The sequence below is a fragment of the Paenibacillus sp. TAF43_2 genome, from assembly GCF_052113545.1.
Lineage (GTDB): Bacteria > Bacillota > Bacilli > Paenibacillales > Paenibacillaceae > Pristimantibacillus.
Map to the genome: position 1 here is coordinate 1 of NZ_JBFRDK010000015.1, position 57,671 is coordinate 57,671.

Sequence of the window (57,671 nt, forward strand, 5' to 3'; positions counted from 1 at the left end):
CCCCTGGYCCAAAGCCGCCGGGTGCCCCTGGCCCAAAGCCGCCGGGTGCCCCTGGCCCAAAGCCKCCGGGTCCSCCCGGCCCAAAGCCGCCGGGTCCCTCTGGCCCAAACCCGCCTTGCTGAGGCGTTGGCGTGATCATTCGAGGTCCGCCACAACCGCAGCCCTTGCTAGCTGGACGAGAATTCACATTATTAGCATAAGTATATTCCATGAGAGTACTCAGACTCCTTCACATCGCAAATTAGGCATTTATCCTACTGTAGCGTATGCGGCAAATGCCTACGAGGTGAGTGTGCGTATGAGGCGGGAGTAAAAGGGAACTAGTAATCTGGTTGAGCTTTTAACGGACATCAGTTCCGCTATTTTGTCTTAAAACGCAAGTTTAGCCTACTAACGGACATAGGATACGTTATTACCCTCAAAATGAGCTCAATTGGCCCTAATTCCAGCAAATAAAGGATCCTATGTCCGTTAAAACTTCAATTTGCGTAAATTTCGCCAAATAGAGGAACCTATGTCCGTAAGGAGAGTGCAATCTAACCTTTATTGAAGGTAGAAGCTCCTATGATACTAATGAGATTAACCTAACCTTTATCCAGTTACAGGCAAGCTAGTCGGAAAATAAATGAATACACTCTGCCTCACTATGTCTATCTTTTGTATATATTTGCCTATAGCGAAACTGTCCCTATATAATGGTATGAAAATATTTACAAAAGGTGGTCGTTAGGTGAGTCAGCTGCGGGGCATTATTTTGGAAGGATTTTCGCATGCGGGTAAAACATCTGTATTGAAGTCGTTAAAGCTAATGCAAGCGCAGGACGAATCAGCAGAGCGAAGTGTTATCGTTTTAAGCGAGCATTATTCTCAGGTGCTGCACAACGTGCGTGGTAAGTTTATAACATCAAGTCACGAAGAGCATCTCCAATTGTTGAATGAAAGAGTTGCTATGCTGAAGCAATTAGATGAATGGTCAACAAAGCTTGGGAGAGCTTCACGCGGCTCGCGAGGTGTATTCTTTATACTAGAAAGGTTTCATTTAAATCATAGAGTTGCCTATTCTGATAAAAAAAATAATGAAATTGAAGCTATCGAAAAGGAACTCTTACACTTTGGGGCAAAATGTGCTTTATTAACGATATCTCCGGAAATAGCCGAACTAAGAATTCAAAGCCGCACGCCTGATGAATGGTTGAGTAAGAGTAGTGAAGAAATTAAAGCAGCAGCAGATGAACTGCTAGCAACTCAATTGAAACTGCGAAAAGCAGCAGCAAGCTCAGTCATTCCTACTCTAGAAATCAACACCGATAACAAAGCTTGGGACACTTACGCAAAAGAAATCATACGCTTGTTGGATTAGTAAAATACGCCGGCAATTAACGAGTATCATAAGCAAATTGTTGAGTTGTGCTTCAACTCCCTGTATCATAAGCACCTTGTCAGAGTTGTGCTTCAACTCCCAACACCATAGGAGCATTGTCAGTGTTACAATTCAACTCCCTGAACCTTAGCAGATAGGCAAAGTTGTACTTCAACTTCCTGCACCCTAAGCTCATCAGCAGCAGCATCGTAACCCAACTCCAACACCCGCGCCTTATGCACATTGTAAACATTCCACTCTTTTCTCTGCACTTAAGCAACTTTGCACTCCAACACCCAGCAACCTTATACGCACCAAAAAAAATAAAAAAAACCGGCGTTTGCCTCATTAAAGAGGCAAGCGCCGGTTTGGAAAAACAATATTATTTAACAGCTGCTTCGTAACGTTTGCCAACTTCATCCCAGTTAACTACGTTCCAGAACGCTGCGATGTAATCAGGGCGTTTGTTTTGGTAGTTCAGGTAGTAAGCGTGCTCCCATACATCAAGACCTAGGATTGGCGTTTCGCCTTCCATGATCGGGCTGTCTTGGTTTGGCAAGCTGTATACTTTCAATTTACCGTTTGCAACTGCTAGGAATGCCCAGCCGCTGCCGAAACGTGTTGTTGCTGCTTTTGCGAAGTCAGCTTTGAAAGCTTCAAAGCCGCCTAGCTCGCTTTCAATTGCTGCTGCAAGAGCGCCAGTAGGTGCTCCGCCAGCGTTTGGAGCGATTGTTTCCCAGAACAAGCTGTGGTTAGCATGTCCGCCGCCGTTGTTGCGAACAGCAGTACGGATTGCTTCAGGAACGCTAGCAAGATCGGAGATCAAATCTTCGATTGATTTGCTTTGCAATTCTGGAGCGGACTCCAAAGCAGCGTTAAGGTTAGTCACGTAAGCGTTATGGTGACGGCCGTGGTGAATTTCCATTGTAGTCGCATCGATATGCGGCTCAAGTGCGTTGTGCGCGTACGGCAAAGCAGGTAGTTGATGTGCCATTTTTTACAGCCTCCTAATTATATGTAGTTATCCATGTCCATTATCCCTTATCCGATTGAATAAATCAACATTATTGTTTCAAAAGTCGAATGGGCTAAAACGATCAAACATAACCTAAAATAGGGTATCTCGACGCTAGCTAAAATATACAGATTAGGAAGATAGAACTGCATTTATAGAGAAATAAATGGATTAAATTGTTGTAAGCGCTTAATATTAAGCGTTTACATGAGATAATTGATGATTTCTTTAATTTTTTTAAGGAATATTAAAGATTGAAGCAGGATTTCGTTTAATTTTGTCGTAATATATTTTAAATGCAATACTATGACATGGTATAGAAGGTGTAATTTTAATGAATGTTCGTTCCTTCCAGTTGTCCGATTACCGATCAATTACAGCACTGCTTGAAGAGGTTCTAACAGAAGAGTGCTACGAACAAACGATGGAAGCTTTTGCCCGCCAGTTGTSATGGGATAGTGATTTAGTATTAGTCGCTGTCGAAAATTCCGAAATTGTGGGCATGATTATCGGTACGATTGATAATAACAAAGGTTATTATTATCGAATTGCTGTATCTCCTCTCCACAGGCGGAAAGGAATCGGTAAAACGCTTATCCAGGCATTGCGCCAGCGCTTCGAACAGCGCCGTGTCACAAAGATACTAATTACCGCGGACGAGCACAACGAGCCAGTTTTACCGCTGTACGAGTCGATGGGGTATGTAGCCAACGATTTTATCAGATCTTTTCAGAAATTGAGCATTGTAGCTGGTTAACGCGAACTTTACTGCATGTAAGTTGTACGCAGGGCATATCTGCATCGCCATTGCTTTTGGCGGTCAGATATGCTTTTCTTATTACTATATACATTTATGAGGAGAACGGGATGGAACCATATCGGCACTGTGTCATCAAAAGCTTCAAACATAACGGTCACATTCACCGTATATGGCAACAGAATTGGCTTGTGCCTGATGAGCTGCTTGACGAGCAGCATAAAGCGGAATCCATTAAGGTGCTCATAAACCGCCAAACGCCGATTCAAGAGTCTGATGGTAAGATATGGATCAGCCGCGTCCCAGCAGTCTCCTTTTTTATACCAGGACAGTGGTACAATGTAGTGGCTCTGCTAGAGGACGGAGGCGTCCGCTATTATTGCAATATTGCCTCACCGCTGTACATTCAGGGTGATGTGCTTACCTATATCGATTACGATTTGGACGTTATTCGTACAGTTGATGGTGGAAGAACGGTCGTCGATCAAGACGAATATGAAATGCACAAAGCGGCTTACCACTATCCGAAAATGGTCGAAGAAAAGGTGCATGAGGGTCTTGATGCGCTTTTGCAGCGGATGGATCAAGGGCAATCGCCTTTTCAGGATCAGCTTGTGCTGAAGTATTATGAGGATTGGCTGAAACGAAGTGAAGAGGTGGAACAATGAGCCTTGAGGACCAGAATCGCAAGCCAAGTAATGAAAAAGCAGGAATCAGTGTGGATGCGGGATTATCTGCCCATACTGTTGCAAGCAATCGCTCCAATTGGCTCGCAGAACTGCTTGATTGGTCGAAAACATTGGTTGTTGCATTTGCTGTGGTGCTGCTTCTGCATTTTTTTGTATTTAACCTCTCGAAGGTAGAAGGTCATTCAATGGAGCCGACGTTAACGGAGCATGAGTGGCTGTTTGTTAATAAATTTGTATACCTGGTCGGCAAGCCGATGGTTGGTGATGTCGTTATTCTGAAGGAACCGGATATGGGGGAAGACGAGGAAAAGTTTCTTGTAAAAAGGATCGTTGGGGTTTCCGGTGATCGTATCGAAATCCATAATAAACAATTGTACCGTAACGGCGAGCTAGTGGACGAGCCTTACACGGATTCATTAATAGAAGATATGAGCTACGGGCCTGAAGTAATTAGCGAAGGAAACTATTTTGTAATGGGGGATAATCGACATGCTAGGGCGAGCTTGGACAGCCGGACGTTTCACGCGGTGCCAGAAGAGCTGATTCGCGGCAGAGCCGATTATATTTTATGGCCTTACAAAAAGATAAGATCGCTTTAATCACTTTGTGTGTGAATAGCTCCTGCTTACGAAGTAAGTTTGCATTCGCAAACCTTTAGGAGGGATTCTTATGAAGGACGTTATGATCTATACGGACGGTGCATGCTCCGGCAATCCGGGGCCGGGCGGCTGGGGAGCGGTGCTGTTTTTTGGCGTTCATCAGAAGGAAATTTCAGGTGGAGAGAAACACTCGACGAACAATCGTATGGAAATCCAAGCAGTAATCGAAGGGTTGAAGCTGCTTAAGGAGCCCTGTAAGGTGACGGTGTATAGTGATTCAGCATATGTCGTGAATTGCTTCCAGAAAGGCTGGATACACGGCTGGCTGCGCAACGGCTGGAAGAACAGCAAGAAGGAGCCTGTTGAGAACCAAGAGCTTTGGAAAGCGCTTTGGGAGCTTATGCAGCGTCATAAAGTAGAATACGTAAAGGTAAAAGGCCATAGCGATAATGAATGGAATAATCGTTGTGACGAGCTGGCTCGTGAAGCAATTAAAAGGTTATAGATGATGACAGATAGATGGGCAAAGCTGAAGGAAGAGATGATTGCGGCGGCACCAAGCCTCGGCATCGACAAGATAGGGATCGCTTCGGCGAATCCATTCACATCATTAAAGCAAATTTTGCTTAGGCACCGCGAGCTCGGAAGAGAGTCTGGCTTCGAGGAGCCTGACATTGAGAAAAGAACGAATCCAGCGCTGTTGTTTGAAAATCCGCAGTCGATTATTGCAATAGCCATTGCCTATCCATCCAAGCTGAAGGACCCTCCTAAATCAGAACCGGGTGCAAGGCGGGGCATTATGTCACGTTCGGCTTGGGGAGAAGATTACCATAAAGTGCTGCGCGATCGGCTTGCTAAGCTGGAAGCATGGCTAAGGGAGCGGATGCCGGATTTGCGCGTGGAAAGCATGGTCGATACCGGCGCATTGTCGGATCGCGCTGTTGCTGAGCGTGCAGGCATTGGCTGGAGCGCAAAAAACTGCGCAATTATATCGCCGGAGCTCGGCTCGTGGATTTACCTTGGAGAGATGATTACCAATGTCCCATTTGAACCGGATGAACCGATAACCGAAAGCTGCGGCAGCTGCACCAAATGTATTGACGCTTGCCCGACGGATGCACTAGTTGGACCGGGGCAATTGAATTCAAGCCGCTGCATCTCCTTTGTTACACAAACGAAGGGAATGATATCGGACGAGTTCATGCGAAAAATCGGCAATCGGCTTTATGGCTGCGATACTTGCCAGACGGTCTGCCCGATAAACCGCGGCAAAAACTGGACGCATCAACCAGAGCTGCAGCCGGATATGGAATTAGTGAAGCCGCTGCTCGTTCCGCTTCTAACGATAGGCAACAAGGAGTTTCAAGCCAGATATGGCCGAACATCCTCCGCTTGGCGGGGCAAGAAGCCGATTCAGCGCAATGCAGTAATCGCGCTCGGCAACTTTAAAGAGGCTAGCGCAGTGCCGGATTTGATCCGGGTGCTGGAGCAGGATCCGCGCCCGGTGCTCCGCGGAACAGCTGCATGGTCGCTTGCGCGAATTGGCGGCGAGCAGGCAAAGTCTGCTTTGCTTGGAGCATCAGTGAAGGAAACGGACGAGGAAGCACTGCAGGCGATTGCGAATGCCATTGCCCAATTAAGCACGATTCCAGAAGAGAACTTGGAAGCAGGTGGCGCAAGTGAGTGAACGACTTTATACGGCTGAGATCGATTCGCCTATCGGGCCGATGACGTTAACGGCAACGGACAAAGGGATTTGCCACTTGGACTTTGCTCCTTACGATACGGCTTTAGAGAAACTAGAGCAGTGGACGAAGCGTGTATTTGGGCACGTTGGCGCGGATATTACGCGGGTCGAAGCAGCCTCTCATGAACAGCTGAATGAAGCAGCAAGGCAGTTGGCGCTTTATTTTGTCGGAGAGCTTCAGCAATTCGATCTGCCTATTCAAATGTATGGCACACCGTTTCAGCAGAAGGTGTGGGCAGCTTTGCAGCAAATCCCTTATGGGGAAACGCGTACTTATAAGGATATCGCTGTGATGCTGGATCAGCCTGGAGCTATGCGTGCCGTAGGTGGAGCGAACAATCGCAACCCTGTCTCGATCATCGTGCCTTGTCATCGCGTGATTGGGGCAAGCGGCCAAATGATTGGTTATGGCGGAGGTCTTCCTAATAAAATCGCGCTGCTTAATCTGGAAAAGAGTGCGAAATAAGAGCATCAAAAATTGTCACAAAAAGGTTAAGCGGAGCGTCAGCATGTTCATTGCGAACAAGAGGTGAACATGCTATCATGGGAACATTATACACAGCAGGAGATTTGGAAAGGGTCAGGTGAAAGGTATGTCGTGGGTGAACATTGTTGTACCAATTGTAACTTTAATTGCAGGAGCTGTTGGGGGCTTTTTTGTAGGCGTATTCTATCTGCGGAAGCAGCTTGAGAAAATGCAAAATGATCCAGAAATGATTCAGAAGATGGCGAAGCAAATGGGCTACAATCTGAATAAGCAGCAAATGCAAAAAGCGCAGCACATGATGAAAAACCAAAAGATGCCTCGCAGATAAAGAAAGACGCGGGGGGACCGGAAGGAGAGTTCAGAAATGGCGGGAAAGAAAGATTACGTCAATTCGAGTGTTTCGAGCAACCGGGAGCAAATTGAACATCACATAAGAGAAATATTAAAACTTGTCGGTGAAGATGTAGAGCGTGAAGGCTTGCTGGAAACACCCGCTCGTGTGACTCGAATGTATGAGGAGATTTTTGCCGGATATGAGGTTGATCCTCGTGAGGTGCTGGGCGTTACGTTCGATGAGCAGCATGAAGAGCTTGTCATTGTAAAAGATATCGTTTATTACAGCCAGTGCGAGCATCATATGGCGCCGTTTTTCGGAAAAGCGCACATTGGCTACATTCCTAGCGGCAAAATCGCTGGTCTTAGCAAGCTTGCTAGACTCGTAGAGGCGATTACTCGCCGCCTGCAGGTGCAAGAGCGGATTACATCACAAATTGCGGATATCCTTACTGAGGAGCTGCAGCCGCATGGCGTCATGGTCGTCGTGGAAGGCGAGCATTTGTGCATGTGCTCACGCGGGGTGAAGAAGCCTGGCAGCATGACCGTAACGTCGGCGGTAAGAGGCGACTTCCGCAGTAATCCTGCGCTTCGCTCCGAGTTTTTGACATTATTAAAGCAATAGACGATATAAACAAGCAAAAACGCCTTCGGCGTCCTTTGGATGCTGAAGCAGCTTTGACGGTGAAATATAAGATAAGTATGAGAAAATGATATATTTTCTTATATTTCAAGCAAAAACGCCTTCGGCGTCCTTAGACGCTGAAGCAGCTTTGACGGTGAAATATATGATAAGTATGAGAAAATGATATACTTTCTTATATTTCAAGCAAAAACGCCTTCGGCGTCCTTAGACGCTGAAGCAGCTTTGACGGAGAAATATAAGATAAGTATGAGAAAATGATATGCTTTCTTATATTTTGAAAAAGTCCGACAGTGAACCGGGGTCAGTTTAGTCCCCAGCTCCCGTGTCGGGCTTTTTTTGCTAAATAGATTAAAATGGCACCCATACGAGCTTTCGAGCTTCTTCAAATCGATCACTAACGAACGTCCAATTCACGATATTCCACCAATCTTGAATATACTCAGGCCGTTTGTTTTGATGTTTTAAATAATAGGCGTGCTCCCACACATCCAAGGCCAACAAAGGCACAACATCCCATTGTGATAAATTCTGATGTTTCTCTGCGGTTAATATTTCAAGCCGGCTGCTGCGTGGACTCCAAACTAGAATCGCCCAGCCGCTTCCCTCCACCTTCGCCGCTGCCTTGCTGAATTGATTCTTAAAGGCGGAGAAGCTGCCAAAATCATTTCGGATTTGCTGGCTGAGAGCTCCTATCGGTTCACCACCACCATAGGGCGTCATGATGCTCCAGAATAGAGTATGTAAGTAGTGGCCGGCACCGTTAAAAGCAAGCTCTCGCTCCCAATGCTTAACCAGCTCAAATTGATTCGTCTCGCGTGCGATTTTGAGCTGCAATTCCGCTTCATTTAGACCATCGACATAGGACTGATGGTGTATATCATGATGGATTCGCATCGTATGCTCATCGATATAAGGCTCGAGGGCACTGTAAGCATAGGGCAGAGGAGGCAGTGTATGTCCCCCGATGGGGACTTGCTGGACAATTGTACGGTGCTGATTATTGCCTGAGCTGGTTACCTTTTGTCGATAGGAGCTCATTAAGCCGATATAATAGTTGGATTCACGAATGGCGTGAGAGATGACGGATTTGGTAACATCAGAAGARGCCGACGCGGTGCGCTCGGTTAGCTGCCTGAGTTGATCGACATACGTTCTTGATTGTTCAAGAGATGTCTCTACAACCGCTTCAATCGTTTGTTCCATATAGGATGGCAAGCGTGACGGAATGGGAAGCCATTCATCCAGCCATTGATTAGTATATTGAGCGGTATTGGAGAAAACAGGCTCCCATGCTTGGAGAAGCTGAACATACTGGCGTTCCATCTCAGGCGCTGCCTGCAAAATAACAGCGATATGCTCTTTCTCTTGCAGCTTCCAATGTCTAACTAATTCCATTACGCGAACGGGCATGAGCGTTCCATAAACRAAAAGCACGACCATCGCCTCCCTTTTTCGCAACAAATGCATCTATGTTAGATGTATTCGCTCGTAAGCGGGCTTATGTCGTGCTTCATTATTATGTTCGTTCTGCTTGGAGCTGTTGATCGACTTGGCTTAGAAATAGGGCTGCTCTTTGGATATATTCGCTCGGATGAACTTGGAACAGCAATTCGTGCTTGCCTTCGGGAACGATCCAAGAGCGAGATAGAACGTTGCCTTGCCCTTCAGCAATAGCTTCTGCGGTTTGGTAAGGCGCCTTTGAATCTTCTGTGCCGTGGATGATAAATAACGGGATATCGTAAACGTTAGATAAAACCTCGCTTGCCGGAATAGATCCAAAGCTTGTACCCGTCCAAAGGGGGATCATCGATTCAATAAGCGGCAAAGAGAACTGCGGCAATGAAACAAATTGATTCAAGTTATCAAATAATGCCTCGGGGCTCGGGATGAAAAGACTGTCGAGTATCATGGCATCAATGTCATCGGTCTGCAGTCCTGCTTGCAGTGCCGTTCCTGCACCCATTGAGAAGCCCCAGACGACGATGTCCTCCGCTCCGCGTGATTTTGCATAATCTACTGCAGCAAGCAGCTGTTGTGACTCCTCAAGGCCGCCAGTGGCCGGAGCTTTGTACTCCTTAGATGCATAGCCGTAGTCAAACAACAATATATTATAGTTTAAACCGTGCAGCAGCTTCGAGAGCTCATACATCGGTACCCATGATTCTTCGCGATTAGCGCCATAACCGTGGCTGAAAACAACAGTTCGTGCTGAAGGAGCCGCTTCGCTTGCATCACTCTCAGCAGGAATGAACCAGCCGCTGACCGTCGTATTTCCGCTTTTGCTAGGGAAAATGACATCCTCGTAATCTAGGCCGATAGCCGCTTGCGGATTAGAGGAGAGTGGGGCTACATAAGGGTATGCAAGCATCCATGCGACATAGCCATGAAAAATAATGACAGCAATCAAACACATTGCCGTAAGGGAAGCAATGGAAGCAACCAGCAAATGCTTGCTGCGGCTTTTGGTTTTGCGCAATTGGGACAGGTTATCCGAATCGCCAAGCGGGAAGGGATGAAGGTTTTTTGGAAATCCGCCTTCAAGTGGCAAGGGTGTCATTATAGTCGTGCTCATGTCGTTGTCCTCCCTCTGTAAGTAACCGTCCATTAGACTCATATATCGGATCGTTGTAAGCGCTTTTCTTATCTAGTACTTTTATCGTAGTCCGGTCCTATAAGCCTGTCAATTGTTGTCGAGGTAATGTTAATCATTTGTAATATTACTGTAATGTAAACAACTGTTCTTTACGATAATGGAAGCGATGAGTTATACTGAATGAGAATCGGTTTCATTGGATGAAACTTTTGGAGAGGGAGCTGTGGCTGCATGGAAGATGGAAAATCGACGGTTCGAGCAGTGGATCGGGCGCTTGATATATTGCTGTGTTTTATTTCAAAAACAGACTGGGCAATGACTGAGATTGCCGAACAGGTTGGCCTGCACAAAAGCACGGTGCACCGGATGCTCGCCACGCTCGAAGAGAAAGGCTTCATCGAGCGCGATCGCTCGACAGACCGATATCATTTGGGTTTAAAAATGTGGGAGCTGTCAGCCCATTTATCACGTTCAGATGATCAAGCAACAATATGGCTGCCTGAGATGGAGCGTTTACGCGACCAGCTGGGCGAGACCGTTAGCATATACGTAAGAGACGGCTCTGAGCGGATTCGTATGCAAGCCGTGCAAAGCAATCAACCCGTTAGGCGGGTAGCGCCTGTAGGCGTGAGACTGCCGCTTTATGCTGGCGCATCGAGCAAGGTGCTGATCGCTTATTCAGATCCGATCGTACAGGAAAGCATTTTTGGAGATCCAGCTTGGCTGTACTCTCTGGATTTGGATCAATACAAGCAGCAGCTCGAAGAGATTTGTATGCAGGGATATGCCACAAGCTTCGAGGAACGGGAACCGGGAGCAGCGGCGCTTTCTGCGCCTATCTTTAACCGTACCGGCAAGCTCGCTGCTGCATTATCCGTGTCGGGTCCTGCCAGCAGGATGACCATGGACACGATGAGGGAATACGCCCCGGTCATGATGGAGTCCGCCAAACGGATGGGTACGATGATTCTATAGTCATAAAAGAAACAGCAGGCATGAGGTGATCCTCGAGCCTGCTGTTTTTGTTTAAACACATTAGGGGCGTTGGGTAGTGTATCCCGTTTAAGCTACGCCATTGCTGGGATGTTGCTTAGCGAGCGGTTGCTGCATCTAGGTTTTAAACTAGTATTTATGCTCCAAGCGAGATTGTAGCTTATGAATTGCAGAATTGAGTCATCAAATCGGATGGAGCGGATGCTCCTGTGTTTTACTTTTTAGAGAAGGTAACGGACATCAGATACGCTATTTGCTCCTTTTCCTTACTTTTGGGGTAGCTAACGGACATAAGGTACGCTATTGGGCTTAAAAAGGTAGGTTTATGCTCGAAATGGGACAAATAGCGGTACGTATGTCCGTTAAATTTGTTGTGGACGGTAGCGTCAAGAAGTTTGTGTAGTAAGATTATCCATCGGAACATTAGATCATTATTGGTTGTTCGGGTAAGGCTTTTCCATATCGCTTGGTGTACATCTCTTCAAATGAAGCCTTTGTATCGGCATCTACAAACCCGCGTATGGCTCTGCCACACCATTTTTCATTGTAGTCGAGTGCTTGTAAGTAAATAATCTTCTCCGCAGCTTCAATATTCGTTAGGCTATTCATAGGCTTCAAACGTTTACGAAGTTCCTTATTCATACGTTCAATCGGATTGGTTGTGTAGATGGCGGGCCATGTCAACGTTGGGTATTTGTAAAAAGTTAAAAGCGTTGGGAGCTGCACTTCCCAGGATTTCACCTCTTTAGGGTACTGCTTGCTCCATTTCCCTTTAAAATTCTCAAATACAGCGCGTGCGACGTCTCCATCAATTGCCGTGTATACTTGCTTTAAATCTTCCAGAAACTCGGTTTTATCCGACACACGAATTTTTGGAAAAGTAGCTCGTACCTTATGAACGACGCAATGCTGGACGTCGGCTTTAGGGTAAATTTCGCGAAACGCTTCTTCCAAGCCTGGTAAACCGTCAAAGACCCCGAGGAGCACATCCGTTGCACCACGTTGCTTCAGGTCTTTAAGCACTTCTCGCCAGCCATTAGAGCTTTCGTGTCCACCGACATAAAAACCTAGAATTTGGCGAGTTCCGTTCTCGTCAATTCCCATGACTAAATAAACGGCCTCACTGCTGACCGTGTTGCGCTTGAGTTTGACATAGAGACCATCTAAATAGATAACGGAGTAACGCTTCTCTAGCGGACGATTCTGCCACTGTTCAATGTCTTCCATAACCGTTTGAGTAATATTACTAATGGTTGTCGGCGAGTAGTGTGTTCCAAACATGCTCTCTACGAATTTAGCGACTTCTCTTGTGCTCATTCCGCCTTTGTACATGTGAATAATGGCTTCTTCCAGCCAGCCTTCCCTACGCTGATAGGGCTGAAATAAACGTGTTTGAAATGATCCTTTGCGATCTCGTGGCACATGAAGTTCGTTGATTGTTCCGTATCTCGTTTGGAACGTTCGTTTGTAGTTACCATTACGAGTATTGCGCAAGTGGGGCTGCTCCACTTTCATGTAATTTTTAATCTCTTCTCGCAAAAGCAGCTCTAATTTTTCTTGTAGCAGCTTTGTAACAGTATTTTCAAGTAGATCATTGAATGCATTTTCGGGTATAGTATTCATCGAGTAGGGCTCCTTCTTGGTGATCTCAGCAATCCCGAGGATACCCTACTTTTTTGTGTTTTGAATAGACTCCAAAACTTGGTACACAAACTATTGTACGTCATCTTGTGGACGTTAATTGTAATAAATAACGGATCCYATGTCCGTTAAGATGAGCATTATGCGATAATAGCGAAGCTATGGCACTCAAGAGCAGTTGCGGACTAATGAGATTGTGATAGTTACGTGCCTGCTCCGGGTGGTGGATCGTGGCAGGGTGTTGGCTTTAATTTGGTCTCAAACTCAAATTACAGGACTAACGTGATAACTACGCGCCTGCTTTGGGTGGGGGAGCGTGGCTAGAATGCTGACTGTAATTTAGTTCATAATTATAGTGAGCGTTGGAAGTAAAAGAAGGTTGGAATTAGGAGCTTGAGTAACCAAACTTGCTGTAACGGACATCAGATACGTTATTTGCTTCGAATCCCCCTTTTTGGGGAGGCTTACGGACATAGGGTACGCTATTGGGCTACAAAAGGTAGGTTTATGCTCGAAATAGGACAATTAGCGGATCGTATGTCCGTTAAATTTGTTGTGGACGTTATTTGTAGTAAATAACGGATCCTATGTCCGTTAGATGAGGCCTTGTGCGATAAAGTGAAGCAATGACTCTTGAAGTACAGTTGAGGACTAATGTGATTGTTGTAGCTGCGCGCCTGCCCTGGGAGGGGAGCGTGGCTGTGCTCCTATGTCGGATAGATGAAGTTTTTGTGCGATAAAGTGAGGCAATGACACTACAAGCGTGACTAAGACTGATGATTTAGCGGCGCGCCTGCTCTCGGAGGGGAGCATGACTAAGGTGTTGGCTGTGCAATCATGCTTAAACTCATAATGATTGATTGAGCATGTTTGGAGGTACTGGAGCCACGAGCCAAGCATAGGCCGCGGAAATTGTTCCAGCGTACAGTGACAGGTAACACGTAAAACATAACATGAAACAAATAATAAGAAGCAAGTAACAACGCCATTGCTTAATAACAAACGAAAAAAGAGCTTTGCCGACGAATCGGCAAAGCTCTTTTTGATACGGCGCAGGATATGCGCAGATTATTACATGTTAGCGATCATTTGACGAAGTACAGTTTGCAGGATACCGCCGTTGCGATAGTAATCAACGTCAACTACCGAGTCAAGACGTACAATTGCTGGGAAGTCGAATGTCGTGCCGTCTTCGCGAGTAGCCGTAACGGTAACTTGCGAACCTGGGGTAACGTCATTTGACAAGCCAACGATGTCGAATGTTTCGCGGCCAGTGATGTTAAGCGTCTTCCAGCCTTGACCTTCTGGGAATTRGAGTGGCAATACGCCCATACCAACCAGATTGGAGCGGTGAATACGCTCGAAGCTTTCAGCGATAACAGCTTTGACGCCTAGTAGGAATGTACCTTTTGCAGCCCAGTCACGCGAGCTACCAGTACCGTACTCTTTACCAGCAAGAACGACAAGGTTTTTGCCTTCGTTTTGATATTTCATCGATGCATCGTAGATCGACATTACTTCATCCGTTGGAAGGTAAGTCGTTACGCCGCCCTCTGTACCTGGAGCCACTTGGTTACGAATACGAATGTTCGCAAACGTACCGCGCATCATAACTTCATGGTTACCACGACGCGAGCCGTAAGAGTTGAAGTCTTCGCGTTTAACGCCGTTTTCGATCAAGTATTGACCGCCTGGGCTGTTAACTGTGATGTTACCAGCAGGTGAGATATGATCCGTTGTTACGGAATCGCCCATAAGAGCAAGTACGTTTGCTGTATGGATATCTTTGATATCAGAAAGCTCGGAGCTTAGGTTTTCGAAGAACGGCGGGTTTTGGATGTAAGTTGATTTTGCATCCCACTCGTAGCTTTCGCCCTTTGGTACCGAAATTGCGTTCCAACGCTCATTTTGTGTAAATACGTTTTCGTATTTGTCACGGAACATTTGCGGGTTAAGCGCAGCTGTCATTGCGTCGTTGATTTCTTGCGACGTTGGCCAAATATCTTTTAGGAATACAGGCTTGTTGTCTTCAGTGAAACCGATTGGATCAGTTGTCAAATCGATGTTAGTCGTTCCAGCAAGCGCATAAGCGATAACTAGTGGCGGAGAAGCCAAATAGTTTGCTTTTACTTGTGCATGGACACGGCCTTCAAAGTTACGGTTACCGGAAAGTACAGCAGATACGGTCATGTCATTGTCGATGATCGCTTTGCTTACTTCGTCTGGAAGTGGACCGGAGTTACCGATACAAGTCGCACAGCCGTAACCAGCAACGTGGAAGCCAAGTGCTTCAAGCGGCTCGATTAGGTTTGCTTTTGTCAAATATTCCGTAACAACGAGCGAGCCCGGTGTTAGGGAGCTTTTTACATAAGCAGGTTTCTTAAGTCCAAGTGCTACTGCTTTCTTAGCAACTAGACCAGCGCCAACCATTACGCTTGGGTTCGAAGTGTTCGTACAGCTTGTAATAGCTGCGATAACGACTGCGCCAGTACCCATTTGGCTAACTTGGCCGTCATTATGGTTAACAGTAACGAACTGCTCGATTTTCTCATCGGACAGACCGTAGCCGCCTTTGTCAATCGGTGTGCGGATGATGCTATTGAAGGATTCCTTCATTGCAGTAAGCTCTACGCGGTCTTGAGGACGTTTCGGGCCTGCAAGGGAAGGAACGATTGTCGAAAGATCAAGCTCAACAACATCCGAGAATACTGGATCTGGAGTCTCGTCTGTACGGAACATGTCTTGCGCTTTGTAGTAAGAGCCAACAAGCTCAATAAGATCCTCATTGCGGCCAGTTTGGCGCAAGTAGCTAAGAGTTTCGTTATCAACAGGGAAGAAGCCGATTGTAGCGCCATATTCTGGTGCCATGTTGGCAACTGTTGCACGGTCAGCAAGGCTGATGTTCGATAGACCAGGACCGAAGAACTCAACAAATTTACCAACAACGCCTTTTTTACGCAAAATTTGAGTAACCGTAAGCGCAAGGTCAGTTGCTGTTGAACCTTCTGCAAGTTTGCCTGTCAATTTGAAGCCGATAACTTCTGGCATTACAAAGTAAAGCGGTTGACCAAGCATACCAGCCTCAGCCTCGATACCGCCAACGCCCCAGCCAACTACGCCTAGACCGTTGATCATCGTAGTGTGGGAATCCGTACCTACGAGGGAGTCAGGGAATACGACTGTTTCGCCGTCAACTGTTTTTGTAGCTGCAACAGATGCAAGGTACTCCAAGTTAACTTGGTGAACGATACCTGTACCTGGCGGAACCGCGCGGAAGTTATCAAATGCTGTTTGTGCCCAGMGAAGGAAACGGTAACGCTCTTCGTTGCGCTCAAATTCAACTTTAGTATTGTACTCAAGTGCTTCAGGTGAACCAAATGCATCAACCATGATCGAGTGGTCAATTACAAGGTCAACTGGTACGAGCGGGTTGATTTTTTTCGGATCTCCGCCTGCTTTTTTCACAGTGTCGCGCATTGCAGCAAGGTCAACGACAACCGGTACGCCTGTGAAATCCTGCAAAACGATACGAGCAGGGATGAAAGGAATTTCTTTATCTTCGCGTCCGTCAGCCCATGTAGCAAGTTGCTTTACATGTTCAGGGGTAATCGCGCGTCCATCAAATTGACGAACAGCAGCCTCAAGCAATACTTTAATTGAAAAAGGAAGCTTGGAAATATCGCCTAGTCCTTGCTCTTCAAGTCCGCCTAGACGGTAGTAAGCATAAGACTTGCCGCCAGCGTCAAGCGTTGTGCGAACTGAATAATGATTTTGTGTAGACATCGTCATTCTCCTTTTAACTGTAGTCTGAGTTTCATTCTGTGAAACACTATTTCATAATTTCTATATCTATAGTATATCGTTAAAATAGTCCTTCCGTAAAGTCCAATTATGTCTTTATGCGCTTGGAAATGGCATTGAAAATGATCCTCAATGAATGTTACATGAAATGGCAGAGTGCCTCATATAATGAAGCAGTTAATCAGCGACAAGTTTAGCCCGAAATACTTGATGACGTTCTCATGCCATAAAGGCAAGCTGTAGCAGCATAGGCTTGAAATATAAGATTGCTAAGGAGAAGGTTAATCTCAAAACTTATATTTCATCGTGAAACGGCGGCCATGAAGCATTAAGGGAGAAGCGGCAGCCTTTTACAATTGAAATGAAAGTTCGTTTAAGTTGGATTCCTATCCCAAAAGTTTATATTTCAACGCCAATCGAGTTTGCCTCATCAAAAGAGATGCTGCAGCCGTTTACGCTTGCACTCACGATAAGGTCAAGGAGGGATTGCTATGCCGCGAACAGGCAACCGGGGGCCAGGAACTCAGGGCCAAAAGCATAACCAAACATCATCCAAACCATCAGCTTCTCAGCGCAAGTCGCAGCAGAAAGTTGTAACGCATGCCATCCAGAAGCAGCCGTCGCCTTCCGGGTTGCAAGCGGAGCGAAATGCTGAATTCGGCGATCAAGCACTGCAAAATCAAAAAAGAGCAAATCAGGAAGAAAAGCCAGTAAAACAACAAACGTCAAAGTTAAACTCGCTGCTTCGTTCCTCTGATTACGATCCGCACGTTCAGCAAGGAAAACTGCAAGGTTGGAAAGCTGCTGTTCATCGCTATATTAGCTTGTACAATCAAGCCGAAGCGAATCAGCATGCGGCTGTGCTGACCGATTACGTTACGGATCGCGACCATTGCGATCGCCTAAGATTCAGGCTTGAGCGCCTTCGTGAACGCGATTTGCTTAGAGGCGCGCTTCCAGCAGGAAGCGAAACAAAAGCAGAGCTCATACGCGTCAACGAATCATCAAGCGAGGTCTCCGTGTTGATTCGTCTCCACATCAAAAGAAGAATGGAGCAGTCTGGGCGTTTTTACATGGAAGAGAGATCTGAATTTGAGCGTCTTTGGTTAGGGCTCGCTGGTCACTCATGGAATGTTCTTCGTGTTGAGCCAATTATATCGGAAAGAAGACCGCGTTATGGCACAGCAGTAGACAATTGGATGACCGTCGATGATTACTCGGAGCTATTTGGCGAACAATCTTCGCCATCAACACCATACTTAAATTATGACCTATTACAGCAATTCAAACACAGACCATCTGGTATTCGTTACAGGAGAGATTTGGTTGCTGCGTATGCGGATCGTTGGTGGAATGAGGGGAACCCAGCGTATGAGCTATTTGAGGTGAATTGTACCAATTACGTGTCCCAGTGCATCTTTGCAGGCAATGCTCCGATGAACTATACTGGTAAGAGAGAAACGGGCTGGTGGTATAAGGGCCGAAATAAGGGCAGTGAATGGTGGAGCTACAGCTGGGCGGTATCGAACGCGATAACCAACTATTTAACTGGTTCAAAGACCTCAGGCTTGCGTGCAGAGGTCGTGCAATCTGCGGATGAGCTGCAGCTTGGGGATGTCATTACGTATGACTGGAATGGTGATCATCGTTTTCAGCACAGCACAATCGTAACTGCTTTTGACTCGTTCGGTATGCCGCTAGTGAATGCGAATACCGTTTCCAGCAGGCATCGTTATTGGGATTATCGTGATTCCTATGCATGGACGGAACAAACGAAATATCGTTTTTTTCATATTGCAGATCTATTATAAATTATTGTACCGGAGGATATGCCATGGGGAGCAAGGTTAGAGTAGGTTTAGTTTACGGGGGGAAATCGGGAGAGCATGAGGTCTCTTTGCAAACGGCTTACGCTGTAATGGGTGAATTTGACTACAGCAAATATGAAATCAAGCCTTTTTATATTACGAAGCAAGGCGAATGGAAAACGGGAGCCGTTTTGCATAACCGACCAAGCAGTGTAGAAGATCTACGCAACACAACAGACGAGGCTGAGGAAAATGGCTTTGCTCTTGCTCCATTATTTCAAGGCTTGAATAGAAGCTCAAAAACTACTGGCGATGAGCCGCGCATTGATGTGATTTTTCCTTTGCTGCACGGAACATTTGGTGAAGATGGTACCATTCAAGGGCTGTTCGAAATGGCGAACATTCCTTACGTCGGAGCGGGTGTTCTCGCTTCTGCCGTTGGGATGGACAAGATTCTAATGAAAAAAGTATTTGCGCAAGAAGGCTTGCCGCAATGCGTTTTCCGGTACTTCAACCGTACACAGTGGGAAAGAGACGCATCTTTCTTCATCATGGAATGCGAGGTTTCACTAGGCTATCCATGCTTTATTAAGCCAGCCAACCTAGGTTCTAGTGTAGGCGTATCCAAAGCGAAAAACCGTGAAGAGCTTATTAATGCTATCAACTATGCGTTCCGTTTTGACCGCAAGGTTATTGTTGAAGAGTTCGTGGATGCCCGCGAGATCGAAGTAAGCGTGCTTGGCAATGATGATGCAAAAGCATCCTTACCTGGCGAGATTGCGCCTTCTAACGAATTTTACGACTACAAAGCCAAATACATCGATGGAAAATCGACTATGCAGATTCCGGCTCATTTGTCGCCTGAGCTTACAGAATCCGTTCGCGAAATGGCCGTTCGTGCATTTCAATCCATTGATGGCTCAGGATTATCACGCGTAGATTTTTTCCTTCGCAAAAGCGACAATCAGCTTTTTATCAACGAAGTCAACACATTGCCAGGTTTCACACCGATCAGTATGTATCCACTTATGTGGAAAGAAACCGGCATTCCATATAAAGAATTGTTAGACACCTTAATTTCCTTAGCTCTTTCCCGCCACGCGGAGAAGCAGCGGATAGATTTTACAGGTGAAGCATCACAATCGTAAGATATATTTCTAACGATCTCTAACTTGTTATAATTTCTATAACTTTCTTAACTTTCTATAACTGTCTGTACACATATGAAAAAAAGATATAGGGAAAAATTTCTTTTATTATTTACTTTGGGGTGCTTGTAACCTTATCTTTGCATCCAAGGTAAACAGGTAAAAGATCTTTTTTCCTTCTTAAAATAGACAAGTTGTTCATTAAATGCACCAAAAGTAAAGCGTGTCCCGCAGGGACGAAAGCGATCCATCGCAAAAGTAGAAAGCACGCGCAGTGTAACTTCTAGGTTAGTTCAGTTGCGGGTGTCCAGAGGGTGCAACCCTCGGGGCCCTCCCTTGGAAGGGAGGGTTTGGGTGGGTTCGAAAAGCTTGGGAAGCTCGGAAAGTTCGAAAGGCTTGCATTGTTCGTTAAGATTGAATAGCCTAAAGGTTAAAAAAGTTTAAAAGGGTTAAAGGTTTATTCTTTAAACGCACCAAAAGTAAAGCGTGTCCCGCAGGGACGAAAGCGATCCCCCGCAAAAGTGGAAAGCGCGCGCAGTGTAACTTTTAGATTAGTTCAGTTGCGGGTGTCCAGAGGGTGCAACCCTTTGGGGCCCTCCCTTGGAAGGGAGGGTTTGGTTGGGTTCGAAAAGCTTGAAAAGGGTTTAAGGGTTTGATATTAATTTTTTTAAGGGTTTGATATTAATGATTTAAGGGTTTGATATTAATATTTTAAAGGTTTGATATGTTGATATTAATGTTATAAATTTTTGAAAAAAGCCTTTAAAGGTTTGGTAGTAAAGTCCTTTGAAGGCACGGTAGAAATTTCACTGAAAGGAGGGAAACAATATGGGTTTTGCAACTGAGTTTAATTCTGTGTGCAAATTTAAGTCCGAACAAGAGCTCTATGAATTGTTGGAGTATGGTCGGGGCAAAATGGTCAAGAGCGGCTTTCGCGTATTTCCAACTGGCCAAAAGGTGATTGCTTATACACCAGCCAATGAAGCGATTGCGATTGTCCGCATTTTAGCTTCTATCGCCGAAATTAATTTTCAAGGCGAAGAAGTGACACAAGTGGAGATGGAGCTCGTGAGAAAATTGACTGAGGAAGAATCAAAAGTTCAAACGGCGCTTGCTTTTGAAATGTTTTTTGGAGAGAGGGCCTAATCGATGATTGTCAGATTAGGTTTTGTCGCTATGAGCTTGCAGGTTGAGAATGCATCGCCTTCAAGAACGATGACGTTTGCAAACTTCTCGAAGCTGAACGACCGCGAGGCAGGGATTCGGAAGCTGGAAAGAATAGCAGAGGAAAATTTGCGCAGTACGCTGCGGATTTTGAAGCATTGCAAAGCCAGCGACATTCAAATGTATCGCTTTTCGTCAAAGCTTATACCCCTTGCTACTCATGAGGACTTATTGGACTGGAATCCATTTGAAGCGCTAGCGCCAGCATTTCAGGAAGTTGGCGAGTTCGTGCAGAAGCACGGAATAAGAGTATCCTTTCATCCGGATCATTTCTGCGTGTTCAGCACGCCTAGACCGGAGGTGCTCGCGAAATCAGAGCTGGATTTGCTCAATCATATTCTTATGCTAGAGGCAATGGGGCTTGATGAAGCGACAAAATGCAATATACATATCGGTGGAGCATATGGAGACAAGGTTGTAGCTGGTGAACGTTTTGTTCGCCAGTTCAGCTCCTTGTCTCCTCGCTTTAAACATCGAATTACGCTTGAAAATGATGATAAAACGTTCAATGTTAGGGAAACGCTAGAGGCAGCTGAGCAGGTTGAGGTTCCGATGGTGCTCGACATTCACCATCATGCCGTTAATGCAGGCGACATCTCAGATGACGAATTATATGAGCATTTATGGCCGCGAATTGTTCGAACATGGGATAAAGAGCGAGAGCGGCTGGGCCTTGCTAGTACAAGCCAGCTCCCTCCCAAAATTCACGCTTCCAGTCCAAAAAGCTTATCTGACCCGCGTGGTCATGCAGATTATGTGGAAGCGGAGCCGCTTGTACAGTTTTTGCGTCATGCAGCTAGAAATACCGAATATTTGGATTGCATGCTTGAAGCCAAAAGCAAGGACGAGGCTTTGATGAAGCTGATAGAAGACTTAAGGCAACTGGAAGCAAGCGCAGAAGGCATCAAGGTGTTGGATGGCGGCCGCGTAGAAATTACTGCTGATTAGCAGCAAAATAACACCGTCAGGGCTTGCCTTGGCGGTGTTATTATATAGCGGAAGCTTTCGAATAGATGCATCATTATGTAACTGAAAAGGTGAATTCGCATGGAATGGATACTTCTTGTGCTTCTTGGCGTTGTAGCAGCGATGTTTGGCAGTATCGTTGGACTTGGCGGCGGTATCATTATCGTTCCTGTCTTAATGCTCATTGGTCCCACATTAATGGGAGAAGCGATTGGACATGCAACAGCAGTTGGCATATCATTAACGGTATTAGTCGTTACGGCACTTGCATCTACGCTGAGCTATGCCAAACGCAAAATCGTTGATTTCCGCAGCGGCTGGATATTTTTTGTGACCAGCGGGCCTGCAGCAATGATTGGCTCCGCGCTTACAGGAAAGCTGCCTGCAGGCGTATTCCAGCTTGTATTTGGTATTTTCATGCTGCTGATGGCATCATTATTAATTGCTCGTGACTACATGAAACCGTTTACGAAGCAGTGGCCAATCGTTCGAACGATGACCGATGCATCAGGCGAGGTGCATACGTACAGCTATGGTATTATTCCTGCACTCGGTATCGGTTTTGGCGTAGGTCTCATGTCTGGCTTATTTGGAATCGGAGGCGGGTCGCTGTTTGTCCCCCTTATGGTGCTGTTATTTCGTTTTCCGCCTCATATGGCGACTGCAACGTCAATGTTCGTTATTTTTTTATCATCCATTCTAGGGAGCGGCATGCACGTTTATCTTGGTGAAACAGATTGGCTGCTCGTGCTTGCATTAGTGCCTGGAGCTTGGATCGGCGGAAAGCTGGGTGCGGCAATTGCTGTGAAAATGAGCGGCAAGGGCTTGCTTTGGCTGCTTAGAGTGACGCTTCTTCTGCTTGCTGGTCAATTAATCATTGAAGGCTTGCGTTCATTTTGATATGGTTGGAGTAATCATGCGAAACTTGGTAAAAGCATCAAACGTAGTAGACCTTAACATGGATAGAAATGTTCGTGAATTTACATAGAGGGAAGAGTGATGGATCGTGAATGATCAGAACAGTACTTCCGTCGTTGGCGGTAAAAGCTTTACTGCTGTCGCAATTAATTGTGCGTCGAAAGCAGGAGAATGGATTAAGACGAAGCTTGGCAACTTTGCAAGCCTTGATATAAAGTATTCCTCGCATGATCTTGTTACGGAAATTGATAAAGGTTCCGAGCGTTTAATAAAAAATCTAGTGATGACTCATTTTCCCCATCATTCGTTTTTGGGAGAGGAAGGCGTAGAGCCTGGGCCGGAAGCGTCAACGCGCGCGCTGGAGAACATCCGTGACGCTGAATATTTATGGATTGTTGATCCTATTGATGGCACAACGAACTTTGTTCACGGATTTCCTTTTTTCTGTGTATCCATTGCCTTGGCGCATAACGGCGAGGTTATCGTCGGCGTGGTCTATGACCCGATGAAGGATGAATTGTTTGTAGCCGAAAAAGGCAAGGGAGCATACGTGCATGGAAAACGGATGCAGGTATCCAAGGAGGATACGCTGCGCGGCAGCTTGGTTGCAACAGGTCTTCCGGCCGACCATCATTATGCGCTGCCTCTAAATTTGAAAGGCATTCAAGCAGTAGCCCCGCAGGTTCGCAATCTCCGTATAGCAGGCTCTGCTGCTATGCATATGGCCTATGTGGCGGCAGGACGCTTGAGCGGGTTTTGGGAGATTGGACTGAATAGCTGGGATCTGGCTGCCGGCTCGCTGCTCGTTCAGGAATCGGGAGGTATTGTGACGAGTACAGTTGGCAAGCCTTACGAATTGGGAACACGCAATATCGTTGCGTCTAATGGCCACATTCAGCAGGAGCTTATCTCGGCGCTTGCCGAAGCGAAAGCAAACGAATAAACGCAATAGACAGCGTGTACACAAACACCAAAAAAAGCAGCCAGGCTTATAAATAGCCGAGGCTGCTTTTATTTATGAAATTAAACTCGGCTGTTCCAAGCCTCTGCAAGCAGCTCGCTGTTAATGCCTACAGCAGCCAAGGATCCCATCGAAGCCGCCGTAATGGCTTGATACATCTCCGTCGCTGCATCACCAGCGCCATAAATACCTGGAATGTTTGTTTTCCCAAACATATCAACAACAACAGTCCCTGCTTCAGTGACCTTGCAGCCTAATGTTTGCGGCAAGTCTGAGCCTGCAGCAAGCTTTGGTGCAAAGAAAATTCCTGTACACGGAACAATGGTACCGTCCTCCAGCACAATTTGCTTCACCATGCCATCGCTAGAATCAATACGCAGGATAGGTGAGTTAAAGGTAGGAACGTTATGCAGCTTAAGCTCCTCACGCTGCTCATCGGTCCATTCATCAGGACCATCGGTGCAAATGGTAATTTGGCTTGTCCAACCCGACAGCATTTTGGCAGAGTGCAGCGCTCTATCGCCTTTGACAATCAAGACAAGCGGTTGGTCTCTTAATTCCCAGCCATCACAATAAGGGCAGACGAAGGCGCTTTTGCCATATACTTCAGACAGTCCATTAATATCGAGAGGGAGGTCTTTCATTCCTGCTGCAAATAGCAGCTTTTTGCTATGATAGATTTGTCCTTGTGCAGTCGTAATTTGAAAATGGCCATCGGTTCCAGTGATCGACACTGCAGCATCCTCTACAAAACGAACCGTAGGATATGCGCTAATCTGCTCCTTTGCGACTCGTCGAAACTCGCCTGGACTAATGCCGTCTCTGGTAAGAAAACCGTGAGTTTCGCGAGTAACTCGGTTGCGCGGACGCCCTTCATCAATAACAACTACGCTTTTTCTTGCTCTGCCTAGTACAAGTGCAGCACTCAAGCCTGCAGGTCCCCCGCCAATAATTGCTGCATCGATCATTTGTTCCATGTTAAACATCCTCTCTCGAATGGCTAATTTTATATTTTTCGCAGAAAGAGTAGTGAGATTTGTTTATTTCACGGTTTGTGTTAATGGATTGAAGGCAGCAGAGTCTACCACCCACTGGATCGTATGCTGCTGAAGGTACTGCTGCATATGACGTTCAGCGCCAATCATCACTTTTTTTACAAGACATCCCTTATTTTCTGAATGGTCAGTGGACTCCGGCTTTAAATCTTCAGCTTCAAAAAATAAATGATGATGCTGATCGTCAATATTAAAGCACTCATATAAAGGATGTCGTCCCTCAATAACTTGAATGACATCAAAAAATGTAATTTGATCTGCAGCTCTAGCAAGCTCGTAGCCGCCGCTTGCACCCGTCACAGCACGTACGATGCCGTCCTGCCGCAGCTTGGACATAATCTTGGATAAGTAGCTCTCTGAAACTCCGAGAGAAGAAGATAAATCTTTAATACCTATGTTCTGGCCGCGCTCAGCATGGGCTAAGTGAATTAAAGCATGAAGTGCATATCCGATACTTTTTGAATATTGCATAGGGTACACTCACCCTCCTTTGATACTTATAATCAATCATTATGGATCCACGATATCCATTATAGACAAYGCGACTCCATAATGCAATGATGTATTACAAATACTTATATTTGCAAGGATTTACAGTGTGTTTTGTCGAATGAAATAGCATGGAAGTACTGGAGATAAGCCAGGAGGAGTGAGCGATGGTGACAGTGAACAAACGAATTGCTGCGATGATGATGACAACATTATGTTTAGGCATGCTTGTTGCATGCGAGCCGAATGAAACGTCGTCAACAAATACAAAAGTAAATGAAGCGACGGATAAGCCTGAGAAAACGATGGCAATTGATGAAAGCACTGAGCCTTTAGAGCAAGAAGAGCAAGACGAAGCTTACACCGTACTTGCGAAGGAGCTTCGAGTGCCTTGGGTCATTGCTTTTGACGAGGATATTATTTATATAAGCGAGCGCGAAGGAAATATTGTGAAGGTGGATGGCGATGCGACGACACGTCAAGCGGTTCATTTGCTCAAAAGTGTACATGACCGCGGAGAAGGCGGATTTTTAGGTTTCTTGCTTGCTCCGGATTTTGCACAGTCTCGAGAGGCCTACGCGTATCATACGTACGAAGAAAATGGTCGTGTGATGAACAGAGTCGTGCTTATTAAACAAAATGGCGGGCAATGGGATGAGGTCAGGGCACTTCTCGAGGGCATTCCTGGTGCTGCGAATCACGATGGCGGACGGCTGGCGATTGGGCCCGACAAGCTGCTTTATGTAACAACGGGAGATGCACAGCAGCCGGAGCTGGCACAGGATCGTAACAGCCTTGCAGGAAAAATCTTGCGAATGACGTTAGATGGCAAGGTGCCAGCGGACAATCCGTTTTCCGGCTCCTATGTGTATTCTTATGGACACCGCAATCCTCAAGGGCTTGTTTGGAATAGTGAAGGTGTGCTGTTTAATACAGAGCATGGCCCTTCGGGAGATCCTGGCGGACATGATGAGATTAATAAAATTGCAGCGGGCGGCAATTACGGCTGGCCTGCGATTTATGGCAGCGCTGCGCAGGAAGGGATGATAACGCCTATTTATCATACCGGCGAAGATGCGATTGCGCCCTCTGGCGCGACAATCGATGAGAACAATCGAATATGGATTGCTGCTTTGGTAGGCGAGGCGCTTTATCGCTATGACCCTGCATCCAAAAACATGGAAACGGTATTCGAAGGTGAAGGAAGACTTCGTGACGTAAAGATAAAGGACGGACGTATTTATGTCATCACGAATAATACCGATGGGCGCGGTAACCCGTCACCATCGGATGATAGATTGCTTATAGTAAAGCAGGTGAAATAAAAAAAGCTCAGGAGCCTATTTCAGCTCCTGAGCTTTTTTGCATTATAACATAACTACACTGCGAAGCTTATATATTACAGGTTAGTAAAAGCATAATTAATGGCTTTAATCGTTTCATCAATGTCCGCCTCGGTATGGGCTGTCGTAAAGAACCAAGCCTCATATTTGGATGGTGCAAGATTGATGCCTTGATCCAGCATGAGCTTGAAAAATCTGCCGAACAGCTCGCCGTCCGTATCCTGCGCTTCATCATAATTCGTAATCGGATGATCGCAGAAATGAGCGGAGAAGGAGCCGCGAATTTGGTTAATTGTGAGCGGGATGCCATGCTGCTTGGCAGCGGCGTGCAATCCTGTTGCAAGCTTCGTAGCCAGTGCGTTCATTCTATCGTAAATGCCAGGCTCTTGGAGCAGCTCCAAGCACGCTATGCCTGCTGAGATCGAGGCAGGATTGCCGGCCATCGTACCTGCTTGATAAGCAGGGCCGAGAGGGGCAACTTGCTCCATAATTTCACGGCGTCCGCCGTATGCACCGATTGGAAGGCCGCCGCCGATGATTTTGCCTAATGCGGTTAAATCCGGTTCGATGGCTTGGTGATCAGGGAACGCAACATAGGTCTGCGCTGCTCCGTAATGGAAGCGGAAGGCGCTGATGACCTCGTCGTATATAACTAGCGCTCCAGCTTCGCGAGTGAGCTTGCAAAGCCCCTCTAGGAAGCCTTCATGCGGCATAACCATACCGAAGTTGCCGACAATCGGCTCAACCATAACAGCGGCAGTCTCGTGCCCCCAGCGATCGAGTGCAGCTTTCAGCGCAGGCAGATCATTAAATGGCACGGTGATGACTTCACTAGCGATGCTTGCAGGGACGCCTGCACTGTCTGGAATGCCAAGAGTAGACGGACCAGAGCCTGCTGCGACGAGCACAAGGTCTGAATGGCCGTGATAGCAGCCAGCGAATTTAATGATTTTGGATTTCTTTGTGTAGGCGCGAGCGACACGAATGGTCGTCATGACGGCCTCTGTACCGGAATTGACGAACCGCACCTTGTCGAGAGATGGGATGGCTTCTTTCAGCATACGAGCAAGCTTAATTTCCAGCTCCGTTGGTGTGCCGTATAGCGTACCGTTCTGAGCTGCACGAACGATAGCTTCTGTAATATGCGGGTGAGCATGTCCAGTAATAATAGGGCCATAAGCAGCTAAATAGTCGATATAGCGGTTATCATCGACATCCCAGAAATAAGCGCCCTCGCCACGTTTCATAAATACGGGTGCGCCGCCGCCTACCGCTTTGTAACTGCGGGAAGGACTGTTGACGCCGCCAACAATATGCTGCAGCGCTTCTTCATATAGTTTTTCGGAATTTGGTCGTAGAGTTGTCATGGAAAGCAGCCTCCAATGGGATTCATAGTTGTAAGTCAATTTAAACAAGTTGAGAAAGAGTGTCGTATGATGTGCGGCCGCGGCGCACCTAGAAACAAAATACACGCAACTTGAAGCGCCGTTGCGTGTACATATGTTTACTGCTGTTTATTGCTGCTGTCGCTGCCGCTTGGTGTACTGCTTGGCGAAGCAGTAGGTTCTGGAACGGTGTTGTCTTCTTGCAGCGTCGTTTGTACGAAGGAGCGCAGCTCATCTTCATCTCTAATTCCAATAACAGACGCGCCGCCAACCCGATCCTCCGCGATGAGATCCATCGGCGGTATTTGCGTTGTGCTGGCCACATGGCTTTTGACGCCCAGCTGACCGAGCTTCAGCATATCCGGCACACTAATGTTTGTTTTCACATAAGGCTGAACGCTTTCAAGAATTTTTTTCATTTGGATAATGTTCCATGTCGATTGAAGCTCTTTGGACACCGCCTGTAGGAAATTTCTCTGACGCTCTGTTCTTGTGAAATCGCTCATCGCATCGTGGCGGAAACGAACGTATTGCAGGGCTTTATCGCCGTCAAGCAGCTGGTAGCCTTTTTTGAGATCAATATCGTAGCGATTGCCGTCGGCGTTATCGGTGTAATGCATATCTTTTTCGACATCGAAGTAAATGCCGCCCATTGCGTCAATCAGGCTTTTAAAACCTTCAAAGTCGGTATAAACATAATATTGAATGTCGAGACCAAGGAGGTCTCCAACCGTTTTCATAGCGAGCGGATATTCTCCTAAAGTAAGTGCTGTATTAATACGGCCTTTCCCATGTCCTTCTATGCTGACGTAAGTGTCGCGAAGAACGGAGAATAGATGTGCTTTCTTGGTCACAGGATCAAAGGATGCAACCAATATGGAGTCTGAACGAGCCGCTTGCCCCTCGTCTAGCCCGCGAGCGTCACCGCCGAGCAGCAATATATTAACGCGCTCTTTGCCTTCCCATTCAGGAATAGGTACTGGCGTTGCTTCAGCATCCTCGATAGGAGCCTTTGTTGGCTCTGGATCACTGAACTTATCAAGCGCACTGTAAACACCTACGCTCCAATAAATAACAAACGCTGCTACCACACCAAGAATGACAGAGAGGCTGATATAAATCCTTTTCCATCTTTTTTTCTTCGCCATTTTAGCAGTCTCATTTTTCGATTCTTCAGTCGTCTCTTTATTCGTCTCTTTAGGCATTTCGTTAGACGTGCTCCTTTCAGATATTGCGGAATCGTTTTGAAACAATGAGGGTAGATTTCAATGTAAGCATGAGCAAAGATGGCATAGCGAATGATCCGCTCCCAAAAAAAGAAGTTAGCAGAGCAGTATACGTTAGAAATATAAGAACGCATAAGTATGAGCCTTATTAACAGCTTATATTTCATCAGCAAACAAAAGCTTCGCTGCACAAGGCAAAGACAGTCGTTTACGCTAGGCGTGAACTAATGTATGATTACATATCATAAAATTATAAAGCTGAACGACATGCAGAAGCAAGTTTTATCGTTTTAAGTAAATAAAGATCGCTATTTCCTAGGAAATGTCGAAGTGGAAGGGGCTATAACAACCAGATGTTAGCAATCGATGTAAAGGATTTACGCAAGCAATTCAGCGTGCAAAAAAACCGAGAAGGCCTATCCGGCGCCCTCAAGGACTTGTTTAAACGCGAGTACAACGAGGTAACGGCGGTAAAGGATATTTCATTTCAAATCCCGCAGGGTGAAATTTGCGGGTATATTGGCGAGAATGGAGCCGGAAAATCGACAACCATCAAAATGTTGACCGGTATTTTGGTACCGACCGCAGGCGAGCTCAAAGTAAATGGCTACGTGCCTTTTAAGGATAGAGAGAAGTTTGTTAATGGCATTGGTGTTGTATTCGGACAGCGGTCTCAGCTGTGGTGGGATATAGGCGTTATTGAATCGTTCCAATTACTGCGCAAAGTATACCGGGTTTCGGAGGCGGATTTCCGCAAACGTCTTGACGAGCTTGTTGAGCGGCTGCAGCTTGGCGACTTATTAAATCGTCCTGTACGCAAGCTGAGCCTTGGGCAGCGGATGCGCTGCGAGCTTGTTGCTTCGCTCCTTCACAATCCATCCATTCTTTTTCTCGATGAGCCTACAATTGGTCTGGATATCGTCGTGAAGACAGAAATTCGTGATTTCCTGATGCAAATGAATAAGGAGCAGGGTACGACTATTTTGCTGACGACTCATGATCTCCAGGATATTGAAGCGCTTTGTTCTCGCGTCATTATGCTTGATGATGGCCGCATTATCTATGATGGCGGACTTGAGGATCTGAAGAGCCGTTGGAGCAAAGGACGCGAAATTCAGTTCCAATTTGCAGGGCATACTGCGCTTGCCAAGCTGCAGCAGTTGACGAGCACACTCGATGTAACATGGACGATGGAGAATGAAGTGAGCGCAAAAATGTGGCTCCCGCATGCCGTTAATGTCTCGGATGCATTGGCATGTGTTGTAGGCGGCGTTGAAATTCGCGACATTAAAATTATCGAAACAAACACCGATGACATCGTTCGAAGCATTTATTCCTCTGGCTCTGCGGCAACATCCAAGGAGACGGTTCAATCATGATGAGCGCTTATATCGACTTTATTCGAATACGGTTTATCATGATGCTTGCGTACCGCGTTAATTATTATAGCGGTATCATTATTTATGCGATTAATATCGGCGCTTATTACTTTCTATGGCAGGCGATTTATGGGGACAAGGAGACGCTGGCCGGTTTCACGGTGACCCAAATGACAACCTACGTTGCGGTATCGTGGATGGCTCGTGCTTTTTACTTCAATAACCTGGACCGCGAGATAGCGAATGAAATAAGGGACGGTAGCGTAGCAGTACAGCTTATTAGACCTTATTCCTATTTAGTCGTAAAAATGATGCAAGGTTTTGGAGAAGGCTTGTTCCGAATGCTGCTCTTCATGGTGCCGGGGATGATTATCGTTTGTTTCTTATTTCCTGTTAAATTACCGACAGATCCGATGACCTGGCTCATTTATTTAGTCATGCTGTTCTTTAGCTTTCTTATCAACTCGCAAATTAATATTTTGACCGGCCTATTCGCTTTTTTCGTTGAAAATAACGAAGGCATGATGCGAATGAAACGTGTTATGGTCGATTTGTTTTCTGGCGTAGTTGTGCCGATAGCGTTTTTCCCAGGCTGGCTGTCAGCTATTATGCAGTGGCTGCCATTCCAAGCCATTACGTATTTGCCAAGCTCCGTCTTCACGGGGCGGACGCCTAGCGATCAAATATTGCAGGTGTTTGGCATTCAAGTGCTTTGGTTTGTTGGGCTGCTGGTGCCAATCTGGTTAACGTGGCGCGCCGCTCGCAAGCGGTTGTTCGTGCAAGGGGGATAATAAATATGAGATACGCATCATTATTTTTGGAATACATTAAAAACTACGCGAAGACGCGTCTTACTTATCGTGCTGACTTTTGGATCGAGGTACTTTCCGATTTATTGTTCCAAGGGATGAACCTCATCTTTATTCTGATCGTGTTCCAGCATACGCCGTCGCTTGGCGGCTGGTCTGAGGCAGAGGTCGTTTTCGTATATGGCTTCTTCATGATCCCATATGGCGTGTTCAGCACCTTCTTCAGCATATGGAATTTCAGCGAGCGTTATATTGTGAAGGGCGAGATGGATCGTGTTCTAACACGACCAGCACACAGCCTATATCAGGTGCTGCTCGAAAATGTAGATCCTCCTTCTTTAATCGGTTCCTTCGTTGGGGCTATTATTATGGTGCTATGCTGGACACAGCTCGGTTTGCCTTTCGAGATTCTCGATCTATTTGTGATGATGCTCTTAATTTTAGGCGCAGTGCTGATTTATGCAGGGCTCTACACGGCACTTAGTGCCATTTCCTTTTATTCGGATGCACCGACTGGAATTGTGCCGTTGATGTACAACATTCAAAATTACGGACGTTACCCGGTTAATATCTATAACAAAATGATCCGCTTCGTATTAACATGGCTGCTGCCGTTTGCTTTTGTAGGCGTCATCCCAGCTTCTTATTTTCTTGAGAAGAAGGCGGATGATCTCTCACAGCTCGCGCTCTTAACTCCGGTCATGGGAATTATCGTTTTCACTCTTGGACTGTTGTTATGGAACCATGGCGTGAAGCGATACCGAGGAGCCGGCTCTTAAACGGCTTGGTTTTAATTGAATAGGTGTGCAGCAAAAATGATGGGGGACTAATCATGACACAGCTTCAAGTGGGAGATATGGCACCGGAGTTTGTATTGCCGGCGTCAAATGGAGAAGATGTTTCACTTAGCGATTATCGCGGGAAAAATGTTGTCCTTTACTTTTATCCAAAGGATATGACGACGGCTTGCATACAGGAATCATGTGATTTTCGAGATGCAAACACAGAAATGCTGAAACGAAATACTGTTATTTTGGGGATTAGCCTAGATACGGTAAAGTCTCATCAGCGTTTTATTGAAAAGAAGGAGCTACCTTTTTTGTTGTTAGCTGATATGGAGCATGAGGTGTGCGAGCTGTATGGAGTATGGCAATTAAAGAAGCTTTATGGCAGAGAGTACATGGGTCTTGTCCGATCRACTTTTCTCATCGATGCAGCAGGCAGGCTCGTGCAGGAATGGCGTAAAGTAAGGGTGAAGGGGCATGCAGAGCAGGTACTGGATGCCGTAAAGCAAATGCAGCCGGCTGCTGCTAAATAATTGAAAACAGGACGGAGCAGGAAGTAGCTGCTCCGTCCTGTTTTTTTGTTTTGGACTCTTACAAATTTGTCACCTGAATTGTCACCCTAATCGATGGTTGGCAATCGCTATTTTTTATACGATAGGAAATAGAAAACGGACTTGTGAAGGAGGCGTCAAAAAATTGTTAAAATAGCTTGAACTCAGTTGATCGCAGAATATCGAATACACACAAAATATACGGGGGAATGAAAATGAAAAAGTTGTTAATTGCAATGCTGTCGCTTGTCGCTGTCATCCTAATCGCGGGATATGTTGGCAAGGACAGCATCGTAGAAAAGATATTTCCGCAGGCTAAGGGTGTCATTGTGTACGGAGAGAAACAGCAGATCGATGATGTATTAACCAAACATGCCGAGCAACTAGAAACAAAAGAAGTGTACGAGTTAAAAATCGAAATTGCTGATGGACAAAAAATAATGTATTTGTCGCAATCCACGATTCAAGGCTTATTGAAAAGAGAACTGCTTACCGAAGTGGAAGCTGACGGTAAAACAAAAAAGGTTAAATCTTTRTCGACTGTTCCAAGTGGGGAAGGCTTATTGTTTGCCAAAAAAGAGTCAGACAAGATTAATGGAAATGGGAATCCCATTTCGGTCAAATATGAAGGGAATTTGATTATTGGGAGCGGCCGAGCTTATGTCGATGCATTTGTTGTACTGGAGGACTCATCCTGGTCATCGCTGCAAAAGACAGAAAAAACGATGGCTGTTATGAAATTTAAAGAAAATCCACAAAAGCTAATCGGAAAGTTTGATGTGGAAAGAGACCAGCTTGTAACTTTGAAATAATGGCTTTAGCTAGGGTTGTCGCAAAAACAGAGTGAATCTGCTTTTTGCGACAGCCCTATTTTTGTTTTGCTGATGTATCTTAGGGAGAGTGAGTCTCAGAGCTAATCGCAATCAGTAATGCACTCCACTCATCGGACAAATAGCTTACGAACCCAGCAGCTCTTATTTGAACTATTCATAATGGATTGAATTTTTAGTGAACTCCAGAATCGTTATTTCGAGCAAAACAGCTCATGGAGTCCTGTACAGTACGCGATAACGTTAATAAGATTCGTTAAAGCTTCAAAGAAGCATTTTTCTGCATAATAGGCATGATACAGTTCGTTAGCCAAATGGGTTTGGGATGTTATGTGCTGTCGGTGAGATGAAGCGTTGAACCCTTAGGTGTATTGCAAGAGTAAAAAAATGGAGCGGGGAAACAATAGAGAAAGCTTTCTCAAATGATTATATAGCTGCTAAATGATGAAGCGCAGTGAAATAGATAATTTTGACATTGACAGTATGCTGCCACATTTATAAAATATGGACTTGCTTGTTAGATAGGGGGTTATAGATTTGATCAGGCTAAACAACATCAGAAAATCGTATCGAGTAGGGTCGATTTCAGTAGAAGCGGTTCGTGGCGTTAGCTTGACGGTAAGTAAAGGTGAAATATTTGGAATTATCGGTCATTCAGGCGCGGGGAAGAGCACGCTGCTGCGCTGCGTCAATTTGCTGGAAAAACCAACATCGGGAACGGTAAATGTTGGGGATGTGGAGCTTACCGGCTTGCCAGAGAGACAGCTGCAAGCGCATCGCAGGCGTATCGGAATGATTTTTCAACATTTCAACCTGCTATCGATGTCTACGGTACGAGATAATATTGCATTCCCGCTTGTTCTCGCCAAGCTTTCAAAGGCAGAGGTGAATAAGCGTGTGGATGAGCTGCTGAAGCTCGTTTCGCTTGAAGGGCATGCAGRTAAATATCCTTCTCAGCTTTCGGGAGGCCAGAAGCAGCGTGTTGGTATCGCGAGAGCGCTCGCAAACAATCCGGATGTATTGCTCTGCGATGAAGCGACATCGGCATTAGATCCGCAGACAACGAATTCGATATTATCATTGCTGCTCGACATTAATGAGAAGCTAGGAATTACAATTTTACTTATTACGCATGAAATGAACGTTATACGTTCGATATGTGATCGTGTCGCTGTTATTGATGATGGCGAAATCGTTGAAATGGGCGATGTGCTGCATGTATTTCTAAAGCCGGAGCATCCGGTTACCCGCGATTTTGTTGATCAAGCATCGGACAGCGCCGTGACGGGACAATTGCTGCGAGGCCGCTCAGGGCGTCTGCTTCGCATGACTTATATTGGCGAATTGACTTACGAGCCGATTTTGTATAATGCGGTGAAGCCAACGTCTGTTCAATTTGCGATTTTGCAAGGAACCGTTTCGCGCATGAAGCACACGCCTTATGGCCAGCTTATTGTGGAATTGATCGGAAGCGCCGGGGAAATTGATCAAGTGATTGATGTTTTACGCAATGATGGGCTGGAGGTGGATGCGATATGATGAGCTTCGAAAACGTACGTATTCCTGAAATTTGGGATGCTACGAAGGATACGCTCTATATGTTGACAGCCTCGCTCGTATTTACAATAATTTTTGGACTTATTATGGGCGTCGTCCTGTTTCTAACTTCAAAACGGCAGCTTTTGCAGCAGCCTATTGTGTATGGCATCCTTTCATTTATCGTCAACGTACTGCGCTCGGTTCCGTTCGTTATATTGATGATATTGATCATGCCGCTTACAAAAATCATTACGGGTACGACGCTAGGCGTAGAGGGCTCTATTCCGCCGCTTGTCGTAGCAGCAACGCCTTTCTTTGCAAGGCTGGTGGAAACGTCGCTGCGTGAGGTAGATCGCGGCGTTATTGAAGCGGCTCAGGCAATGGGTGCATCAAAGTGGGATATCGTACGCCGCGTACTGCTCCGTGAATCTAGTCCAAGTTTGCTAGCTGYGGTTACAATAACGGCAGTAACACTCGTCTCTTATACAGCGATGTCGGGAGTAATCGGCGGCGGTGGACTTGGTGACTTGGCACTTCGCTACGGATATCAACGTTTCCAAACTGATGTGATGCTAGTAACCGTCGCGCTTCTTATCGTGCTCGTACAGGTGCTGCAAACGATCGGGGATTCCTTAGTGCGTCGTTACAGCAGAAAATAAATAAGTAGAAGCATGATGCAGCTCAGAATGAATTGACAACTATGGAGGAATGAACATGAAAAAGACAAGCTATATGATCGTAACTTTAATGCTGATGTTTGCATTAGCGGCTTGCGGACAAAACAAAAATACCGATGGCAACTCAGCAGGATCAAATGTTAATCAAGGAACAGAAACGCCTGGAGCGGTTAAGCTGAAGGTTGGCGCTTCTCCTGTTCCACATGCGAAGCTGCTTGAATTTGTAAAGCCAATGCTCAAGGAGCAGGGCGTGGACCTGGAAATTATCGAGTTCAATGACTACATCCAACCGAATACACAGCTTTATGAAAAAAATATTGATGCTAACTTTTTTCAGCATACACCTTATTTGGATCAGTTCAACAAAGACAAAGGTTATGATCTTGTAAATGTAGCTGCTGTTCATATTGAGCCGTTTGGCGCTTATTCGAAAAAGATTAAAAAAATCGATGAGCTGAAGGATGGCGCAAAAGTGGTAATTCCGAATGATCCATCGAATGGCGGACGTGCACTTGCCCTTATGGCTTCAAATGGACTGATTACTCTGAAGGATGGCGTAGGCGTTAGCGGAACTGTATCAGACATTGTCGCTAACCCGAAGAAGCTTGATATTAGAGAAGTAGAAGCAGCGACATTGCCGCGTGTCTTAGGTGAGGTTGACCTTGCTATGATCAACACGAATTACGCACTGGAGGCCGATCTAGTTCCTACAGAAGATGCACTTTTCATTGAAGGAAATGACTCACCTTATGTGAATATTCTTGTTGCGCGTCCAGACAATAAGGATTCCGAAGCGATACAGAAACTCGCTGCAGCGCTTCGTTCACCTGAAGTGAAGAAATTTATTGATGAGACCTACAAAGGCGCGATTGTTGCTGCATTTTAAGCAGGCCGGACTTTAATTAAAATGACAAAAACGCTGAGCATGCGAGTAATCGCTGCTCAGCTTTTTTATGTTTTGTGCATCACTGCTATTGTTGGTCAATGCTTTTATACCTAAATCTCTGCCGACAAGCTCCTTTTTATTACGAAAGGCTTAAACTATAGGTTTGATTATCCTTGTCATACGGGAAACCATTCTTGAAATACAAAATATCGCCTTCACGCTTGATGAACTTTAGGTAATCGCCGAGATAAGGAAGATCATTTGTTTCTACATATTCTTGCTGCTTAGCACCCAATAATTCTTTGTAAAGCACTGTAGTCGTCATGCCTTCTCTATTCACAAGTTTTAAAATGCCGTTTTTATTTGCGCGCAAGAGAAAGACATCCTTGTCAAAATACTCAATAAAATAATTGTCATCTTCTCCGCCTAGGCTAACCAAATCAATCGTTTCAATGACTTCTCCGGTGCCGTCTTTAATCAGACGCAAAGTATTTCCATCGTTCAGCAGCAATTGGCCGTCTGCTAGAGTCACATTTTGCTCCAATCGACGGAAATAATAAACGCTGGACTGTTGTATGACTTTGCTGCCTTTCATGACGAGCGTGAATAGCTGATTGTGAAGATGCGGTTCACCATAGTTATCTTCTAGGTTAAGTACGAGTAATCCACCCGGTGTTTTTTGGAATTTAAAGGTCAAATAATCATGTATGGATTCACCTAGCTTTGCGAGCTCTCGCCTCACACCCTTGCCGTCTGTGATGTAGACAATGCCTTTCTTAGGCTCTACGGTGTAATTTAATCCATCGTATGAGTAGATATATTGCTTGAACGTTTTGAGATGATCAGCCTTTATCGTCTTACTCTTGGCGTTCCACGTAATATGATCCCCACCCAGTGCCCCGACAACGAAACGGACAGGCAAATAAACATTTTTCTCATACAAAAATGGTGCGCTTTCGAGCTTAACCATTTTTCCATCGAGTATGCCTGTTTTGCTGCCTAGTCGCACCGCAATCGATTTATTCCACCCGTCATATTGAGCCCGCTTGCCCGCTTTATCCCATTTCACTTCAAGCCCCGCTCCGCCTCCGACACTATCCATTGATACGAATGTAACGCCATTTTTTACGAGTGCTCCTCCATATGAGCGAATGCCGGAATCCCAATTAAACTCATAGCTTGCCTGAGATGCCGCACTGACTGTGGTTGGCAGCAAAAGTGCAAACACCAAAATAACTGCTGCAATGCTCCATTTCATTTTCAAACACTCTCCTAAATTTCAATTAAATGGAATATATATATGGAATGAAGACGCGATTGCACCACAATAAGTTGCGCACTGCTGTCTTCATGTTTTATTCGAAGCTGACATTTGAAATTGACTAGCATAGTCATTTACCAGTTCAACTGTTCATATAATCTATCAGAATGACTCAGTTTATTATTCATAGGTAGAGAAGGGTGGCAGCGTGAATGCAGCGGATGTGGCGGGTAGCGATTTGTATACTAGTTGTTTGTTTTGGTTTGTTTAAGCCTGATGTTTTTGGAGTGAATAAAGACGATGCTGCAAGTGATCAGAAGATCGTACAGGCAAGTGCCGCTGCTGCGGTTACGAATGATGAGGCGATGCCGCTTCTAACGGTGCAGGCATCTTACGATACCGGGAAAAAGCTGGAGCAAGGCAAGTCGTCAGCTGCTGCTTCATCGCAAAATGATAGAGTTAAAGCCAATTCACTAGGATCAGAGCAAAAGATTTTGTATTTAACATTCGATGACGGACCTAGTAAGAATACAGAGCAGGTGCTGGATATTTTGAAGCTGGAAGGGATCACGGCGACTTTTTTTGTGCTTGGTGAACATGTGCTGAAGCAGCCGGAATTAGTTAAACGGATCGTGAAGGAAGGACATGGGATTGGCAATCATACGTTCGACCATAAATATGATCGTTTATACGGAAGTTTTGCTGAATTTGCTGATCAGGTGATGAAAACGGATGAAGCTATCTATCGTACAACTGGGGTTAGAACTACATTAGTTCGCGCGCCGGGCGGCACATATAGCAATTTTGATCAGGGATACTTTGATGCGATGAAAGCGGCAGGTTATCAGGTGCATGACTGGAATGTAGACAGTGGAGATTCAAAGCGGCAGGGCGTGCCGGCCTCCGAGATTATGACGACGATTAAAGGCTCAAAGATTGCAAGCAAGCTGAATGTTTTGCTTCATGACAGTGCAGGGCATGCAGAGTCTGTTAAGGCATTGCCGTCCATCATTAAATATTACAAAGATAAAGGGTACACATTTGCTAAGCTGACGGATCAGGTTGAACCTATTCAGTTTAGGGTGGCAAGCAAACTCAAGTGGAGCAGAAAGCAGGTCACGCAGCAGGAAGTGGATAAGCTCACTCTGTTTTCGGAGAGGCTAGGTCAAAGCAGCCTGTCTGCCCAAACAATAAAGCAGGTTCCAAATTTAATTTTGCATCGTGGCGAGAAAAGTCTCGTGCTTGCGTCAAGCGAATACGGAATAAAAAACGGCGCCATCGAAGTGTCGCTGCAGAAGCTTGTGGAATGGATTGAAGACAGCACGGAACTTGAGCTGAATACTGATTCCATAGAATCGTACGTAAGTACAAACCAGGTGCCGCCGAAATCCGGCAAGGAGAAACCTGTGATGGATGAGCACAAGAAGCAGATCGTAGTTCCAGTGCGTGAGACGCTGCAAAAACTTGGAATTGCGATAACAAGATATGTGTACAACGATACCGATCGGGAAATTTGGATAACGGAGTAATAGAAAGGTTTCTAGCAGGTCTAAAGTGAGAGAAAGCTGGGGACACTGAAAAATAGATAGATTTATTTTTCAGGAGGCGATTTATACGATGATTTCTCCCCAATTTTCTGAGGATGCTAAAGAGGAACGTTATAGTCATTGGCCGGAAGCACCACAGGTGCTGCTGCATCGATTGCTAGTAAAGGTAGAGAGTGTATTGCTAGGCAAGCAGCAGGTCATTCGAAATACGCTAACTGCACTTCTGGCTGGAGGACATGTTTTGCTAGAGGATGTGCCGGGTGTTGGCAAGACATTGCTCGCTCAGGCGTTTGCTAGAGCGGTCGGTGGAGATTTTAAAAGAATACAGTTTACGTCCGACATGCTTCCGGCTGATATTGTTGGCGGAGTCGTGCTTGATGCACGGACGAGTGAACTTGTGTATCGGCCTGGACCGATTATGGGCAATGTGGTGCTTGCTGATGAGATTAACAGAACGTCGCCGCGCACGCAGTCTGCGCTTTTGGAGGCTATGGAGGAAAGAGGAGTGACGGTAGAAGGGAAAACCCGCAAGCTGCCGGTTCCTTTTATGCTCATAGCTACACAAAACCCACTTAGCTTCGAGGGGACAAACACGCTGCCGGAAGCACAATTGGATCGGTTTATGATGAGGCTGACGATTGGTTATCCCGGCTCATCGGAAGAGAAGCGGATGCTCGAGCAATACGCGAATGGCAATCGAATTGAACCCGAACGGCTTCGTCCTGTCATTGCTACGGAGGAATGGCTGCAAATGCAGGCTGAGGCAAGGCAGACTCACATGCATCCGGCACTGCTTGAATATATGGTGCAAATAGCCGATGCGACAAGGCGTGCGCCTGAGGTTGTGCTGGGCTTAAGCCCACGCGCTCTGCGCGACTGGCTGCGGGCATCACAGGCGAATGCGTATATGGAAGGACGCGGATTTGCGATACCAGATGACTTGCTGGCGACAGCTGATGCTGTGCTTCCGCATCGTTTGTCTTTGCGTTTTAACGCGACTGCGGCTGGTGCTGATGCAGCTGCAGTTATGAGACGGACGATACGTGAATGTCCCATGCCTGCTGCAGTAGGAAGCGGGAAGCGCCGATGAATGCACCTTTTCAAGATGAATTATTGCAAGGCGGAACGCCGGAGAATGAGGCTGTTGATACGACGACTTATACTCAAGAGGGTGACAGCGCAGCTCCGCTTGATAGGAGCGGGCAAAGAGCAGCGACGGTACAAGTAAAAGAAGCTGTCTTTGTAAACAAGGAATGGGATCAACTAGCTTATCCTTATCGTACGAGATGGATCGCTTGGTGTATCATAACGGCGGGCTGGGCAAGCAGCTTGGCAGCTGTAATGATGCGGGGCGGTGCAGTAGAGTGGTTTATGCTGTCCGTATTCAGCATGATTATAATCATTAGCGGGCTTGCGCCTATTATGGCTGCCAAGGGATTAACTGCAATGAGGATGATGCCGCAAGAAATGACAAGAGAAGGCGGGCAGCTCGAAATTAGCCTGAAAATAAAGCGTTCTTTGCTCATACCTATTGTATGGATAGCTATTTCTGATGAGACGAGTAATGAAAGCTCATCTGAAAATACGAAAATAAGCGTGCGCTCGGTGCTAATCCCAATGTTCCGCCAAGAGATGAACTACCGATATACTCTCCATAACTTACGGCGCGGGCGTTATCCCTTCGAGCCTATATCGATTACTGTGGGGGACTGGCTCGGCTTGTCAGCGATCCATAAACGTTTATATACCGCAGGAGAATTTGTAGTGCTGCCAGGACTGCCCCATGCCGATCAGGTACATAAAGCGGAACGTGCAAGAGGCACAGCATTATATGCTGTGCAATCTTTGACAGCTGATCCAAGTACGGATCACCTAGGAGATGCGGGTCGGGAGGAAATCAAAGCGGCGGTGAGTGCGGCGGGACTTGGACCAGACAGCCGTCCATATCGTGAAGGAGATTCGCTGCGTCATCTGGATTGGCGAAGTGCAGCTAAAGGGCGCGGCTTGCAGACAAAAATCCATCCTTTAGAGCGGCCAGCCAAAACAGTTATTGCTGTCGATACGCTTGCTTCGGCTTATGGGCAGGACGATCGGTTGTTTGATGCTTGTGTAGGCTGGGCTTCGCTTGCACTAGCACAGTCTGCTTCACTCGGCCACGCTGTGACACTGCTGCTTGGACAAGGTTCTCCTGTCATGCAATCATCTGTTGATGGAGGAACACAGTCTGATTTATCAGAGATGCTGCATGCCATGGCATTGCTTCGCGCAGATGGAAAGGGCTCTCTTGCTGGGAGACTCGCCGAGGAATCAAACCTGCAAGCACGCGGCAGTACGATACTTGTATTTACTGCGGATTGGCGAGGCGGCCGGAGCTGGGGAGAGCTTGCCGGATTCGCAGGCGAGCAAGGCTGCAGGCTGGAACTATTTATTATTACACGCAGCAATGTACCGACCTTCGCTATGCGCGAACAACAAAAATGGTTGGAAAGCGGCGGCGTCAAAGTGACGTGGCTGCATGTCCCCTCGAGTATGAACGCGCTCCCTTACGCCGAGGAAGGAGGCGACAATCATGAGCTTGCTTAAAAGCGATGTAGTAGCGAGGAGCGATAAACCTCTGAAAGCTGAGCATAATTTACTCCGAGGAGAAGCGGCTGAGGAATCGTTTGAATACCGATTGATCACAACATTGCTGCTGTTCGGACTGCTGTCGGAGTGGCTGCTGCCTTGGGTGAATGCAGGTGAGTGGTCGGCTATTTATAATCCTGCCCCGCTGATTTTTGTTATCGGAGTGGTGCTGCTGGCAGGGCTGTTTCGTTTGCCGATGGCACTTTCGTTCGTTATGAATGCTTTGTTGTGCATATTAAGTCTCATGTGGATTTATAAAAGCGCTGATCAAAGCAGTTTGCAATGGCTGCTTGCGTTTCCAGGCATGTTGAGAGACCATTTCGTTCTGATTATAGAAAATGGGCTGTGGTCAATGTCCGGAGAACTTCGGACTTTGCTGCTGTTTATAGGCTGGGCGATGCTTGCACCTGCATTGCAGGCTTTATTATGGATGCGGCAGACCGCTCTTGGCATCGCATGTTTCACGCTAGTTTATTTGATTACGCTGCATGTCTGGCTGGGTATGGATGTAATGGGAGGCTTAATGCGAACCGTGGCAGAAGGGCTCCTGCTAGGTGCCATTGTCTCTGTACCGCGTGTTAAGCGAATGCTTAATACAGGTGCCGGCAAGCTTAGAGGTCTTGATATGCGCTGGTTATCAAGCTCTGTTTTTGTTGTACTTACGATACTTGGCTGCGGTCTTTTGTTTGCAGGCGGGAAAGGTGAAACGATGCCGCCTGCTAGCTGGACTGCCTCTCTTAATGATCGTTTAGAGCAAACCATTCAATCTATGGGTAATCAGCAAGGCTCTATCCATGTAATGGGGCAAACCGGATTTGAACGATTAGGCAGTGCATTTACGGGTTATGGCTTTGATGACGGCGTGCTGGGAGCGCCTGTACAAAAGGATAACAGCGTGTTATTTACAGGCAGCTCCACTGAAAAAGCATATTGGCGCGGGGAGTCAAAGCAGGTGTACGACGGCCGGGGTTGGATTGATACCGCGGGCAGCTCTGTTTTGCTTCCTATACGAGGCTCCGATGCAGCAGCCTCCACTGAGGCGGCAGCAGAAGCTGGGAATAAGCAGCTGGGTCCGCTCATTCGGCAAACTGTAGTTTGGTCTAAGCCGACAGCGGGGATGCCGCTCTTTGCATCAGGCCACTTTGGCAATGTGACAGAGCTTGTTGCAGCTGATCCGCGCAGGAAGCTTGGGAGTTACGTATACAATGCGGATAAAGACTCTTTATACGCACAATCGGATACAGCGAAAATTGAGAAATATACAATAGAGAGTGTGCTCTCCATAACGGATGAAGCACAATTGCGTGCATTGAGCAGTACCGCTGACGATAATTTATCGACAGGTGACGGAGCGCAGGCGGCAACAGTAGAAAGTGCTGCGGAGCTTGAGCCTTATTTGCAGCTGCCGAGCAGTCTGCCAAGCCGCGTAACTGCATTAGCTGCTGAGGTTGCCGGCGGCGGGGTTACAAGCCGCTACGATCAGGTGAAGGCGATCGAGGACTTTTTGAAAGCGAGCTATACCTACTCGTTGGAGGACAGTACAGTTCCGCCGGAAGGAAGCGACTTTGTCGATCATTTCCTCTTCGAGCAGCGGCAGGGCTATTGTGTGCATTTCTCCACAGCCATGGTCGTATTGCTTCGTTCGCAAGGGATACCCGCTAGATGGGTGAAAGGCTTTACTTCGGGCACTCCAGTGGGTGAGAGCGCGGTAAGTAACACTGATAATTTGAATAAAGAAGCGGGTACTGAAGGGATAGAGAGTGCGGAGATAGGCTCGCTGAGTTCGAGCGGTGGAAGTTATGATAGCGGGAAGCAAGGGACGATAGATACGAGTACAGGAAGTATGAAGAATGAACAGCTGAGTAGTGGGAGTCATGATAGCGGGACGCAAGGGACGATAGATACGAGTACAGGAAGAAGTATGAATAGTGAACAGCTGAGTATAGGAAGTTATGATAGCGGAGCGCAAGGGACGATAGATACGAGTACTGGAAGAAGTATGAATAGTGAACAGTTGAGTATTGAAAGTCATGATAGCGGAGCGCAAGGAACGCTAAATACAAGTACAGGAAATATGAAGAGTGGACAGCAAAGCGCAGAAAGTAATCGTGCTGGGCAAACAACTGAAAATAGTTTGAAGCTGGTGGATTATGAGGTTAAAAGCTCAGATGCGCATGCTTGGGTTGAAGTGTATTTTCCAGGCGCAGGCTGGGTGCCCTTTGATCCGACGCCGGGATTCAGCGATGTATCGACTATCGCGTCCGTCGGTTCTGTGGACGGACAGCTTGCTGCTCCAGCGATGGGCGCAGCAGGAACAGCGGCAACAGGAGCAAGCAGTCTTAGCGAGTCCAGCTTATCGCGGCTCGCTGCTTCATTCGAGGCGGCGGCAGCAGCCATTGCACGAGGAGCTGACGCCCTCGTGCATGCGGCGCAAAGCGCCGCCAAGAGCGCAGCGGCGATATCGCCCGCCGCTGTAGTTACCGCAGGCGCGGCCGCGCTAGCGCTCGCGGCCGCGGCCATTGCTGCGGCGCAGCACCAGCGGCTTCGCCTCTCGCTGGCGCTGCGCCGTTATGGCGCGGCTCACGCCGGCATCGCGAAGCTCGCCGGCGCAGCCGCGCCTTATCCGTCACATGAATCTGTGACGGACATAGATGCAGCGCCAGCGGCGGTCGCGCGCTTGCGCTCTGGCACTGGCGGCGCGGTGGCGGATATGGCGCCGCGCAGTGGAAAAACGCCGCACGACGCCGATGGGCGGATTCGCGCGAGCTTCATTGCTGTGAGCAGCGCGTTAGCGCCGCTGCTGCAGCGCCGTTTCGGCGTGCAGGCGCCGGGACAGACGGCGCGTGAATATGCGAGCGCTGCTGAGCCGACGCTCGGTGCGGAGCAGCAGGACGCGCTGCGCCAGCTCACAAGCTGGCTTGAGGAAGCACATTTTGCTGCGCCTGGTCCTTGGCCGGGTGCACCTACTCCTTCTGCACTGCGGACAGTTTTGCGAGTGTTGGACAAGCAGCCCATTCAGAAAGTGAAGAAACACTCCGCGGATAATCTGCAAAAGCAGAAGAGAAGCGACATGCCAGTCAAAGCTCCTAAATAGTTGCAGGAGACGATGATACATTTTGGCACCTAAAGGGCTAAGCTTTAAGTCGATTTATATAACGAAACATGAAACGCAGTATAGCTGGAAAAACTACCGTTAAAATGGTGTACCTTTGAGCATTTTCTGCAATAGAAGGAATTTCTCCCGTTAATTGTTGATGATTTAGCTGATAATGGCTATTTCTCGAGAATTAACGGGAGTTTTTTCTGTTAATTTGCTGAAAAGCTCATTATGAGACATTTTAACAGGAGCTTTTCCCGTTAATGTCTCAAGCAGCTGTTGAAACTGTCGTAATGAGCTTAGTTGCACAATTACCAAGCGTTTTTACTATATAATCTGATCTCAACTTAGGCAGCCGTATGAAAAAAGTATGGATGGAATGAAGCAGCAGTCTGCAGCTGCTCATATTTTTTTCAACTATTCCGTATGACTTGGCACATTAAATAACATTCTATTTATATGCGTATAATCAAGCAGATAAGCGGTTACATTTTTACTTCAATGAATTGTCACTCCGCTTTGCCTTGACTCGCTTAAACAGCCTTATATATAATTACTACATAATTTGAGGGAGGCTCGGTAATGACTAAGCAAAATGAAATCATCGTTGTACTCGATTTTGGAGGACAATATAACCAACTTATTGCACGCCGTATTCGTGATTTGGGCGTATATAGCGAGCTATTGCCGTATAACACGTCGGTAGAACGGATCCGTGAACTACAGCCGAAGGGTATCGTATTCTCGGGAGGACCGGCAAGCGTTTATGAAGAAAATTCACCAATGGTTGACCCTGCGATTTATGATTTGAACATTCCAATTTTCGGTATTTGCTACGGTATGCAGCTTATGTCGCATCAGCTTAATGGTAAGGTTGAGCGCGCTGGCAAACGTGAATACGGAAAAGCAGAAGTTGAATTTGTGGAAGGTTCGCAAATCGGCTTTGGCTTAGATAAAGTTCAAACGGTTTGGATGAGCCACGGCGACCACGTAGTCGAGCTGCCTGAAGGCTTTAAAGTTGATGCAAGCACGGATCATGCTCCTGTTGCAGCAATGAGCAATCCAGACCGCGGATTCTTTGCCGTTCAATTCCACCCAGAGGTTCGTCACTCTGAATTCGGTAATGAAATGATTCGCAACTTCCTTTACAATGTTTGTGATTGTGATGGCACATGGACGATGGAATCGTTCATTGAAGATGCTATTCGAGATATTCGCAATGAAGTTGGCGACAAAAAAGTACTATGTGCACTTTCCGGCGGCGTAGATTCTTCTGTTGTAGCTATTCTTCTTCACAAAGCGATCGGCGATCAGCTTACTTGTATGTTTATCGACCACGGCATGCTCCGCAAAGGTGAAGCCGAAGGCGTTATGGAAACATTCGTAGGCAAATTCGATATGAAAGTGCTCAAAATCGACGCGCAAGAGCGTTTCCTTGGCAAGCTGAAGGGCGTAGAAGATCCAGAGCAAAAACGTAAAATTATCGGCAACGAATTTATTTATGTGTTCCAAGAAGAGTCGGACAAGCTGGATGACTTTGAATTTTTGGCACAAGGCACACTTTACACAGATATCGTGGAGAGCGGTACAGCTACAGCTCAAACGATTAAATCTCACCACAATGTTGGCGGTTTGCCGGAGGACATTAAGTTTAAACTTATCGAGCCTCTTAAAGCGCTATTCAAGGATGAGGTTCGTAAAGTCGGTGAAGAATGTGGTCTTCCAGAAGCTATCGTATGGCGTCAGCCATTCCCAGGTCCGGGTCTTGCGATTCGTGTCTTAGGCGAAGTAACAGAGGACAAGCTTCATATCGTTCGTGAGTCGGATGCGATTCTTCGTGATGAAATTGCAAAAGCTGGTCTTGACCGTGAAATTTGGCAGTACTTCACTGCGCTTCCGAACATGAAGAGCGTAGGCGTTATGGGCGATGCTCGTACGTATTCGTACACAGTTGGTATCCGCGCTGTAACTTCAATCGACGGAATGACAGCAGACTGGGCACGTATCCCTTGGGATGTGCTTGAGAAAATCTCCGTACGTATCGTTAACGAAGTAGACAACGTTAACCGTATCGTCTATGACGTAACTTCTAAGCCACCAGCAACAATTGAGTGGGAATAAGCGTACATTTAAAAAGACTGGAGCATCGGTTTTCCGATATTCCAGTCTTTTTTTTATTTAAGATGGAACTGATGCTAGCGCTTCATATTAGGTGTAAATGGTGTTTGTGTTCATCGAATTTTTTTTGGAGGAAGAAAGCAGCCAGATTAATTGAATGGCAAGAATAGCGATGACGAGATAGTCGTATAGATGTGTGCCTGGATCATTGCCTGTGAAGTTAAGGAAATTGTGCAAGCCGTGGAAAAGGATTGTGAGCAGAATGGCGCGGTTCCGAACGACCAGCATCGTCAATACAAAGCCCAAAATAAACGCATATCCAATTTGTAAAAGAGTGTCCTCTAGCGATTGGCCGCCAAGCGCCTGCAAAGCATGTGTAACACCAAACAACGCGCTGGAGACGATGATTGCTGTCGTTTTACCTTTTGGCATTAGAATCCGCAGCATCACTCCCCGGAACAATGTTTCCTCTACAAATCCTACTAAGAACAGCTGCGACAACAGCATATAAGCGAAAAACGAGAAGGAAGCGGGTTGAAAGCCTTTGTTGGCGATCAATAAGACGATTAAGACGAGCAGCAGAGGAAGATATTCAAGCCATTGCTGCTTTGTAAGCTTGGAAACACCGCTGAAATAAAAGGTGCTCCACCGTTTTTTTACCGCCATATAGAGCACTAGAAATAATGCTATTGGAATAAAGCCTAGGAATGGAGCGAGTGGATGCGTAAGTTCAGCAATCGATACGTAGGCGCTGCCGCCGGCTACAAAAACCATCAGCATAAGCTCGATTAGAATAAGCGCAACAATAGGTCTTTTTACTGTAAAGCTGTCCGTTGTATTCATTTAGAATTCCTCTTTTTCGATTATTTTTTTTAAAAATTCATTTTCCATCTTAAAAAAATGCAAGCCGTAATGCATGACAGATACGCGGTAATAATAGGCGTTTTTATCTTCGAGCTGCTCCAGCTCCTTGGACACGATGGACTGAACTGCCTCCATTTGAGCAATGTTGCGCGCGATGTTTTGTTGATACGCCATTAAGTTTTGCTTTTTCGTAGGCTCATCAAGGTAATCGTAAAAGAAGATTTTAATGAGATACTCCCGTTTATTCGATTGAAGGGGTTCTCTCAGCCACTGCATAAAATGCTTCTGCCCTTCGCTTGTGATGCTGTACATCTTTTTGTTTTTGCTGTCATTCGTTTCTTCTTCCGTCACGTATGCACTTTCTACTAGACGCTTAAGTCCGGGGTACAGGCTTCCATAGCTCATTTTGTAAAAGATTCCGATTGATTGCTCTGTTATTTTTTTAATATCATAACCGCTCATTTTTCCTTGCATCAGCATTCCTAAAGTAACAAGCTCAATCATTGTCGTTCTCCTTAATGCATCAATTTGATATATCTATTTGATATATGTAATGTATCTCGAATGGAATACTTTGTCAAGGAAAATAATCGTGTAAATGAGCCCTATTTTAAATCACGAAAAAAGCCCAAAACTCTCGTATCAGCCTGCTGGCTGGTTTGCGGAGTTTTTGGGCTTTGTATGATTGTGCTTTAGAGTGAAAAATAATCGGCCGCAAATGTCAGGATTAGGAATACCGCCATGATCCAGCCTGCACCATAGGTTCGTTTCGAATGTACAGGGGTAGAGGCGCCAGCTTGGTTTTGTTTTGCCAATCGTTTCTTAATGGACCAAATATATAGGCAGGCACCCGCTAGAACTAGGGACAGCTCTAATATGGCGCTAATTGCCGGCAGCTTCCACAGTCCGAAGCCGAGTAGAGGGAAATCGCCGAAATTTCCGGGCAAGAGCGGCATGTCGCTGCGATGTACGAGCAGGTCAATCAACCAATGGCTGAAGACCAGTGAGCCAATGATGGCTGCACTTCGCTTATTCCATATACGCCATGAAATTAAAGCAGCAACAATCGCTATTAGCAAAGCTCCAGCCAGAGAATGTGTATAGTCAGCATGGATAACAGCTTCACCATAACCTCCGTCGCCTATTTTATCAATAGATTCTGCCCCTGTGAGCAGGAGCGGGATAAATGCGATATCGAGAAGCTGCGTGCTTGCCATCAGAACCCACAAGGGTACCTTGGGCTCCATCGCTTTTACAATGGCCGCAAGTCCAAAATGTCCAGCCAGCATTTACTTCGCCACCTTTCGTTCAATTCGTGCATCCGGCCAGCCGCATACGACGATAAATAGAAAGAGAAACAATAAAAAAGTCATGTATCAGCCCTTCTTTCGTTTATCTGCTTGTCGAATCCAATAAGGAGTGCTTCAAAGGCATGATCAAAGGTAGTGGAGAGTCGGCTGAAAATGGCGTCCACACTCTCTTCCGAATGGGTATAGGTGCCGACAATCCCGCGCAGCATATAGAAATAAATGCGTGAGCAGCTTAGGAGCTGCTCGCCCTCAGGCAAATTAAGATTTGTTTTCAAAAGCTGGACGATAACGTTGAACATCTGATTGCGCACACGATTGATTTCTAGCTCAGGCTCCAGTTCATCGACACGGGAGGATTTAACTTCAAAAAATATAGCGTACATGCTTCTGTTGTTTAAGCAGAACCGAATAAACAAATCATTCATTCGCTTAAGCTTCTCGTCAGCGGATAGGAAGGCGTCTTTTGCAAGTGTGTCTAATTCACCTTTTAACAGCTGTAAGGGCTGCATAGATAAGGCATGAAGCAACGCTTCTTTATCTTGAAAATAAATATAGATCGTAGTATGAGAGCAGCCGGCTTCCTTAGCAATTTCTCTTATTGAAACGGAATCGTATCCGCGTTCCCCGAACAGCTTCTCAGCTGCGGCGATGATGGCGTGTTTTGTTTCCTCTGCGCGTATTTCTTTTTTAGTAGCGATGATCATTCACTCCTCTTTATGTTAGTAACCACTGGTTACTAACCGATGGTTATACAATACCAAATGCTTACAGATGTCGTCAAGACGCTGATTTCTGCTATAATCTTTGATGAGAACAATAGTAAATTTTAACTTGTTTTTATGGAGTAGTTTTGCATTCGCAAAACTTTAAGGAGAATAAAATGAACCTATATCCTTCAATCAGCGAAGATCGGATCGAGCTTCCGCAAGCTTTTCCCATTATGATCTCGCAATCTGTAGGGGTTTCCCCGACCTTTCAAAGACTGCATTGGCATAAAGCGCTCGAAATTAACTACATACAGAAGGGGAGCGGCTACTATCTGATCAACGGGAGCCGTTATGACTTCCAGCAAGGAGACATCGTACTTATTCATTCCAATGATTTGCACCGTGCGTTTGAGTCAGAGGAGCTGGTCATGAGCATTATTATGTTTGATTCGTCTTACCTTGCTTTAGAGCAGCGCTACGATGCGGAGCTGCTTATTCCATTTCGGGATATTGGGTTAAGATTTGATCATGTGCTTGATCGAGAGCATCCGAAGCTGGGAGAGCTTGGCGGCATTATTAAGGATATGTCTGCTGAGTTTGAGCTGAAGGAGCCGCATTTTGAAGTGGTGGTGCGGGCGAAGCTCATTCAATTGCTTGCATTCGTCAATCGCTATTTTGCAAAAAATAACGAAACGGGAGCGCAGCATGTGCGGGGTATGGAAACGATTCGAGGCGTGCTGAATGACATCGAGGCTGATATATCCTATCCATGGACGCTTGGAGAGCTGGCAGAGGCCGCGCATTTGAGTCCCTCTCGGTTCAGCACGTTGTTTGTGCAGGTTGTTGGGACCTCGCCCATGGATTATTTGATACAGATGCGGCTGTCACAGGCGGCTTATCTTCTTGAATCCACAGACAAAAAGATTATTGAAGTAGCAGCTGAATGCGGATTTCGCAATTTATCTAATTTCAATCGGCTGTTCAAGCAGCATGTAGGTAAGCTCCCATCCGAGCTGCGATCCTAAAAGACAGTAAGATAGTATTATAACATCGTTCTTTTTCATTAGAATAACGATGTTTTTTATTTTAAAATAGAAGAAAGTACAAATAAGGAGTGTGAGCGATATTATTTTCCTTGGTATAGATGCAGGAGGCAGCAAGACACATGCTCTGCTCGTAGATGAGACAGGACGTGTACTCGGCAGAGGCCTCGGCGGAAATGGGAATCACCAAACCGCTTTTGATGCAGCAAAAAACAGCATAGATCATGCTTGTCAGCAAGCGCTTCAGGATGCTGGCGTGACGAAGGATCAGGTGACATTTGCTTATTTCGGACTTGCTGGAGCAGATCGTGAGCCTGACTATGCAATTTTAAGACCGATGATTGCTTCACTTGACTATAAAAATCACGCGATAGCATGCGACACCATGATTGGTATGCGTGCGGGGACGAACCGATCATACGGAGCGGTCATCATTAGCGGAACTGGCTTTAACGCTGCTGCCCGCAACCCGCAAGGTGAAGAGCTGCAATACGGCGGCTTTGGTTATTTATTCGGGGATGGACATGGTTCGGGAACGGATCTGGCTATCCATGCTTTCCGGAGTGCAATTCGTGCTTGGGAAGGCAGAGAGCAAGCGACGCTTCTTAGCGAAATGGTTCCCCAGCGGCTTGGGTATCACACGGTTCAAGAGATGTACGATGATGCGCTGGACAACGGCAAACGTCCGTCCCATGAGCTTGCGAAGGTTATGTTTGAGGCTGCAGCACTGGGTGATGCAGTAGCGATTCGTCTTTTGCAGGAGGCTGGACGTGAGCATGCGAACTCTGTAAATGCTTTGATTAAGCGGCTAGGCATGGAAAAAGAAAAATTCGATGTTGTCCTTGCTGGCAGCGTAATGTCGCGAGGCGGCTCTACACATATGGTCGATGCAATCAGTGAAGCAGTTGTAGCGGTTTCGCCGCAAGCGCGTACGGTCAGATTGACGGTCGATCCCGTTATTGGAGCAGTAATGAGTGCGATGGATAGCAGCGGCATTGTAATTGATGAAGCGGTAGACGCAGCACTTAGAAAAATTACATTTTAAAACTAGTTTAAACATTTAAGGGAGGCTCATTCACATGTCCAAAAAACCACTAAAGGTCGCCGTCATTGGCGGCGGTTCCTCGTATACGCCAGAAATCGTAGAAGGCTTTATTAAAAAGTATGATGAAATGCCGATTCGTGAGCTTTGGCTTGTTGATATCGAAGAAGGTCGTCATAAGCTGGCAATCGTTGGCGAGCTTGCGAAGCGGATGGTAGAGAAAGCTGGCCTGCCAATCGAAGTGAAACTAACGCTTGACCGTCGTGAAGCGATCGCTGGTGCAGATTTCGTAACGACACAAATGCGGGTAGGTTTGCTGGAAGCAAGACGCCGTGATGAGCATATTCCTATTTCACATGGTGTAATTGGACAAGAGACGACTGGACCAGGCGGCATGTTTAAAGCGCTTCGAACTGTACCTGTCATTCTAGATATATGTAAGGATATTGAAGAGCTTGCGCCGAATGCATGGATGCTTAATTTCACGAATCCAGCAGGTATTGTAACTGAAGCGGTTCAAAAATACAGCAAAGTAAAAACAGTTGGTCTATGCAATTCACCAATTAACTTTCAAAAGTTTCTGGCTAAAGAGTATGGCGTTAGCGAGAGTGAAGTATTGCCTGAATTCGTAGGGATCAATCATTTGCACTGGGTTACAGCCGCTTATGTAAACGGTGAGGACAAATTGGACGAAATGATCGGAGCCGGTCGCGACTATTCAGCTACAAACGTAACCGCGTTTGACTGGGATGCAGATTTCCTTCGCTCATTAGGCGCGATACCAACGTATTACCTCCGTTATTTCTATATGACGGATTCGATGCTCGCGGATATGAAAGACTCGCTAGAGAAAAACGGCACGCGCGCAGAAGTTGTAAGCCGGGTCGAAACGGAATTGTTTGAGCTGTACAAGGATGTTAATTTGACGGAGAAGCCAAAGCAGCTTGAGCAGCGCGGCGGTGCTTACTACTCTGAGGCAGCTGTTAACTTGATGCATGCTCTATATACCGACAAACGTGATATTCAGACGTTGAACGTTAGAAACGGCAACATTATTGATTTTCTGCCTGAAGATGCAAGCATCGAGGTTAACTGTGTCGTTACGGCTCAAGGCCCGATTCCACTGCCTTTGCAGCGTGTTCCAGAGCAAATTAAAGGTCTTATGCATGCTGTAAAAACGTATGAATCGCTAACTATTGAAGCTGCAATCAGCGGAGATAAAGGGATCGCGCTGCAAGCGCTCGTTCATCACCCGCTTGTTCCAAGCGTAGCGGTGGCTAAGGCGTTGCTTGAAGAAATGCTTGAGGCAAACAAAAAGTATTTGCCGAATTTTTTCAAAGAATAAACTAGGCTGCAAAGCAGTAGACAAGAAGGGCAGGAGCATAGCTCCCGCCCTTTTTTGGCTTGCTATTAACTATTGATTTCACATCGGGAGTTAGCTGGAAATACAAAATATTTACATTGACATCTAGTGCTATCGATTATATGATAACAAAAGCATTTGAACATGATAATCATTATCACTAAAATGGGATTAGTTATCAACCCAGCGAATGAAGCAGGGTTTAAACAAATAGGGGGTAAGAAAATAATGAACAAACGATTAATGAGTTTGATTATGGCCATCGTCGTAATGGTGGTGGCTGCAGGCTGCGGTACGAATAATGCGGCGAATAACAAGGAAGAAAACAAGGCAAGCACTAACGCTCCTGCTACGAACGACGCTGGCGCGAAAGCGGATGGTCCGATTGTTGTGAAGGATGCGAAAGGTGAGGTTACCCTTGAGAAGCCGGCTCAAAAGGTTGTTGTGCTGGAGTGGACGTTTACAGAGGACATGATTGCCCTTGGATTGCAGCCGGTAGGCAGCGCGGACAACGAGGGTTATAAGCAATGGGTAACAGGAGAGGCGCCGCTTGACGCAAGCGTGACGGACGTTGGTTTCCGCCACGAGCCAAACCTTGAGACGATCGCAGCCTTGAAGCCTGATCTCATTATTGGCATTACGGACAGCCACGAAGCGATCTACGATCAGCTGAAGGGCATTGCGCCAACGCTGCTATTCAGCCTTTATCCGGCTGAAGGCAAAGGCGACCAATACACGCAAATGATCGATATATTCAAATCTATTGCGGCAGCAGTCGGCAAAACACCAGAAGGCGACAAAGTACTTGCCGATCTGGATCAGCATTATGCGGATGCAAAAACGAAGCTTGCTGCAGCAGGCAAAGAAGGCCTGAACTATGTGCTGACGCAAGCCTTCAGCTATCAGAATGCTGCAACGATGCGTCTATTCATGGATAATTCGCTAGCGGTTCAAACGCTGGATCGAATTGGCCTCAAAAACGATTGGAAACCGGAGCAGTTCGAAATGTATGGCTTTACTACTTCGACGGTAGAAGCGCTGCCGGCTATTCAAGATACGAACCTGATCTATATCGTTCAAAAGGATGACGACATTTTTTCAGGCACACTGAAAGACAATTCGGTATGGAACGGTCTTAATTTCGTGAAAGAAAAACGTACGTTTGCTCTCGACAGCACGACATGGGTGTTCGGCGGTCCGATCTCCTCCAAAGTCATCGTAGACCAAGTCGTAAATACATTAACGAAATGAGCGAGCTCATGAAGAAGCAAAATAAAGAAGCCTCATTGGGTATGATTTGGCGAAGGATTGGTATATTTGGGGGCGGCCTTGCCGCCCTTTTCTTTCTGTTCATACTGAGCCTTTGCTTCGGGGAAGCAAAGATTCCAGCAGCAGTCGTATTTGACGGCTTGCTTCATCGGCAGGATGTGATGGAGCATAATTTGCTTTGGGATATTAGAATGCCGCGGACCGTTATCGGCATTATAGCGGGAGCTGCGTTAGCGGCGGCAGGAGCGTTATTGCAAACGATAACGAAAAACCCGCTTGCGGCCTCCGATACACTGGGCATTAATGCTGGAGCCAATTTTATGGTTGTGCTCGGCATGGTCGCTTTTCCTGCACTGCAGCATGAGGCACCTTTCCTGCTGGCGGCAGTGGGAGGTTTCCTTGCGGCACTCGCTGCTTATTTTCTTGGCGGCGGGCGGGCGGCAACGCCGGTTCGGCTAGCGCTATCAGGGATGATCGTCTCGATGGTGCTCGGTGCGTTTACGTCGGCAATACATATTTTTAAAGCGACGGAAACGCAATCGTTGTTTCTTTGGGGTGGAGGCACATTAATTCAGCTTGATTGGAGCGGCGTGAAGTATGCTTGGCCGCTTGTGGCGGCATTGCTCGTCATTGCGATACTTGCCGGACGCAAGTTCGATGCGCTCGAGCTGGACGAATCGACTGCTCGTTCATTAGGGCAGCGCGTAGGCTTAACCCGGGCGGGAGGGCTGGCGCTCTCTGTGCTTATGGCAGCCATCGTGGTCAGCGTCGTAGGGCCGATTGGTTTCGTTGGTCTTGTAGCTCCTCATTTGGTTAGGCTCTCCGGCATACGAAATCATCGTTTGCTCATTCCTGCGAGCGCGCTTTGGGGAGCGCTGCTCATAACGGCAGCGGATGTGCTTGCCCGCATGGTACGAAGCAGTCTCGGCGAAATGCCGGTAGGCGCCGTCATGGCGATTATCGGGGCGCCTTGGCTTATTTGGCTGGTGCTTACCAAGATGAAAAATATTTCCGGTTCGGGCTCAGGGCAGTCGTCGATGAGCATTGGAGGAGCTCCATTCCGCTTGCGTTTTGCACCGACTGCCATAGCCATGACCGTATTGCTGGCTGCGGTCATTCTCGTTAGCTTGTCGCTCGGCGGAACAAGAATACCGATTATGGAATTGCTTAGAAGCCTTTTCGGAGCAGGAGACGATTCCTACTCAGTGCTGCTGAATCTAAGGCTTCCGCGCACCCTCGTTGCAGCAGGGGGAGGCATCGCGCTCGCAATCAGCGGCGTGCTTATTCAAAGCGCTGTTCGCAATCCGCTCGCAGATGCTTCTATTATCGGCGTCACCTCGGGTGCGGGCTTTGGCGCCTTGGTCGTGCTCGTTGCATGGCCAACGCTGCCGATCTTCGCGCTGCCCATTGCCGCTATTACAGGCGGCGCTCTAGCTGCCGCTGTTGTATTTTTCTTAGCTTGGCGCAAATCGCTTAACCCATCCGTTCTCATCCTGCTTGGCATCGCGGTGTCCGCCATCGGAGCTGCTGGCATTCAGGCGATGATCGTAAAGGCAAGCCTATGGAGCAGTACGGCATTTGTTTGGCTAACGGGAACGACGTATGGCCGAAGCTGGAGCCATTTTAACAGCATTTTCATTTTTCTGCTTATTCTTGTACCGGCGGCCTATTATTTGAGCAGGAAATTTGATCTGCTCGCCTTCGGAGATGAAAGCTCGACAGGTCTTGGCTTACCGGTCAAAGGTACACGGCTTTGGGCTATGATCATTGGCGTGCTGCTTGCTGCGGGAGCGGTGGCGAGCGTAGGAACGATTGGTTTCCTTGGATTGATGGCGCCGCATGCGGTAAGGATGATGGTCGGACATCACACAAGGCGCTCGATCATCTTGTCAGGTCTGCTCGGCGCCTTGCTGCTTGTAATTGCGGATACGATCGGAAGAACGGTAATGGCTCCGAAGGAGATTCCTTCCGGGCTCATCATTATGCTGATTGGAGCTCCATACTTCCTGTTTCTTATGTACCGTTCACTCGTCAAAAAAAGGTAGAATATTAGAAATGTTTGCTAAAAACGAATGTTATACGTATGTATTGCCAATAACGTTCGTAAAAGTTGTTGACAAAATGGGCAACTTCTCTTTAAAATTGAAATCGGAAAACAACAACAGCATATCTTTTCGTATAATCTCAAGAATCGGCTTGAGAGTCTCTACTCGGTCACCGTAAATGATCAGGCTACGAAATAGGCGGAAAAAGCTCGCAGCGGTCCAGCGGGTATCTTTTTCCCCTTTTTGCAGAGCCTAAGAGAAATGCGATCTATTGCATTTTTACTAGGCTTCTTTGTTTGTTCCACCACATTTTTGGGAGGTTTGTAATCAAAATGGAACGTTTCTTTCGCTTAAAGGAACACGGAACAAATGTCAGAACAGAGATTATGGCGGGGCTGACGACTTTCATGACGATGGCTTACATATTAGCCGTCAATCCAATCATACTAACGCCAGCTGGCTTGGATTGGACTGCCGTGTTTCTTGCAACGGCATTAGCAGCAGGTATCTTCACCATTGCAATGGGCTTGTTCGTTAACTTCCCAGTTGCGCTAGCACCAGGTATGGGTCTTAACGCGTATTTTGCATCGGTCGTTATCGCATCGGCGTCAACGGACGCACCGATCTCACCAGCAATGGGACTAACCGCAGTATTTATTTCAGGTATTATCTTTATCATATTGACGCTTACCCAAATTCGCCAAATGCTTATCACAGCTGTTCCAGACAGCTTGAAGCAT

General features: G+C 46.6%; 51 protein-coding genes and 1 riboswitch (1 of these 52 running past the window's edge). Of the genes, 36 read left to right on the plus strand and 15 right to left on the minus strand.

Annotated elements, in window-relative coordinates:
- Nucleotides 1-211, minus strand: a 211-nt coding sequence (locus AB4Z17_RS05325) for a hypothetical protein (RefSeq protein WP_441958577.1), incomplete at its 3' end; no start/stop codon positions are given.
- 519 nt (nucleotides 212-730) lie between these two features.
- On the opposite strand from AB4Z17_RS05325, the gene AB4Z17_RS05330 reads away from it, so the two are divergent.
- The gene (locus AB4Z17_RS05330) at nucleotides 731-1,360 is read left to right on the plus strand and encodes a hypothetical protein (RefSeq protein ID WP_441958579.1); all 630 of its coding nucleotides are present in this window, start codon (nucleotides 731-733) and stop codon (nucleotides 1,358-1,360) included.
- A 382-nt stretch (nucleotides 1,361-1,742) separates the two neighbouring features.
- Here AB4Z17_RS05330 and AB4Z17_RS05335 read toward each other — a convergent pair whose 3' ends face one another.
- Entirely contained in the window at nucleotides 1,743-2,354 is a 612-nt protein-coding gene (locus AB4Z17_RS05335) for a superoxide dismutase (RefSeq protein ID WP_076268860.1), read from the minus strand.
- Between the two features lie 355 nt (nucleotides 2,355-2,709).
- Here AB4Z17_RS05335 and AB4Z17_RS05340 point away from each other — a divergent pair, with 355 nt between their 5' ends.
- The 8 genes from AB4Z17_RS05340 (at nucleotide 2,710) to folE (ending at nucleotide 7,612) form a co-directional block, all read left to right on the plus strand.
- Nucleotides 2,710-3,132: a GNAT family N-acetyltransferase gene (locus AB4Z17_RS05340; protein ID WP_441958581.1), complete on the plus strand. Its 423-nt coding sequence runs from the start codon at nucleotides 2,710-2,712 to the stop codon at nucleotides 3,130-3,132.
- A gap of 110 nt (nucleotides 3,133-3,242) precedes the next feature.
- On the plus strand, nucleotides 3,243-3,800 hold the full coding sequence (locus AB4Z17_RS05345; RefSeq protein WP_441907989.1) for a DUF402 domain-containing protein: 558 nt from the start codon (nucleotides 3,243-3,245) through the stop codon (nucleotides 3,798-3,800).
- The gene (gene lepB / locus AB4Z17_RS05350; protein WP_441958583.1) at nucleotides 3,797-4,420 is read left to right on the plus strand and encodes a signal peptidase I; all 624 of its coding nucleotides are present in this window, start codon (nucleotides 3,797-3,799) and stop codon (nucleotides 4,418-4,420) included. Before AB4Z17_RS05345 ends, lepB begins: the two co-directional genes overlap by 4 nt.
- 70 nt (nucleotides 4,421-4,490) lie before the next feature.
- On the plus strand, nucleotides 4,491-4,925 hold the full coding sequence (rnhA, locus tag AB4Z17_RS05355; protein WP_339206864.1) for a ribonuclease HI: 435 nt from the start codon (nucleotides 4,491-4,493) through the stop codon (nucleotides 4,923-4,925).
- On the plus strand, nucleotides 4,926-6,107 hold the full coding sequence (gene queG / locus AB4Z17_RS05360) for a tRNA epoxyqueuosine(34) reductase QueG (RefSeq protein WP_441958585.1): 1,182 nt from the start codon (nucleotides 4,926-4,928) through the stop codon (nucleotides 6,105-6,107).
- Entirely contained in the window at nucleotides 6,100-6,633 is a 534-nt protein-coding gene (locus AB4Z17_RS05365; protein ID WP_441958587.1) for a methylated-DNA--[protein]-cysteine S-methyltransferase, read from the plus strand. Before queG ends, AB4Z17_RS05365 begins: the two co-directional genes overlap by 8 nt.
- A 127-nt stretch (nucleotides 6,634-6,760) precedes the next feature.
- Nucleotides 6,761-6,982, plus strand: coding sequence for a YneF family protein (locus AB4Z17_RS05370; protein ID WP_053372732.1), 222 nt, complete (start codon nucleotides 6,761-6,763; stop codon nucleotides 6,980-6,982).
- A gap of 36 nt (nucleotides 6,983-7,018) precedes the next feature.
- Nucleotides 7,019-7,612, plus strand: a complete 594-nt coding sequence (gene folE / locus AB4Z17_RS05375) for a GTP cyclohydrolase I FolE (protein ID WP_076268865.1) — start codon at nucleotides 7,019-7,021, stop codon at nucleotides 7,610-7,612.
- Nucleotides 7,613-7,981: 369 nt separating this feature from the next.
- On the opposite strand, the gene AB4Z17_RS05380 is transcribed toward folE, so the two are convergent.
- Entirely contained in the window at nucleotides 7,982-9,067 is a 1,086-nt protein-coding gene (locus AB4Z17_RS05380; protein ID WP_441958589.1) for a Fe-Mn family superoxide dismutase, read from the minus strand.
- An 82-nt stretch (nucleotides 9,068-9,149) separates the two neighbouring features.
- On the minus strand, nucleotides 9,150-10,205 hold the full coding sequence (locus AB4Z17_RS05385) for an alpha/beta hydrolase (RefSeq protein ID WP_441958591.1): 1,056 nt from the start codon (nucleotides 10,203-10,205) through the stop codon (nucleotides 9,150-9,152).
- Nucleotides 10,206-10,457: 252 nt separating this feature from the next.
- On the opposite strand from AB4Z17_RS05385, the gene AB4Z17_RS05390 reads away from it, so the two are divergent.
- The gene (locus AB4Z17_RS05390) at nucleotides 10,458-11,201 is read left to right on the plus strand and encodes an IclR family transcriptional regulator (protein WP_076271916.1); all 744 of its coding nucleotides are present in this window, start codon (nucleotides 10,458-10,460) and stop codon (nucleotides 11,199-11,201) included.
- A 441-nt stretch (nucleotides 11,202-11,642) separates the two neighbouring features.
- Here AB4Z17_RS05390 and AB4Z17_RS05395 read toward each other — a convergent pair whose 3' ends face one another.
- Complete coding sequence (locus AB4Z17_RS05395) at nucleotides 11,643-12,842, minus strand: IS256 family transposase (protein WP_441958593.1); 1,200 nt, start codon at nucleotides 12,840-12,842, stop codon at nucleotides 11,643-11,645.
- A gap of 1,089 nt (nucleotides 12,843-13,931) precedes the next feature.
- Nucleotides 13,932-16,643 (minus strand): aconitate hydratase AcnA, encoded by a 2,712-nt coding sequence (gene acnA / locus AB4Z17_RS05400; protein ID WP_441958595.1) that lies wholly within the window; start codon nucleotides 16,641-16,643, stop codon nucleotides 13,932-13,934.
- A 509-nt stretch (nucleotides 16,644-17,152) separates the two neighbouring features.
- Between acnA and AB4Z17_RS05405 the strand changes: the two genes are divergently transcribed.
- From AB4Z17_RS05405 to AB4Z17_RS05430, 6 genes are all read left to right on the plus strand, one after another.
- Complete coding sequence (locus AB4Z17_RS05405) at nucleotides 17,153-18,472, plus strand: amidase domain-containing protein (protein WP_441907983.1); 1,320 nt, start codon at nucleotides 17,153-17,155, stop codon at nucleotides 18,470-18,472.
- 23 nt (nucleotides 18,473-18,495) lie between these two features.
- A complete protein-coding gene (locus AB4Z17_RS05410) occupies nucleotides 18,496-19,617 on the plus strand; it encodes a D-alanine--D-alanine ligase (RefSeq protein WP_441958597.1) in 1,122 nt (373 codons plus the stop codon).
- 828 nt (nucleotides 19,618-20,445) lie between these two features.
- Complete coding sequence (locus AB4Z17_RS05415; protein ID WP_054026471.1) at nucleotides 20,446-20,763, plus strand: hypothetical protein; 318 nt, start codon at nucleotides 20,446-20,448, stop codon at nucleotides 20,761-20,763.
- Between the two features lie 3 nt (nucleotides 20,764-20,766).
- On the plus strand, nucleotides 20,767-21,789 hold the full coding sequence (gene uvsE / locus AB4Z17_RS05420; RefSeq protein WP_441958599.1) for a UV DNA damage repair endonuclease UvsE: 1,023 nt from the start codon (nucleotides 20,767-20,769) through the stop codon (nucleotides 21,787-21,789).
- Nucleotides 21,790-21,888: 99 nt separating this feature from the next.
- Nucleotides 21,889-22,707: a sulfite exporter TauE/SafE family protein gene (locus AB4Z17_RS05425; RefSeq protein WP_441958601.1), complete on the plus strand. Its 819-nt coding sequence runs from the start codon at nucleotides 21,889-21,891 to the stop codon at nucleotides 22,705-22,707.
- Nucleotides 22,708-22,813: 106 nt separating this feature from the next.
- Entirely contained in the window at nucleotides 22,814-23,668 is an 855-nt protein-coding gene (locus AB4Z17_RS05430; protein WP_441958602.1) for an inositol monophosphatase family protein, read from the plus strand.
- Between the two features lie 80 nt (nucleotides 23,669-23,748).
- On the opposite strand, the gene AB4Z17_RS05435 is transcribed toward AB4Z17_RS05430, so the two are convergent.
- The gene (locus AB4Z17_RS05435; protein WP_441958604.1) at nucleotides 23,749-24,663 is read right to left on the minus strand and encodes an NAD(P)/FAD-dependent oxidoreductase; all 915 of its coding nucleotides are present in this window, start codon (nucleotides 24,661-24,663) and stop codon (nucleotides 23,749-23,751) included.
- 63 nt (nucleotides 24,664-24,726) lie between these two features.
- Nucleotides 24,727-25,212, minus strand: a complete 486-nt coding sequence (locus tag AB4Z17_RS05440; protein ID WP_441958605.1) for an RrF2 family transcriptional regulator — start codon at nucleotides 25,210-25,212, stop codon at nucleotides 24,727-24,729.
- A 185-nt stretch (nucleotides 25,213-25,397) separates the two neighbouring features.
- Here AB4Z17_RS05440 and AB4Z17_RS05445 point away from each other — a divergent pair, with 185 nt between their 5' ends.
- The gene (locus tag AB4Z17_RS05445) at nucleotides 25,398-26,555 is read left to right on the plus strand and encodes a PQQ-dependent sugar dehydrogenase (RefSeq protein ID WP_441958607.1); all 1,158 of its coding nucleotides are present in this window, start codon (nucleotides 25,398-25,400) and stop codon (nucleotides 26,553-26,555) included.
- Nucleotides 26,556-26,629: 74 nt separating this feature from the next.
- Here AB4Z17_RS05445 and AB4Z17_RS05450 read toward each other — a convergent pair whose 3' ends face one another.
- Both AB4Z17_RS05450 and AB4Z17_RS05455 read right to left on the minus strand, forming a co-directional pair.
- Nucleotides 26,630-27,940: a glutamate-1-semialdehyde 2,1-aminomutase gene (locus AB4Z17_RS05450; protein WP_441958609.1), complete on the minus strand. Its 1,311-nt coding sequence runs from the start codon at nucleotides 27,938-27,940 to the stop codon at nucleotides 26,630-26,632.
- Between the two features lie 137 nt (nucleotides 27,941-28,077).
- Entirely contained in the window at nucleotides 28,078-29,163 is a 1,086-nt protein-coding gene (locus tag AB4Z17_RS05455) for an LCP family protein (RefSeq protein WP_372239033.1), read from the minus strand.
- Nucleotides 29,164-29,537: 374 nt separating this feature from the next.
- Here AB4Z17_RS05455 and AB4Z17_RS05460 point away from each other — a divergent pair, with 374 nt between their 5' ends.
- From AB4Z17_RS05460 to AB4Z17_RS05495, 8 genes are all read left to right on the plus strand, one after another.
- On the plus strand, nucleotides 29,538-30,563 hold the full coding sequence (locus AB4Z17_RS05460; RefSeq protein WP_339206887.1) for an ABC transporter ATP-binding protein: 1,026 nt from the start codon (nucleotides 29,538-29,540) through the stop codon (nucleotides 30,561-30,563).
- Nucleotides 30,560-31,354 (plus strand): ABC transporter permease, encoded by a 795-nt coding sequence (locus AB4Z17_RS05465; protein ID WP_076271138.1) that lies wholly within the window; start codon nucleotides 30,560-30,562, stop codon nucleotides 31,352-31,354. The genes AB4Z17_RS05460 and AB4Z17_RS05465 overlap by 4 nt, the downstream gene beginning before the upstream one ends.
- A gap of 5 nt (nucleotides 31,355-31,359) precedes the next feature.
- Nucleotides 31,360-32,151, plus strand: coding sequence for an ABC transporter permease (locus AB4Z17_RS05470; protein WP_441907974.1), 792 nt, complete (start codon nucleotides 31,360-31,362; stop codon nucleotides 32,149-32,151).
- Nucleotides 32,152-32,204: 53 nt separating this feature from the next.
- Nucleotides 32,205-32,690, plus strand: coding sequence for a thioredoxin-dependent thiol peroxidase (bcp, locus tag AB4Z17_RS05475; protein WP_441958611.1), 486 nt, complete (start codon nucleotides 32,205-32,207; stop codon nucleotides 32,688-32,690).
- 233 nt (nucleotides 32,691-32,923) lie between these two features.
- Nucleotides 32,924-33,520: a lipoprotein BA_5634 family protein gene (locus tag AB4Z17_RS05480; protein WP_441958613.1), complete on the plus strand. Its 597-nt coding sequence runs from the start codon at nucleotides 32,924-32,926 to the stop codon at nucleotides 33,518-33,520.
- Between the two features lie 555 nt (nucleotides 33,521-34,075).
- Nucleotides 34,076-35,077: a methionine ABC transporter ATP-binding protein gene (locus AB4Z17_RS05485; protein ID WP_441958615.1), complete on the plus strand. Its 1,002-nt coding sequence runs from the start codon at nucleotides 34,076-34,078 to the stop codon at nucleotides 35,075-35,077.
- Nucleotides 35,074-35,736 (plus strand): methionine ABC transporter permease, encoded by a 663-nt coding sequence (locus AB4Z17_RS05490; RefSeq protein ID WP_441958617.1) that lies wholly within the window; start codon nucleotides 35,074-35,076, stop codon nucleotides 35,734-35,736. Before AB4Z17_RS05485 ends, AB4Z17_RS05490 begins: the two co-directional genes overlap by 4 nt.
- 55 nt (nucleotides 35,737-35,791) lie before the next feature.
- The gene (locus tag AB4Z17_RS05495; RefSeq protein ID WP_441958618.1) at nucleotides 35,792-36,640 is read left to right on the plus strand and encodes a MetQ/NlpA family ABC transporter substrate-binding protein; all 849 of its coding nucleotides are present in this window, start codon (nucleotides 35,792-35,794) and stop codon (nucleotides 36,638-36,640) included.
- 139 nt (nucleotides 36,641-36,779) lie between these two features.
- On the opposite strand, the gene AB4Z17_RS05500 is transcribed toward AB4Z17_RS05495, so the two are convergent.
- The gene (locus tag AB4Z17_RS05500) at nucleotides 36,780-37,898 is read right to left on the minus strand and encodes a copper amine oxidase N-terminal domain-containing protein (RefSeq protein ID WP_441958620.1); all 1,119 of its coding nucleotides are present in this window, start codon (nucleotides 37,896-37,898) and stop codon (nucleotides 36,780-36,782) included.
- A 215-nt stretch (nucleotides 37,899-38,113) separates the two neighbouring features.
- Here AB4Z17_RS05500 and AB4Z17_RS05505 point away from each other — a divergent pair, with 215 nt between their 5' ends.
- From AB4Z17_RS05505 to guaA, 5 genes are all read left to right on the plus strand, one after another.
- Nucleotides 38,114-39,430 carry a polysaccharide deacetylase family protein gene (locus AB4Z17_RS05505; protein ID WP_441958622.1) on the plus strand — a complete coding sequence of 439 codons (1,317 nt, stop codon included), beginning with the start codon at nucleotides 38,114-38,116 and terminating at the stop codon, nucleotides 39,428-39,430.
- 88 nt (nucleotides 39,431-39,518) lie between these two features.
- Nucleotides 39,519-40,538 (plus strand): AAA family ATPase, encoded by a 1,020-nt coding sequence (locus tag AB4Z17_RS05510; protein WP_441958624.1) that lies wholly within the window; start codon nucleotides 39,519-39,521, stop codon nucleotides 40,536-40,538.
- Nucleotides 40,535-42,031, plus strand: a complete 1,497-nt coding sequence (locus AB4Z17_RS05515) for a DUF58 domain-containing protein (protein WP_441958626.1) — start codon at nucleotides 40,535-40,537, stop codon at nucleotides 42,029-42,031. The genes AB4Z17_RS05510 and AB4Z17_RS05515 overlap by 4 nt, the downstream gene beginning before the upstream one ends.
- Nucleotides 42,018-45,167 carry a transglutaminase domain-containing protein gene (locus tag AB4Z17_RS05520; RefSeq protein WP_441958628.1) on the plus strand — a complete coding sequence of 1,050 codons (3,150 nt, stop codon included), beginning with the start codon at nucleotides 42,018-42,020 and terminating at the stop codon, nucleotides 45,165-45,167. The genes AB4Z17_RS05515 and AB4Z17_RS05520 overlap by 14 nt, the downstream gene beginning before the upstream one ends.
- 585 nt (nucleotides 45,168-45,752) lie before the next feature.
- Nucleotides 45,753-47,291, plus strand: a complete 1,539-nt coding sequence (gene guaA / locus AB4Z17_RS05525; protein ID WP_441885164.1) for a glutamine-hydrolyzing GMP synthase — start codon at nucleotides 45,753-45,755, stop codon at nucleotides 47,289-47,291.
- Nucleotides 47,292-47,378: 87 nt separating this feature from the next.
- Here the strand turns inward: guaA and AB4Z17_RS05530 are convergent, their stop codons facing one another.
- The 4 genes from AB4Z17_RS05530 to AB4Z17_RS05545 all read right to left on the minus strand — a co-directional run bounded on the left by AB4Z17_RS05530 (nucleotide 47,379) and on the right by AB4Z17_RS05545 (nucleotide 50,166).
- Nucleotides 47,379-48,131 carry a CPBP family intramembrane glutamic endopeptidase gene (locus AB4Z17_RS05530; RefSeq protein ID WP_441958630.1) on the minus strand — a complete coding sequence of 251 codons (753 nt, stop codon included), beginning with the start codon at nucleotides 48,129-48,131 and terminating at the stop codon, nucleotides 47,379-47,381.
- On the minus strand, nucleotides 48,132-48,656 hold the full coding sequence (locus AB4Z17_RS05535; RefSeq protein WP_441907962.1) for a PadR family transcriptional regulator: 525 nt from the start codon (nucleotides 48,654-48,656) through the stop codon (nucleotides 48,132-48,134).
- A gap of 188 nt (nucleotides 48,657-48,844) precedes the next feature.
- A complete protein-coding gene (locus tag AB4Z17_RS05540) occupies nucleotides 48,845-49,441 on the minus strand; it encodes a permease (protein WP_441958632.1) in 597 nt (198 codons plus the stop codon).
- Nucleotides 49,442-49,521: 80 nt separating this feature from the next.
- Complete coding sequence (locus tag AB4Z17_RS05545; RefSeq protein WP_441958634.1) at nucleotides 49,522-50,166, minus strand: TetR/AcrR family transcriptional regulator; 645 nt, start codon at nucleotides 50,164-50,166, stop codon at nucleotides 49,522-49,524.
- Between the two features lie 176 nt (nucleotides 50,167-50,342).
- On the opposite strand from AB4Z17_RS05545, the gene AB4Z17_RS05550 reads away from it, so the two are divergent.
- The 6 genes from AB4Z17_RS05550 to AB4Z17_RS05575 all read left to right on the plus strand — a co-directional run.
- Nucleotides 50,343-51,194 carry an AraC family transcriptional regulator gene (locus AB4Z17_RS05550; RefSeq protein ID WP_441907959.1) on the plus strand — a complete coding sequence of 284 codons (852 nt, stop codon included), beginning with the start codon at nucleotides 50,343-50,345 and terminating at the stop codon, nucleotides 51,192-51,194.
- 91 nt (nucleotides 51,195-51,285) lie between these two features.
- Nucleotides 51,286-52,257 (plus strand): N-acetylglucosamine kinase, encoded by a 972-nt coding sequence (locus AB4Z17_RS05555; RefSeq protein ID WP_441958636.1) that lies wholly within the window; start codon nucleotides 51,286-51,288, stop codon nucleotides 52,255-52,257.
- Nucleotides 52,258-52,291: 34 nt separating this feature from the next.
- Nucleotides 52,292-53,599 carry a 6-phospho-beta-glucosidase gene (locus tag AB4Z17_RS05560; protein WP_441885178.1) on the plus strand — a complete coding sequence of 436 codons (1,308 nt, stop codon included), beginning with the start codon at nucleotides 52,292-52,294 and terminating at the stop codon, nucleotides 53,597-53,599.
- Nucleotides 53,600-53,845: 246 nt separating this feature from the next.
- Nucleotides 53,846-54,868 carry an ABC transporter substrate-binding protein gene (locus AB4Z17_RS05565; protein ID WP_441907956.1) on the plus strand — a complete coding sequence of 341 codons (1,023 nt, stop codon included), beginning with the start codon at nucleotides 53,846-53,848 and terminating at the stop codon, nucleotides 54,866-54,868.
- Between the two features lie 8 nt (nucleotides 54,869-54,876).
- Nucleotides 54,877-56,931 carry an iron ABC transporter permease gene (locus AB4Z17_RS05570; protein WP_441958638.1) on the plus strand — a complete coding sequence of 685 codons (2,055 nt, stop codon included), beginning with the start codon at nucleotides 54,877-54,879 and terminating at the stop codon, nucleotides 56,929-56,931.
- 109 nt (nucleotides 56,932-57,040) lie between these two features.
- A riboswitch (purine riboswitch) is annotated at nucleotides 57,041-57,141 on the plus strand.
- Nucleotides 57,142-57,263: 122 nt separating this feature from the next.
- Nucleotides 57,264-57,671, plus strand: partial view of an NCS2 family permease gene (locus AB4Z17_RS05575; RefSeq protein ID WP_441958640.1) — the 5' portion only. The gene runs 978 nt beyond the window's last position; only the first 408 of its 1,386 coding nucleotides appear in the window; the start codon lies at nucleotides 57,264-57,266; its stop codon lies beyond the right edge, outside the window.

Bases quoted from the DNA above. Each gene is read 5' to 3' on its own strand.
- AB4Z17_RS05335 (WP_076268860.1), bottom strand. From the start codon at position 2,354: ATGGCACATCAACTACCTGCTTTGCCGTACGCGCACAACGCACTTGAG.
- AB4Z17_RS05345 (WP_441907989.1), top strand. From the start codon at position 3,243: ATGGAACCATATCGGCACTGTGTCATCAAAAGCTTCAAACATAACGGT.
- lepB (WP_441958583.1), top strand. From the start codon at position 3,797: ATGAGCCTTGAGGACCAGAATCGCAAGCCAAGTAATGAAAAAGCAGGA.
- rnhA (WP_339206864.1), top strand. From the start codon at position 4,491: ATGAAGGACGTTATGATCTATACGGACGGTGCATGCTCCGGCAATCCG.
- queG (WP_441958585.1), top strand. From the start codon at position 4,926: ATGATGACAGATAGATGGGCAAAGCTGAAGGAAGAGATGATTGCGGCG.
- AB4Z17_RS05370 (WP_053372732.1), top strand. From the start codon at position 6,761: ATGTCGTGGGTGAACATTGTTGTACCAATTGTAACTTTAATTGCAGGA.
- folE (WP_076268865.1), top strand. From the start codon at position 7,019: ATGGCGGGAAAGAAAGATTACGTCAATTCGAGTGTTTCGAGCAACCGG.
- AB4Z17_RS05385 (WP_441958591.1), bottom strand. From the start codon at position 10,205: ATGAGCACGACTATAATGACACCCTTGCCACTTGAAGGCGGATTTCCA.
- AB4Z17_RS05390 (WP_076271916.1), top strand. From the start codon at position 10,458: ATGGAAGATGGAAAATCGACGGTTCGAGCAGTGGATCGGGCGCTTGAT.
- AB4Z17_RS05395 (WP_441958593.1), bottom strand. From the start codon at position 12,842: ATGAATACTATACCCGAAAATGCATTCAATGATCTACTTGAAAATACT.
- AB4Z17_RS05405 (WP_441907983.1), top strand. From the start codon at position 17,153: ATGCCGCGAACAGGCAACCGGGGGCCAGGAACTCAGGGCCAAAAGCAT.
- AB4Z17_RS05410 (WP_441958597.1), top strand. From the start codon at position 18,496: ATGGGGAGCAAGGTTAGAGTAGGTTTAGTTTACGGGGGGAAATCGGGA.
- AB4Z17_RS05415 (WP_054026471.1), top strand. From the start codon at position 20,446: ATGGGTTTTGCAACTGAGTTTAATTCTGTGTGCAAATTTAAGTCCGAA.
- uvsE (WP_441958599.1), top strand. From the start codon at position 20,767: ATGATTGTCAGATTAGGTTTTGTCGCTATGAGCTTGCAGGTTGAGAAT.
- AB4Z17_RS05425 (WP_441958601.1), top strand. From the start codon at position 21,889: ATGGAATGGATACTTCTTGTGCTTCTTGGCGTTGTAGCAGCGATGTTT.
- AB4Z17_RS05435 (WP_441958604.1), bottom strand. From the start codon at position 24,663: ATGGAACAAATGATCGATGCAGCAATTATTGGCGGGGGACCTGCAGGC.
- AB4Z17_RS05440 (WP_441958605.1), bottom strand. From the start codon at position 25,212: ATGCAATATTCAAAAAGTATCGGATATGCACTTCATGCTTTAATTCAC.
- AB4Z17_RS05445 (WP_441958607.1), top strand. From the start codon at position 25,398: ATGGTGACAGTGAACAAACGAATTGCTGCGATGATGATGACAACATTA.
- AB4Z17_RS05450 (WP_441958609.1), bottom strand. From the start codon at position 27,940: ATGACAACTCTACGACCAAATTCCGAAAAACTATATGAAGAAGCGCTG.
- AB4Z17_RS05455 (WP_372239033.1), bottom strand. From the start codon at position 29,163: ATGCCTAAAGAGACGAATAAAGAGACGACTGAAGAATCGAAAAATGAG.
- AB4Z17_RS05460 (WP_339206887.1), top strand. From the start codon at position 29,538: ATGTTAGCAATCGATGTAAAGGATTTACGCAAGCAATTCAGCGTGCAA.
- AB4Z17_RS05465 (WP_076271138.1), top strand. From the start codon at position 30,560: ATGATGAGCGCTTATATCGACTTTATTCGAATACGGTTTATCATGATG.
- AB4Z17_RS05470 (WP_441907974.1), top strand. From the start codon at position 31,360: ATGAGATACGCATCATTATTTTTGGAATACATTAAAAACTACGCGAAG.
- AB4Z17_RS05495 (WP_441958618.1), top strand. From the start codon at position 35,792: ATGAAAAAGACAAGCTATATGATCGTAACTTTAATGCTGATGTTTGCA.
- AB4Z17_RS05500 (WP_441958620.1), bottom strand. From the start codon at position 37,898: ATGAAATGGAGCATTGCAGCAGTTATTTTGGTGTTTGCACTTTTGCTG.
- AB4Z17_RS05505 (WP_441958622.1), top strand. From the start codon at position 38,114: ATGCAGCGGATGTGGCGGGTAGCGATTTGTATACTAGTTGTTTGTTTT.
- AB4Z17_RS05510 (WP_441958624.1), top strand. From the start codon at position 39,519: ATGATTTCTCCCCAATTTTCTGAGGATGCTAAAGAGGAACGTTATAGT.
- AB4Z17_RS05515 (WP_441958626.1), top strand. From the start codon at position 40,535: ATGAATGCACCTTTTCAAGATGAATTATTGCAAGGCGGAACGCCGGAG.
- AB4Z17_RS05520 (WP_441958628.1), top strand. From the start codon at position 42,018: ATGAGCTTGCTTAAAAGCGATGTAGTAGCGAGGAGCGATAAACCTCTG.
- guaA (WP_441885164.1), top strand. From the start codon at position 45,753: ATGACTAAGCAAAATGAAATCATCGTTGTACTCGATTTTGGAGGACAA.
- AB4Z17_RS05530 (WP_441958630.1), bottom strand. From the start codon at position 48,131: ATGAATACAACGGACAGCTTTACAGTAAAAAGACCTATTGTTGCGCTT.
- AB4Z17_RS05535 (WP_441907962.1), bottom strand. From the start codon at position 48,656: ATGATTGAGCTTGTTACTTTAGGAATGCTGATGCAAGGAAAAATGAGC.
- AB4Z17_RS05540 (WP_441958632.1), bottom strand. From the start codon at position 49,441: ATGCTGGCTGGACATTTTGGACTTGCGGCCATTGTAAAAGCGATGGAG.
- AB4Z17_RS05545 (WP_441958634.1), bottom strand. From the start codon at position 50,166: ATGATCATCGCTACTAAAAAAGAAATACGCGCAGAGGAAACAAAACAC.
- AB4Z17_RS05550 (WP_441907959.1), top strand. From the start codon at position 50,343: ATGAACCTATATCCTTCAATCAGCGAAGATCGGATCGAGCTTCCGCAA.
- AB4Z17_RS05560 (WP_441885178.1), top strand. From the start codon at position 52,292: ATGTCCAAAAAACCACTAAAGGTCGCCGTCATTGGCGGCGGTTCCTCG.
- AB4Z17_RS05565 (WP_441907956.1), top strand. From the start codon at position 53,846: ATGAACAAACGATTAATGAGTTTGATTATGGCCATCGTCGTAATGGTG.
- AB4Z17_RS05570 (WP_441958638.1), top strand. From the start codon at position 54,877: ATGAAGAAGCAAAATAAAGAAGCCTCATTGGGTATGATTTGGCGAAGG.